The 57,671-nt window shown below is 41.2% G+C and carries 50 protein-coding genes and 3 tRNA genes (2 of these 53 running past the window's edge); 21 read left to right on the top strand and 32 right to left on the bottom strand.

What is annotated here, in order from left to right; translation table 11 throughout:
* The 3 genes from Q8J82_RS11045 to queD all read left to right on the top strand — a co-directional run.
* Positions 1-1,415 carry the 3' portion of an HD-GYP domain-containing protein gene (locus Q8J82_RS11045; RefSeq protein WP_304908301.1) on the top strand. It extends 199 nt beyond the left edge of the window, so only the last 1,415 of its 1,614 coding nucleotides appear in the window; its start codon lies off the left edge, out of view; its stop codon occupies positions 1,413-1,415.
* The gene (locus tag Q8J82_RS11040; RefSeq protein ID WP_305328306.1) at positions 1,408-3,231 is read left to right on the top strand and encodes an EAL domain-containing protein; all 1,824 of its coding nucleotides are present in this window, start codon (positions 1,408-1,410) and stop codon (positions 3,229-3,231) included. Before Q8J82_RS11045 ends, Q8J82_RS11040 begins: the two co-directional genes overlap by 8 nt.
* A gap of 97 nt (positions 3,232-3,328) precedes the next feature.
* Complete coding sequence (gene queD, locus Q8J82_RS11035) at positions 3,329-3,769, top strand: 6-carboxytetrahydropterin synthase QueD (RefSeq protein ID WP_304908303.1); 441 nt, start codon at positions 3,329-3,331, stop codon at positions 3,767-3,769.
* A 47-nt stretch (positions 3,770-3,816) separates the two neighbouring features.
* Here queD and rfbB read toward each other — a convergent pair whose 3' ends face one another.
* Genes rfbB through Q8J82_RS11015 form a run of 4 tightly spaced genes read right to left on the bottom strand, consistent with a single transcriptional unit; the run spans position 3,817 to position 6,934 of the window.
* On the bottom strand, positions 3,817-4,902 hold the full coding sequence (gene rfbB / locus Q8J82_RS11030) for a dTDP-glucose 4,6-dehydratase (RefSeq protein WP_305328305.1): 1,086 nt from the start codon (positions 4,900-4,902) through the stop codon (positions 3,817-3,819).
* A gap of 4 nt (positions 4,903-4,906) precedes the next feature.
* The gene (gene dnaQ, locus Q8J82_RS11025; protein WP_305328304.1) at positions 4,907-5,626 is read right to left on the bottom strand and encodes a DNA polymerase III subunit epsilon; all 720 of its coding nucleotides are present in this window, start codon (positions 5,624-5,626) and stop codon (positions 4,907-4,909) included.
* Positions 5,626-6,102 carry a ribonuclease HI gene (rnhA, locus tag Q8J82_RS11020; protein WP_304890688.1) on the bottom strand — a complete coding sequence of 159 codons (477 nt, stop codon included), beginning with the start codon at positions 6,100-6,102 and terminating at the stop codon, positions 5,626-5,628. The genes dnaQ and rnhA overlap by 1 nt, the downstream gene beginning before the upstream one ends.
* A gap of 34 nt (positions 6,103-6,136) precedes the next feature.
* Positions 6,137-6,934, bottom strand: a complete 798-nt coding sequence (locus tag Q8J82_RS11015) for a methyltransferase domain-containing protein (protein ID WP_304908306.1) — start codon at positions 6,932-6,934, stop codon at positions 6,137-6,139.
* A 29-nt stretch (positions 6,935-6,963) separates the two neighbouring features.
* On the opposite strand from Q8J82_RS11015, the gene gloB reads away from it, so the two are divergent.
* The 6 genes from gloB (at position 6,964) to fabI (ending at position 14,099) form a co-directional block, all read left to right on the top strand.
* Positions 6,964-7,734: a hydroxyacylglutathione hydrolase gene (gene gloB / locus Q8J82_RS11010; protein ID WP_305328303.1), complete on the top strand. Its 771-nt coding sequence runs from the start codon at positions 6,964-6,966 to the stop codon at positions 7,732-7,734.
* Positions 7,735-7,841: 107 nt separating this feature from the next.
* Positions 7,842-9,701, top strand: coding sequence for a transglycosylase SLT domain-containing protein (locus tag Q8J82_RS11005; RefSeq protein WP_304908308.1), 1,860 nt, complete (start codon positions 7,842-7,844; stop codon positions 9,699-9,701).
* 32 nt (positions 9,702-9,733) lie between these two features.
* Positions 9,734-11,404 (top strand): peptide-binding protein, encoded by a 1,671-nt coding sequence (locus tag Q8J82_RS11000; RefSeq protein WP_305327393.1) that lies wholly within the window; start codon positions 9,734-9,736, stop codon positions 11,402-11,404.
* 35 nt (positions 11,405-11,439) lie between these two features.
* Positions 11,440-12,459 (top strand): ABC transporter permease, encoded by a 1,020-nt coding sequence (locus tag Q8J82_RS10995; RefSeq protein WP_305327394.1) that lies wholly within the window; start codon positions 11,440-11,442, stop codon positions 12,457-12,459.
* Positions 12,456-13,277 carry an ABC transporter permease gene (locus Q8J82_RS10990; RefSeq protein WP_305327395.1) on the top strand — a complete coding sequence of 274 codons (822 nt, stop codon included), beginning with the start codon at positions 12,456-12,458 and terminating at the stop codon, positions 13,275-13,277. The genes Q8J82_RS10995 and Q8J82_RS10990 overlap by 4 nt, the downstream gene beginning before the upstream one ends.
* A gap of 36 nt (positions 13,278-13,313) precedes the next feature.
* Positions 13,314-14,099: an enoyl-ACP reductase FabI gene (gene fabI / locus Q8J82_RS10985; RefSeq protein ID WP_304908312.1), complete on the top strand. Its 786-nt coding sequence runs from the start codon at positions 13,314-13,316 to the stop codon at positions 14,097-14,099.
* Between the two features lie 130 nt (positions 14,100-14,229).
* Here fabI and Q8J82_RS10980 read toward each other — a convergent pair whose 3' ends face one another.
* The 10 genes from Q8J82_RS10980 to Q8J82_RS10935 all read right to left on the bottom strand — a co-directional run bounded on the left by Q8J82_RS10980 (position 14,230) and on the right by Q8J82_RS10935 (position 24,664).
* On the bottom strand, positions 14,230-16,131 hold the full coding sequence (locus Q8J82_RS10980; protein WP_305327396.1) for a SurA N-terminal domain-containing protein: 1,902 nt from the start codon (positions 16,129-16,131) through the stop codon (positions 14,230-14,232).
* A gap of 225 nt (positions 16,132-16,356) precedes the next feature.
* Positions 16,357-16,433 (bottom strand) — tRNA-Asp (locus Q8J82_RS10975).
* A gap of 145 nt (positions 16,434-16,578) precedes the next feature.
* A tRNA-Val gene (locus Q8J82_RS10970) sits at positions 16,579-16,654 on the bottom strand.
* 19 nt (positions 16,655-16,673) lie between these two features.
* Positions 16,674-16,946 (bottom strand): HU family DNA-binding protein, encoded by a 273-nt coding sequence (locus Q8J82_RS10965; protein WP_304890411.1) that lies wholly within the window; start codon positions 16,944-16,946, stop codon positions 16,674-16,676.
* Positions 16,947-17,076: 130 nt separating this feature from the next.
* A complete protein-coding gene (gene lon / locus Q8J82_RS10960; RefSeq protein WP_305327397.1) occupies positions 17,077-19,536 on the bottom strand; it encodes an endopeptidase La in 2,460 nt (819 codons plus the stop codon).
* A 136-nt stretch (positions 19,537-19,672) separates the two neighbouring features.
* A complete protein-coding gene (gene clpX / locus Q8J82_RS10955; RefSeq protein ID WP_304890413.1) occupies positions 19,673-20,953 on the bottom strand; it encodes an ATP-dependent Clp protease ATP-binding subunit ClpX in 1,281 nt (426 codons plus the stop codon).
* A 115-nt stretch (positions 20,954-21,068) separates the two neighbouring features.
* A complete protein-coding gene (gene clpP / locus Q8J82_RS10950; protein ID WP_304890416.1) occupies positions 21,069-21,719 on the bottom strand; it encodes an ATP-dependent Clp endopeptidase proteolytic subunit ClpP in 651 nt (216 codons plus the stop codon).
* A 9-nt stretch (positions 21,720-21,728) separates the two neighbouring features.
* On the bottom strand, positions 21,729-23,033 hold the full coding sequence (tig, locus tag Q8J82_RS10945; RefSeq protein ID WP_304908316.1) for a trigger factor: 1,305 nt from the start codon (positions 23,031-23,033) through the stop codon (positions 21,729-21,731).
* Positions 23,034-23,453: 420 nt separating this feature from the next.
* Positions 23,454-24,284 (bottom strand): TorF family putative porin, encoded by an 831-nt coding sequence (locus tag Q8J82_RS10940; RefSeq protein ID WP_305328302.1) that lies wholly within the window; start codon positions 24,282-24,284, stop codon positions 23,454-23,456.
* 295 nt (positions 24,285-24,579) lie between these two features.
* Positions 24,580-24,664 (bottom strand) — tRNA-Leu (locus Q8J82_RS10935).
* 227 nt (positions 24,665-24,891) lie between these two features.
* Here Q8J82_RS10935 and Q8J82_RS10930 point away from each other — a divergent pair.
* The 4 genes from Q8J82_RS10930 (at position 24,892) to Q8J82_RS10915 (ending at position 30,921) form a co-directional block, all read left to right on the top strand.
* Complete coding sequence (locus Q8J82_RS10930) at positions 24,892-25,140, top strand: hypothetical protein (protein WP_304908318.1); 249 nt, start codon at positions 24,892-24,894, stop codon at positions 25,138-25,140.
* Positions 25,141-25,264: 124 nt separating this feature from the next.
* On the top strand, positions 25,265-26,683 hold the full coding sequence (locus Q8J82_RS10925; RefSeq protein ID WP_304908319.1) for a TolC family protein: 1,419 nt from the start codon (positions 25,265-25,267) through the stop codon (positions 26,681-26,683).
* A gap of 35 nt (positions 26,684-26,718) precedes the next feature.
* Complete coding sequence (locus Q8J82_RS10920) at positions 26,719-27,783, top strand: hypothetical protein (protein ID WP_304908320.1); 1,065 nt, start codon at positions 26,719-26,721, stop codon at positions 27,781-27,783.
* Positions 27,784-27,789: 6 nt separating this feature from the next.
* The gene (locus Q8J82_RS10915; RefSeq protein WP_305252103.1) at positions 27,790-30,921 is read left to right on the top strand and encodes an efflux RND transporter permease subunit; all 3,132 of its coding nucleotides are present in this window, start codon (positions 27,790-27,792) and stop codon (positions 30,919-30,921) included.
* A gap of 52 nt (positions 30,922-30,973) precedes the next feature.
* Here Q8J82_RS10915 and Q8J82_RS10910 read toward each other — a convergent pair whose 3' ends face one another.
* The 5 genes from Q8J82_RS10910 to Q8J82_RS10890 all read right to left on the bottom strand — a co-directional run bounded on the left by Q8J82_RS10910 (position 30,974) and on the right by Q8J82_RS10890 (position 35,641).
* Positions 30,974-31,345 (bottom strand): 4a-hydroxytetrahydrobiopterin dehydratase, encoded by a 372-nt coding sequence (locus Q8J82_RS10910; protein WP_304908322.1) that lies wholly within the window; start codon positions 31,343-31,345, stop codon positions 30,974-30,976.
* An 11-nt stretch (positions 31,346-31,356) separates the two neighbouring features.
* Positions 31,357-32,007 carry a uridylate kinase gene (locus Q8J82_RS10905; protein WP_304889977.1) on the bottom strand — a complete coding sequence of 217 codons (651 nt, stop codon included), beginning with the start codon at positions 32,005-32,007 and terminating at the stop codon, positions 31,357-31,359.
* Between the two features lie 144 nt (positions 32,008-32,151).
* Positions 32,152-33,549 carry an aminodeoxychorismate synthase component I gene (pabB, locus tag Q8J82_RS10900; RefSeq protein ID WP_304889978.1) on the bottom strand — a complete coding sequence of 466 codons (1,398 nt, stop codon included), beginning with the start codon at positions 33,547-33,549 and terminating at the stop codon, positions 32,152-32,154.
* Positions 33,543-34,592, bottom strand: coding sequence for a hydantoinase/oxoprolinase family protein (locus Q8J82_RS10895; protein ID WP_305252102.1), 1,050 nt, complete (start codon positions 34,590-34,592; stop codon positions 33,543-33,545). Before Q8J82_RS10895 ends, pabB begins: the two co-directional genes overlap by 7 nt.
* Positions 34,589-35,641: an ATP-grasp domain-containing protein gene (locus tag Q8J82_RS10890; protein WP_304889980.1), complete on the bottom strand. Its 1,053-nt coding sequence runs from the start codon at positions 35,639-35,641 to the stop codon at positions 34,589-34,591. The genes Q8J82_RS10895 and Q8J82_RS10890 overlap by 4 nt, the downstream gene beginning before the upstream one ends.
* Before the next feature lies 1 nt (position 35,642).
* Here Q8J82_RS10890 and Q8J82_RS10885 point away from each other — a divergent pair, with 1 nt between their 5' ends.
* Positions 35,643-36,356, top strand: a complete 714-nt coding sequence (locus tag Q8J82_RS10885) for a HisA/HisF-related TIM barrel protein (protein ID WP_304889981.1) — start codon at positions 35,643-35,645, stop codon at positions 36,354-36,356.
* Between the two features lie 44 nt (positions 36,357-36,400).
* On the opposite strand, the gene hxlB is transcribed toward Q8J82_RS10885, so the two are convergent.
* The 12 genes from hxlB to Q8J82_RS10825 all read right to left on the bottom strand — a co-directional run bounded on the left by hxlB (position 36,401) and on the right by Q8J82_RS10825 (position 49,106).
* A complete protein-coding gene (hxlB, locus tag Q8J82_RS10880; RefSeq protein WP_304908326.1) occupies positions 36,401-36,937 on the bottom strand; it encodes a 6-phospho-3-hexuloisomerase in 537 nt (178 codons plus the stop codon).
* A 143-nt stretch (positions 36,938-37,080) separates the two neighbouring features.
* Entirely contained in the window at positions 37,081-37,713 is a 633-nt protein-coding gene (gene hxlA, locus Q8J82_RS10875) for a 3-hexulose-6-phosphate synthase (RefSeq protein ID WP_304889983.1), read from the bottom strand.
* A 220-nt stretch (positions 37,714-37,933) separates the two neighbouring features.
* Entirely contained in the window at positions 37,934-38,887 is a 954-nt protein-coding gene (tal, locus tag Q8J82_RS10870; protein ID WP_305328301.1) for a transaldolase, read from the bottom strand.
* 198 nt (positions 38,888-39,085) lie between these two features.
* A complete protein-coding gene (locus tag Q8J82_RS10865) occupies positions 39,086-41,041 on the bottom strand; it encodes a CHASE2 domain-containing protein (RefSeq protein ID WP_304908328.1) in 1,956 nt (651 codons plus the stop codon).
* Between the two features lie 45 nt (positions 41,042-41,086).
* Positions 41,087-42,427 carry a FecR domain-containing protein gene (locus Q8J82_RS10860; protein ID WP_305328300.1) on the bottom strand — a complete coding sequence of 447 codons (1,341 nt, stop codon included), beginning with the start codon at positions 42,425-42,427 and terminating at the stop codon, positions 41,087-41,089.
* A gap of 6 nt (positions 42,428-42,433) precedes the next feature.
* Positions 42,434-43,144 (bottom strand): response regulator transcription factor, encoded by a 711-nt coding sequence (locus Q8J82_RS10855; RefSeq protein WP_370868647.1) that lies wholly within the window; start codon positions 43,142-43,144, stop codon positions 42,434-42,436.
* 150 nt (positions 43,145-43,294) lie between these two features.
* The gene (locus tag Q8J82_RS10850) at positions 43,295-44,143 is read right to left on the bottom strand and encodes a triphosphoribosyl-dephospho-CoA synthase (RefSeq protein WP_305328299.1); all 849 of its coding nucleotides are present in this window, start codon (positions 44,141-44,143) and stop codon (positions 43,295-43,297) included.
* The gene (locus Q8J82_RS10845; protein WP_305328298.1) at positions 44,140-45,048 is read right to left on the bottom strand and encodes a RimK family alpha-L-glutamate ligase; all 909 of its coding nucleotides are present in this window, start codon (positions 45,046-45,048) and stop codon (positions 44,140-44,142) included. The genes Q8J82_RS10850 and Q8J82_RS10845 overlap by 4 nt, the downstream gene beginning before the upstream one ends.
* Before the next feature lie 15 nt (positions 45,049-45,063).
* On the bottom strand, positions 45,064-46,047 hold the full coding sequence (gene mch / locus Q8J82_RS10840; protein ID WP_305328297.1) for a methenyltetrahydromethanopterin cyclohydrolase: 984 nt from the start codon (positions 46,045-46,047) through the stop codon (positions 45,064-45,066).
* Complete coding sequence (locus Q8J82_RS10835; RefSeq protein WP_304891457.1) at positions 46,040-47,107, bottom strand: ATP-grasp domain-containing protein; 1,068 nt, start codon at positions 47,105-47,107, stop codon at positions 46,040-46,042. Before Q8J82_RS10835 ends, mch begins: the two co-directional genes overlap by 8 nt.
* A gap of 16 nt (positions 47,108-47,123) precedes the next feature.
* A complete protein-coding gene (locus Q8J82_RS10830; protein WP_305328296.1) occupies positions 47,124-48,029 on the bottom strand; it encodes an NAD(P)-dependent methylenetetrahydromethanopterin dehydrogenase in 906 nt (301 codons plus the stop codon).
* Positions 48,030-48,077: 48 nt separating this feature from the next.
* Positions 48,078-49,106 (bottom strand): beta-ribofuranosylaminobenzene 5'-phosphate synthase family protein, encoded by a 1,029-nt coding sequence (locus Q8J82_RS10825; RefSeq protein ID WP_305328295.1) that lies wholly within the window; start codon positions 49,104-49,106, stop codon positions 48,078-48,080.
* Between the two features lie 238 nt (positions 49,107-49,344).
* Here Q8J82_RS10825 and ppsA point away from each other — a divergent pair, with 238 nt between their 5' ends.
* Both ppsA and Q8J82_RS10815 read left to right on the top strand, forming a co-directional pair.
* Positions 49,345-51,717, top strand: coding sequence for a phosphoenolpyruvate synthase (gene ppsA, locus Q8J82_RS10820; RefSeq protein WP_304908333.1), 2,373 nt, complete (start codon positions 49,345-49,347; stop codon positions 51,715-51,717).
* Between the two features lie 14 nt (positions 51,718-51,731).
* Entirely contained in the window at positions 51,732-52,538 is an 807-nt protein-coding gene (locus Q8J82_RS10815; protein WP_305326872.1) for a pyruvate, water dikinase regulatory protein, read from the top strand.
* A 93-nt stretch (positions 52,539-52,631) separates the two neighbouring features.
* On the opposite strand, the gene Q8J82_RS10810 is transcribed toward Q8J82_RS10815, so the two are convergent.
* Positions 52,632-53,117 carry a glutathione peroxidase gene (locus Q8J82_RS10810; RefSeq protein ID WP_370690380.1) on the bottom strand — a complete coding sequence of 162 codons (486 nt, stop codon included), beginning with the start codon at positions 53,115-53,117 and terminating at the stop codon, positions 52,632-52,634.
* 324 nt (positions 53,118-53,441) lie between these two features.
* On the opposite strand from Q8J82_RS10810, the gene Q8J82_RS10805 reads away from it, so the two are divergent.
* The 5 genes from Q8J82_RS10805 to Q8J82_RS10785 all read left to right on the top strand — a co-directional run.
* Positions 53,442-54,017, top strand: coding sequence for an ANTAR domain-containing response regulator (locus Q8J82_RS10805; protein WP_305328294.1), 576 nt, complete (start codon positions 53,442-53,444; stop codon positions 54,015-54,017).
* 266 nt (positions 54,018-54,283) lie between these two features.
* Complete coding sequence (locus Q8J82_RS10800; protein ID WP_370653578.1) at positions 54,284-55,564, top strand: CmpA/NrtA family ABC transporter substrate-binding protein; 1,281 nt, start codon at positions 54,284-54,286, stop codon at positions 55,562-55,564.
* Positions 55,565-55,594: 30 nt separating this feature from the next.
* Positions 55,595-56,509: a nitrate ABC transporter permease gene (ntrB, locus tag Q8J82_RS10795; RefSeq protein WP_304891900.1), complete on the top strand. Its 915-nt coding sequence runs from the start codon at positions 55,595-55,597 to the stop codon at positions 56,507-56,509.
* Positions 56,510-56,561: 52 nt separating this feature from the next.
* The gene (locus Q8J82_RS10790; RefSeq protein ID WP_304908337.1) at positions 56,562-57,398 is read left to right on the top strand and encodes an ABC transporter ATP-binding protein; all 837 of its coding nucleotides are present in this window, start codon (positions 56,562-56,564) and stop codon (positions 57,396-57,398) included.
* A gap of 43 nt (positions 57,399-57,441) precedes the next feature.
* Positions 57,442-57,671, top strand: partial view of an alginate export family protein gene (locus Q8J82_RS10785; protein WP_304908338.1) — the 5' portion only. 1,159 nt of this gene lie beyond the right edge of the window; the window shows 230 of its 1,389 coding nt (coding positions 1-230); the start codon lies at positions 57,442-57,444; the stop codon falls past the right edge of the window.

The raw sequence follows: 57,671 nt of genomic DNA, 5'->3' as shown, positions 1-57,671 counted from the left end.
TTAGTGCCACTCCCAAAGAGCAAGTTGCAATCAAGCGTGATGGCGCTATAAATCGCGTCATTGTAAACGCTGATTTACCAAAAAAATCTACGGATAGTTCAGCTAAATCAACTGAAACAAATACGCAAACTGGGAAGTTTTCATTTTTTGATGCCCTGAAAGAACTTCATACAAGCAATCAAAGTGCGCAATCTTCATCGACAAACAAAAATACTGCTGATGCAATATTTAATATGCAATATACAAATACTAATGTGGCAAGTTTAGCGAAAAGTGAGGTTACTAAAAACCCAACACTCACAAGTCAAATTAAAACGGATTTCTCAAACTTTATTTCCGGATTAACCAGCTGGGGAGGAAAACAAAAAAAACTCCAGGCTGTTGTTGATAAAGCGGCATTAAAGGCCGAACTTGCAAAAAATCAAAATACCATTGATGGTTACAAAATCACTATTTTTGATGAAGCACCACCCGTTGAAGATGAAATAGCCGTAATTTACCCTGTATATGAGAAATCACAACTCGCCACGCGACAAATGTTTGAAGCGCTCGCCTTAGACCAAGAAATTGATTTAACCAACATCCATGAAGCTTTGGATGGCATGGTTGAAAGTATAGAGCGCAATCCGGATGCGCTGATTTGGTTGGCTAAACTTAAACAAACAGACGACTATGCCTACAACCACGCGCTTAGCGTATCAATTACACTAATGGCCTTGGCAAACTTCATGTCACTGCCTAAAAAACAAGTGAAAGATTTAGGCTTAGCGGGCTTATTACAAGATATTGGTAAAGCAAAAATCCCGACAGAACTTTTACACAAGCAAGATAAAATTACTCATCAAGAGTTCGAAATCCTGAAGAAACACGTTGACTTTGCCTTAGGTTTACTCGAAGTGACGGATAACATTTCAGGCACGGTGATTTTAACTGTTTCACAGCATCACGAACGTATTGATGGCAGCGGCTATCCATACAAACTCTCAGGAAATCAAATTAGCTTAACGGGTCAAATGGCTGGTCTGATAGACACATACTGTGCCCTCACAACAAATAAAGTGTATGCGAAAGGCGTTTATAACCAACTGGCCTTGGAAGAAATTCATTCTTTACGCGGCTTCAAGTTTAATGGTGTTTTAATCGATCAATTAGTGCAGTTTTTAGGCATGTACCCGGTAAGTTCTCTTGTTGAGCTAAACTCTGGTGAAGTGGGCGTGGTCATCCAGCAAAACAGCGTGCGCCGTTTACTGCCAAGAGTCATGATATTACTGAATCCGGATAAAACCAAAAATGAATATCCTGCGATTATCAACTTAATCAACGCACCGCTTACGCCTACAGGAGAGCCTTATAAAATATTAAGAGGGTTGCCTCCCGATAGTTATGGATTGAGCTCAAATAATTACTATGGCTAAGCTATCCAACGATACATTAACAGCCGCTAATCAGCCAGGTTCATCATCGCTATACCAAGATTTTGCAATTGAATTAGATTCAAATTTATTGCTGCAAATCATGAATAGTTACCAATTAAAAGCCTCAGATGTCACAGGTGATTTTTATTTTAATCCGCAAATATTTAACCAGTTTATCAAATCACCTGCTCCATTTAATGTGAGAAGTAGTGTTCTGGAAAATACATCACATTTAATTAGCCGATGGCCACAACAATTAAATTGGGCGCAATTTAACCATCAAATAAACCAGTTATTGCTAGCATGGCTTAACGATTACAAATTCGGCGAAAATCTAGATGCTGCTTTTCTACTCGCTCGTGGCTTAGAATTAAAGTCTGCAAAAAATTCGCAGTTTCAAAGTCTGTTAATGCGTCTGATTGCACGAGTAACCAATCAACTTGAGCAATATAAATTTAGTTACGTCCAGAATTTTGATTTGGATACGAGCCTGCCAAACCAGCATTTATTAGCCAGCCTGCTTAAACAACATTTAAATACTAATAGCCATAAATTGCTTTTAAGTTCAAATGAGACTAGTGGCAAAAAGTCTGAACCAAACCATCTGGGTTTAATCCTGGTGAACCTAAACATCAATTTTGATGAAGATAGTCAATTAAATTCGTCAGCTACCAGCTTAATGCAAGCGGCAATAAACACCATTCAACAACATTTAAATGAGCATGCGACTTTATTCTATGTTGGCCCAATCGAGCTTGCAATCCTAATCCATCCATTAAAATCACCAACTCAACTTAGTCTAATTGCTACAAGGCTAATACATGCATTTGAAACTGAGTTACCGCTAGAAAATATCACCTTGATTTTGAAACCCTTCTTTGGTGCTATTAGTACATTCAATATTCAAACAAATGCCATTTCAATCTATGAATATGCAAGATTAGCATTGCACCACGCCATTATTAAAAACGAACAAATTAAGATCTACGATCAGCATATATCTTCATCCTTCATGAATACTCACTTGCTTGATGAGGCCATTATTGAAGCTTTGCAACAAAATGAGTTGGCTGTGTTTCTGCAACCCATCGTCAGTATTCATCATAAAGTAGGCACAAATGAAATATGCATGAGTGCTGAAGTATTATTGCGCTGGCCGAATCAAGAATGGCAATCTTTGTCTCCAGCCAGACTCATTGATGTCATTTACAAAAAAGGTTTTGGCAAGGTATTTATTCGGTGGCTCATCAACAATGCTTGCCAGCGTTGTGCTGAACTCATGTCAGCGCATCAATATAATATTGCACTCACTATCAATTTAAGCAGCATTGACTTATTAGATGCAGACTTACCAGCATTACTCGCACAGTCCATTGCACTTTGGCAAATACCTGCTGAAAACCTGATTATTGAAATTACCGAAAGCGACATTTTAGTTGATGAATTAAAAGTCTCTCAAGTCATTGATAAAATTAAACTATTAGGTTGTAAACTTGCCCTGGATGATTTTGGTACAGGTTATTCATCTATGGCGCGTTTACGCAACATGCCGATTGATATCGTTAAAATCGACCAATCATTTGTGCGTAACATTGCAACATCTAATCAGGATAAAGAAATCGTTCAATCAGTAGTGAAACTAGCGCATAGCCTGGGTAAAGAAGTGGTCGCAGAGGGGGTAGAAAACTTAGCTTGCCTAACTATACTAAAAGAATTGAAATGTGAAAAAATACAAGGTTACTATTACGGAAAACCAATGCAATTTGATCAGTTTCTCTTATGGCTAAATACATTTGAAACTGTACGACGAGTTTAAGCAACCATTTGAATTAGATCAGCTAAAATTTCAATCTGTCAAAATTACAAACAAGTCAGCGTATAATTGCCATCAACCTTCAATTTAAGTCACTATCATGCAAATTACCACCCGCCTAGAGTTTGATGCCGGGCATCGTATCCCAAGCCATAAAAGCCAGTGTAAAAATTTACATGGGCATCGCTATGCCATTGAAATTACTTTGTCTGGCGACATCATTTCGCAAGAAGGCACTTCAGAAAATGGCATGGTCATGGACTTTTCAGATGTTAAAAAAATCGCTAAAACCTCTGTCGTTGATGTCTGGGACCATGCATTTTTAGTGTATCAACACGACTTAGAAATATTGAATTTTCTAAATACACTAACAAATCATAAAACTGTTATATTTCCGACCGTTCCTACAGCAGAAAATATGGCTGCCGAAGCATTTAAAATACTAAAAACCCAGTATCAAGACACCTACGGCAACCATTTGAAGCTGGAAAAAGTACGTTTATATGAGACGCCTAATAACTGGGCAGATGCACTGGGTTAATTACTTACAACTAAAATAGTTAACAAGCATACCAAAGCGTCTGGTTATTAGGCAAGTTCTTCACCCCGCTCTGCATAATGCTTTGCTACCCAGTGGCGATAATCACCACTGGTAACATTTGCAACCCATTCCTGGTGCTCCAGATACCAGTTCACGGTTTTTTCAATACCAGACTCAAAAGTCTCTTTTGGTTTCCAGCCTAATTGACTGGCAATTTTCGTCGCATCAATCGCGTAGCGCTGGTCATGTCCTAACCTGTCCTCAACAAAAGTGATTTGATCAACATAAGATTTACCATCGGCGCGCGGTTTTTTTATATCCAGCATTCTGCATAGAGTTTTCACTACTTCGATATTTGGCTTTTCATTCCAGCCACCTACATTGTAAACATCACCTACCTTTCCTGCTTCTAAAACTCGTCTAATCGCAGCACAATGATCCTCTACATACAACCAATCACGAATCTGCTGTCCAGTACCATAGATTGGCAATGGCAGACCTGCAAGCGCATTATGAATTACTAAAGGTATTAACTTTTCAGGGAAATGATGTGGCCCGTAATTGTTGGAGCAATTAGTGGTGAGCGTCGGCAAGCCGTACGTGTGATGGTAAGCACGTACCAAATGATCTGAAGCTGCTTTAGAGGCAGAATATGGGCTATTAGGCGCATAAGTATGCGATTCTGTAAACGCAGCATCGGTTTTACCAAGCGATCCATACACTTCATCGGTAGAAACATGTAAAAATCGAAAGTTCTGGCGGTTTTCATGACTTAAACTACCCCAATAGGCACGCACCGCCTCTAACAAATGAAATGTACCCACCACATTGGTTTGAATAAAATCTTCGGGGCCGTGAATAGAACGATCCACATGACTTTCTGCTGCAAAATTCACCACAGCACAAGGTCGATGCTCTGACAAAAGTTTGTCTAAAAGTGTCCTGTCTCCAATATCGCCATGTACGAAAACATGATGTGGATTATGTTGTATCTCAACAAGATTTTCTAAATTACCTGCATAAGTAAGCTTATCAAGGTTTACCACTGTGCCTAAACCTTGTTTTACCCAAGCTAACACAAAATTAGCACCGATAAAACCAGCGCCACCAGTCACAATAATCGTATTATTCATAAAATTAACTTTCTAACTTTTCTATAGTGGTTTGTAATTCAAGCGTGTTCCATAAACAACCGCCAGACTTTGCCAACGTGGCTAAATACTCATGATGTGCAGATACTTCTGTTTGACTGGCTAGTTTAATCTGCAATGGCAGTGCATTTTGTGCAGCAATGTCATGATGTTTTTTGTTTGGCTTATCAAGTTCGATCATTAAACTATCCTGGCCACGCGTCATTGCCATATACACGTCGGCTAATAACTCAGCATCCAGCAACGCGCCATGCAATGTGCGCCTGGAGTTATCAATGCCATAGTGCCTGCAAAGCGCATCCAGACTATTTCGCTGCCCAGGACGCATTTCTTTTGCAATTTTAAGCGTATCAGTAACTTTAGCAACGATACTTTCAACTGGCTTCTGTTCGATTAACCCAAATTCGCAATTCAGGAAACCCACATCAAATGGCGCGTTATGCATAATCAGCTCGGCGTCAGCAATAAATGCAATTAATTCATTGGCAATATCAGCAAAACGTGGTTTATCTTGCAAAAACTCTAATGAAATACCGTGTACCTCTTGTGCACCCTGATCTATCTCACGATCTGGATTCAGGTAATAGTGAAAATGATGTTTTGTCAGTCTGCGATTCACCACCTCCACCGCCGCAACTTCAATCACACGATGGCCCTGCGCATGATACAAACCCGTGGTTTCAGTATCTAAAAATATTTGGCGCATTATGTACTAACCTCTCCCTGCAAAACTTGTTCCACACCCTTATTAGCCAGCATATCAGCCCGCTCATTGCCTGCATTGCCGGCATGACCTTTCACCCAAATCCACTGTACTGTATGTTGTTGCGCCAACACATCCAAAACGCGCCATAAGTCATCATTTTTAACAGGTTTTTTATCTGCAGTACGCCAGTTACGTGCTTTCCAGCCAATAATCCACTCAGAAATACCTTTTTGCACATACACTGAATCAGTAAATACCTTGGCATGACATGACCGATTAAGCGCTTCTAAAGCACGAATCACAGCTGTAAGCTCCATGCGATTATTTGTGGTTAACAGTTCCCCGCCAAATAATTCTTTTTCACGGCCCGCATAACTAATCCATGCTCCCCACCCACCAGGACCAGGATTGCCTTTACAGGCACCATCTGCATAAATTTCAACTTCACTAATTTTACTTATAATTTTTTCTGTCACGCCTAAAAACACAATCTTTTTTTAAATTAATTTATTATTTATGTTGAATTTTAATATTTTGTTGTTCTAACAAGCTGTTTTGACTTGGTTTTGATCTGGTTGGACTCACAATCAATGGCGTCTTCAAGGGAGCAAGCTTCCAATGAGGTTTGATTGGCGTCATACCCACTATGCGCTTTTTAGCCACAATAAAGTATACCCCGCCAAGCATAGCACAGCGCCGGCCACTCACTTTATCCATAAATGAAAATCGCTGGTGCCAGGATGACTGTTCAAATGGAGGAACATGACAACACATTTCAACAGACAACACTTCAAAACCAAGCAGTGCAAGCCAATCTTTCAAACGTGCCAACCCAATAAATTTGCCATTCCACGGATATATTGCCTTGTTTGAAAATGCTTTTTTAAAACCTGCGGCAGCGCCCCAAAGACTTAGCTGATTAAAACCTGAAATCAGCAGATGCCCTTCCGGCATCATCACCCTTGCCGCTTCACGTAGCGTTTGATGCGGACGTTCGCTGAATTCTAAGCGATGCGGTAATAACAATAAATCAAGGCTCATTTCAGAAAAAGGCAAAAAGTCATCACTACAGCTTAAATGATTCTGCGCTGTACTCGTGGCAAATTCAGATGCGACAAATCGGTTTGGAATACGGGAATTACGCAACAAATCCATTTGCGCACACCCCATTTGCAGCGCATTAAATCCAAATAAATCAAATACTGCCTGATCATATAAGGCTTGCTCTTTAACCTGCAAATATTGGCCAGCATTGGAAGTAAACCAAGCTTGCTGCTGATTTTGATTTAAGCTTGTCGCTATTGACATTTAAGTACGCAGGCCAAATGATAGATAGTATGAATCATAATCAGCAAATTATACCAATTCCTGCCTTTAAGGATAATTATATCTGGCTGATACATAATGGCATCCAAGCTGTCATCGTCGACCCAGGTGATGCTGCACCAGTAAATGATACACTGCAGCGCTTAAACCTCAACCTTAGCGCTATTTTAATCACTCATCATCATCATGACCATATTGGCGGTGTAGCAGAATTACTTGAAAAATATCCTAAAACTAAGGTCTATGCTCCTAGGCTTGAGCAGTATGCATTTGAACATATACCCGTAGGGGAAGCCGATACGCTTACCCTAAAAGCGCTGAATCTTGAATTTAAGGTGATAGAACTACCGGGCCACACATTAGGCCATGTTGCCTATTATTCAAATAATCATCATCTATTGTTCTGTGGCGACACCTTATTTGGTGCAGGATGTGGCCGATTATTTGAAGGTACTGCCGCACAAATGTATGACTCTTTACAAAAACTGGCAGCATTACCAGCTACAGCAAAAGTTTATTGCACGCATGAGTATACCTTGCACAATATCAAATTTGCACTAACGATTGAGCCTAATAACCAAGCCCTTATTCAACGCTTTAAGCATACACAAAAATTACGAGATATAAATACGCCTAGCCTACCCTCCACTATCGGTTTAGAGCTTGCTACAAATCCATTTTTACGTAGTTCGAGCAGTGAAATTCAATCTTCCATCCAATTAACCGATGCGTGTGATTTAGAAGTATTCAGCACCGTAAGAGAAAAAAGAAATCATTATTAATCATTAAGATACTGATTATTTTTAAAGTGATTGTTAATTAACTTTAACTTGACCTTAGTCTTTATTTTTTGTTAATATCGGCATATATTTTGATTTTGAGCGTTTTCATGTTTCTGCTAAATTTTTCACACGCCCATCAATTTGTAAGTGTCATACACCGCAACTTCAAGAAAACAACTATTAAACTCTTAACTACCAAACTTGTAGCTACCAAGCCTGTAACCAAGCTCATATTGTCAGGATTACTGGCTATAATTGGAGTCACTTGTAACGTTGCCCTCGCTGAAACCAATGTGGCAGGTGAAGAAATCATTATTTATGCTGACGACACCTTTAAGCCCGCACCCAGAGACTTAGGAAATTACAACCCATTAGACATAAAAAAACCTGCTGAAAATCGTTTAGGTGATTCATTCGATAGAGAACTTCGTGTTGATGCAAACGATGAGCCAGAGACTATAACTGTCAGCAGCGACGATCTCTGGCAACGCATTAAAAATGGTTACGCAATGCCAGACTCCACTTCAAGCCTGGTCACACGACATGAAGAATGGTACAGCTCCCGTCCTGATTACATCAAACGCATGGTAGAGCGTAGTCAAAGATACTTATTCCATATTGTAGAAGAAGTCGAAAAACGTGGCATGCCTACTGAAATCGCATTATTGCCCATGATAGAAAGCGCATTCAACCCTCAAGCTTATTCAACCAGCAGCGCATCTGGCATCTGGCAGTTTATACCGTCCACTGGCAAGCATTTTGGACTTAAGCAAAACTGGTGGGTTGATAATAGACGAAATGTCACTTTTGCTACCGACGCTGCACTTGAGTATTTACAAAAACTATATGGCATGTTTGGCTCATGGGATTTAGCACTAGCCGCATACAACGCTGGTGAAGGCACTGTTGGACGTGCTATTGAACGTAATCGTAAACTTGGTTTACCTACAAATTACGAGAGTTTAAGCCTACCCACAGAAACTAAAAATTATGTGCCGAAGCTTCAGGCCATTAAAAACTTAATGACGAACCCGGGTGATTATGGCCTGAAAATACAAACCATTGCCAATACACCCTATTTCACCAAAGTGAGCGCCCCCGCACAAATAGATTCGCACTTGGCGGCAAAGTTTGCAGAAATCACTGACAGTGAGTTTCTTGCACTTAACCCTAGTTATAATCGACCGGTAATTACAGGTAGTGGCGACAAACATGAATTGCTACTGCCAATATTGTCGGCACAAACCTTTAGAAATAACCTGGCTACTTACGATAAACCACTGGTCAGCTGGCAAACCTACTACGCTAAACGTGGCGAACGAATGGATAATATCGCATCGAAATTTGGAATCCAGGTTGAACAACTGCGCAATGCCAACAACTTACCCGCCCGTGATAAATTTAAAAATTCATCCACAATTTTAGTGCCCAACGGCAACCGCACTAATTTCAATGCATCAAAAACCACAGCCTCAAATGAAATATCGTCAACACAAACTCTTGAATCGGCCAATGACTTAAATACCAAGCAAAGCTCAGCCAATATTGACATGGCGGATACCGAAAAACTGACCGCAAGCTCAACGTCTGACGATCCAGAAGGTAATAAAAATGAACCTGTGAAACAAAACAGCGTCACACACAAAGTAAAAAAAGGTGAAACTATGCAAGTGATTGCAAAGCGATATGACGTGAGCATTAAGCAAATCATTGCATCAAACTCGCTAAAAAATAATCATGTAAAAGCTGGACAACTACTCACCATACTTCGTGATGCAACTGATACGTCAAATACTAAAAAACAAATAAAAGAAAATACTGCTGAAAAAAATATGTCTGGCAAAAAAAATAATGCAAAAAACAGTAATGAAAAAGCGAGAGTCGGTACGAAATCTAGCCAAAGCAAATCCAGCGCTAGCAAGTCTAAGGTTAAGGCAACCCCCTCTAAGCCAAAACGTCATAATTAATTATTATTAAATTTAATGTTCTTTTTGAAAGCATGTTAATCAATCACCATCAACATAGAAGTACTACCTTAGCGCTAATAACACTATGCGTAATACTGACTTCAGCTTGTGGAGATTCCACCAGCAATAAAGCTAACGCGATTGATTACACCAAAACTTACCCTGCAAGTAACGGTGGCACGCTGATAAACGCAATGATGGGTGAGCCTAGTGGATTAATTGCCATGATTGCTGGCGAATCTGCAGCATCTGCGATTGCCGGCAACATTTTTAACAGTCTTTTAAAATACGATAAAAACTTAGAGTTATCAGGAGAATTAGCCCAATCCTGGGACATATCCGATGACCATAAAACCATTACTTTCCATCTAAAACCTGATCTTAAATGGGCTGACAACCAGCCTTTAACTAGTGAAGATGTATTATTTACCTGGCAAAAAGTTACCGATGAGAATACCCGCACGCCTTATGGCTCAGATTATAAACTGGTCATTAAAGCTGAAACGCCAGATATAAATACATTTCGGGTAACTTATGCTGCCCCCTATGCCCCTGCATTGGAAACGTGGGCGAGTTTACATATCCTGCCAAAACACTTACTAAAAGATCAGGACATTAACACTACGGCATTTGCACGCAATCCTATTGGCAGCCACTACTATAAATTAGAGAAATGGAAGAATGGTCAGTATTTAAAACTCACGCGTAACATAAATGCGACGCAAGGCCAAGCCAAGATTGATCACTTAATGTCACGCATCATCCCGGATAAAGCCGCACAATTTTTAGAACTCAGTGCAGATAATATCGATTCTATGGGCTTGAACCCTATTCAATACGCTAGAATTTTTCCAGCCCGACCTGACCTTAATAAAAATATTGCATTGTATAAGGAGCTTGGCAACAGCTATACCTACATGGGATTTAACCTCAAACGTAAACCGTTTGATGATATTCGTGTCCGCCAAGCCATTAACTACGCCATCAATAAGCAAGAAATCATTGACGGCGTTTTACTAGGTCTTGGCGAGCCAGTTGCATCACCCTACAAACCTGGCACGCGCTGGAGCAATCCTGAACTTAAACCCTACGCTTACGACCCCGCTAAAGCTAAAGCATTATTAAAAGAAGCTGGATATGAAGACCATGACGGTGATGGCATTTTAGATAAAGATGGAAAACCTTTTAGTTTCGAGATTTTGACCAATCAAAATAAAGAGCGCGAAATGACTGGGGTCTTGATTCAGCGTCGTCTAAAAGAAATTGGCATTGATGCCAATATTCGCGTATTAGAGTGGGCCAGTTTTCTAGGGCGTTTTATTAAACCAAAAGAATTTGATGTGGTTGTATTAGGCTGGAGCTTATCGCTAGACCCAGACCAATACAGCATCTGGCATTCCAGCCAACAGGCAGCGGGTCAGTTTAATTTCATTAGCTATAGTAATTCACAGGTGGATAAACTGCTTGAAGCTGGCAGATTAGAACTTGACCCTGACAAACGCATGAAAATTTATCATGAATTTTCAAAAATATTGCTTGAAGACAGCCCTATCGTATATCTCTCAGCTGGTTATGGACTAACCGCCATTCACAAACGCGTTAAAGGCATAAGCAACCCTGCACCACCAGCTGGAATAGGCCATAACACCTATGAATGGTACATCCCCAAAGCTTATGTGCGTACTGAAATGAGCGAGAACTAGTATGAATCGAGCCACTTTAAATCGAACCATAAACCATGCTTAAGTACTTGCTAAAAAGATTCCTTTGGATGATTCCGTTGTTAATTGGCATCAGCCTTATTTCATTTTTCATCATGCACTTAGCGCCAGGCGACATTACGACCAGTGAAGCTAGTTTCAACCCAAAAGCAAGCGAGGAATCACGACAAAAGCTACGTGAATTATATAGTCTGGACAAGCCTATTATTGTGCAATATGGTTTATGGTTAAAACGTATCGCAACCTTAGACTTTGGCACCTCATTTGCATCGCATCAGCGTCCTGTGTTTTGGCAAACCAAAGATAAAGATGGCAACATCACCCTAGGCATGATTCAAGAAGCGCTGCCGATTACTCTGCTAATCAACGTACTCAGCCTTATTTTAATTATAGGCATCGCACTGCCGCTAGGCGTTATTTCGGCGCTTAAGCAAAATCAGTTGGCAGACCGTGGCATTACCTTATTTGTATTCATAGGTTTTGCTATTCCTGGTTTCTGGCTGGCACTTATGCTGATGTATTGGACAGGCGTACAACATGCCTGGCTACCTATTTCAGGGTTACAAAGCATCGGTCATGAAAATATGGGCTGGATAGCACAAACATTAGACACACTCAAACACCTGGTTTTACCTGTATTTATTTCCGGGCTCACTGGCCTTGCCGGCATATCGTTATTTGCGCGTAATGGCATGTTAGAAGTACTGCATCAAGACTACATCACTACGGCCAGATCAAAGGGCTTAAGCGAAAATCGCGTGATATACGGTCACGCACTTCGTAATGCACTACTCCCTCTCATTACAATTTTTGGGTTATCCATTCCAGGTTTGATAGGTGGCTCAGTAATTGCTGAAAGCATCTTTGCCATCCCAGGTATGGGTAAGTTATTTTATGATGCAGTACTAATGCGCGACTTTCCTGTAATTATGGGCATTCTGACCATTGGTGCAGTACTTACTTTGATTGGCAATCTGTTAGCCGATGTCGCTTATGCCTGGGCAGACCCTCGTGTTAGACGAGGTGTCATGCAATGAAAAAACTGCTAGCTAACCCACTGGTTTTATTGGGCTTCATAATTATTACAAGCATCTTAATACTCGCTTTAATTGCACCTTTTATAGCCCCTTATGATCCAGATGCAATCGATGTAAAAGCAATTTTGCTATCGCCTTCAACCCATCATTTAATGGGGACCGATGGATTAGGACGCGACGTATTCTCTCGCATGCTATACGGCTCCCGTATATCGTTAATGGTTGGTTTTGTGGCTGTAGGTATATCCACAGCGATTGGCATCGTTCTAGGTGCCATAGCAGGCTTTTATCGTGGCTGGGTCGACACCCTTATCATGCGTATTGTTGATGTCATGCTCTCTATCCCCACTTTCTTTTTAATTTTAGCGGTCATTGCATTTTTAACGCCATCCATCTGGAATATTATGATTGTGATTGGATTAACATCCTGGATGGGTGTAACAAGGCTGGTAAGAGCAGAGTTTTTAAGCTTACGCAATAGAGAATTTGTATTGGCCGCCCAAACCTTAGGCGCAAAAGATACCAGGTTAATATTTACGCATTTACTACCAAACAGCTTAACGCCAATTATTGTCAGTTCGATTCTAGGCATTGCCAGCGCAGTGCTGGTGGAATCAGGATTAAGCTTTTTAGGACTGGGTGTACAAGCACCTCAAGCATCATGGGGAAACATCTTGACTGATGGTAAAGAATATATCCAATTTGCATGGTGGCTGTCACTATTTCCAGGGCTTGCTATATTGATAACCGTGTTAGGGTATAATCTGCTGGGTGACGGTTTGCGCGATGCGTACAACCCGAGAAGCAGTCAACATTAGAACGTATATTCAAGAATTAAAGATAGGATTAATGTCATGGGATTTTTAGCAGGTAAAAAAATATTAATTACTGGTTTACTAAGCAACCGCTCAATCGCCTACGGCATTGCTGCAGCAATGAAACGTGAAGGTGCAGAGCTGGCCTTCACCTATCAAGTAGAAAAACACAAAGACCGTGTTGCTGGATTAGCTGCTGATTTTGATTCTAAACTGGTTTTTCATTGCGATGTTGCAGAGGATAGCCTGATTGAAGCCCTATTCCCTGCGATTGCAAAACATTGGGATGGTATTGACTCCATTGTACATTCAATAGCATTCGTACCAAAAGATGCACTTGATGGCGATTATCTAGAAAAAGTAACCCGGGAAAACTTCCGCATTGCACATGATATCAGCTCATACAGTTTTGCCGCACTTGCTAAGGCAGCATTACCAATGATGCTAGGAAGAAATGGTAGCTTACTCACACTTAGTTACTTAGGTGCTGAACGCACTATGCCTAATTACAACGTCATGGGTCTAGCCAAAGCCAGCCTTGAAGCTAACGTGCGCTATATGGCACAAAGCTTAGGTCCAAAAGGCATTCGCGTTAACGCAGTGTCTGCCGGCCCAATTAAAACACTGGCCGCGTCCGGCATTGCTGACTTTGACAAAATGATAGGCTTCAACGAAAAACATGCTGCCTTACGACGCAATGTGACAATTGAAGAAGTCGGTAATGCAGCAGCATTTTTATGTAGTGATTTAGCTTCAGGCATTACTGGGGAAATAACCTATGTAGATGGCGGCATGAACATTACAGCAGCTGGTGTCATTGAATAAAGAATCATAATTTATGATGTTAATTACAACCTAGTTAATAACTTTTGGCTATAATTAAAAAAGGCACCTTGGTGCCTTTTTTATTGTCTATGACTACCAAATAATAACTGTAACTATTTCACAGTTTCAGCTATTTAACAGCTTCACTTAGCAAAAGCTTTTCATTCACGGTTACTTTAGCTTTTTCGCGCAGAGATTGCTTGTATGCTGCAAGATACTCACTTGCCAGGGCTACATTTAACGCTGCTTTAGCCACTTTTTTTGCTTCATCATCAGCAGGTGTAGCCGCATCAACTTTAATCACTTTAACGAGCAGATAACCTTGTTTATTATCGGCCAATCCAGAATAAGCAGGTAAGTTAGCTGCATTAGTTTTAAAAACCTGACTCATCGCTAAATCTGTTAAACCTTGTGCATTTCTACGGTCTACCGTTACTTCCGGAATCCATTCAATTCCAGAGGCTTCTTTACCTTCACGCAGATTTTTCAATGCCGCCTCACCTTTATCTAAAGCTAATTTAGATGCAGCTTCTAATTTCAGCAATGCTTCGATACCAGCTTTCACTTCATCAAAGTTTTTAGGCGCGGCTGGTTTGTATTCAACTACACGTGCAGAGATTAAATTATTAGGGGAAACTTCAACGGCTTCAGTATTTCGACGGTCTTTAAGCACTTCACTTGAAAAAATCAGGTTCATGATTTTTTCATTGTTTTTAAAGAACTTGGCACCTGTATCACGGCTCAACCAATCAGATTTTTGCACCTCACCACCAAATGCTTTGGCCGCTGGTTGCAAGCTGCCAGATTGCTCATATACCAAATTGCTAAAAGTTTCTACCTGCTTGGCAAACTCTTCCTGAGCTTTTTGAAACATCAAATCACCTTTGATTTGTGGTTTCAAACTATTAAAGTCAGAATTCTGTCCAGTAATTTCAGTCACTTTGATAACATGGTATCCGAACTCCGATTCTACTAAATTGCTGACTTCATTAACTTTCAAACTAAAAGCAGCATCTTCAAACGGTTTCACCATTGCACCACGGGCAAAACTGCCTAAATCACCACCTTTAACAGCTGACCCTGGATCCTGAGATTCCTTAATAGCGAGAGCTTCAAATGACTTTGGATTCCTCTTGATTTCCGCCAAAATAGTCTCCGCTTTTTGTTTGGCTTGTTGTTTTTGCTCTGACGTGGCGTTAACACCAAAGCCAATCAAAATATGACTTGCGCGTCTTTGCTCGCTACCATGAAATTTATCAGCATTATCATCATAAAACTTCTGCACTTCTGCATCATCAACTTGGATGCTTCGCATGAAGTCAACTGGAGCCAGTGTGACGTACTCAACTTTCACTTTTTCTGGTTCGATCAATTTATCTTTGTGCTTATCATAGTAAGCTTTAACCTGGGCGGCATCTATATTCACTTGACTCATAAAATCTTTAGTTTTTATTTCTGCTACAGTAACAACACGTTTTTGGTTAGTCAGTTTAAAAATATCATCTGCACGCGCATTAGAAATAAAGCCAAGTTTTGCAATACCATCTTGCGCTTGCTGTGCAAGCAAGTCAGCGCGCATTCCAGCTTCAAACTTAGTTGGCGTAAGTTGATTTTGTGCTAAAGTTTGATCATATATCTCTTGTGAAAACTTACCGTCCTTCTGGAATTCAGGCATACCAACTACATAAGTAGCTAACTGCTCGTCACTGATTGCATACTTAGCACGCTTTAATTCGTCACTTAAAAGCTGCCTGTTGATAAGCTGATTAAGCACTAAAGATTTAACTTCAGGACTCTCTAGCTGCGACTGTTCAAATTTACCTTCAGACTGTAAGCGATTACGCATGTTTTTCAGCGCATTGTCGTACTCTTGCATAGAGATATCATTGCCACCCACTTTAGCGACAGTAACATTACTTCCTGCACTACTCAAATAAGAGTCGATACCAAATAATGCAAAAGGAATTGCTATCAAAGCCAACAAAACCTTTCCAACCCACCCTTTTGCTACATTGCGAATTTCATCTAACATAAAAATTTTCTACCCAAAAATATGTACTAGACACTAAGCTTAAAGCTTAAAACTATTGATGCAATATGACTAATGACAATAAAAATTACAAACGTGACTAATATAGCATAAGAAAGTTGTGTAATTGATTCACTTACACAATACATGTTTTATATTAATCTTTAGCCGCATAAAAATCAAAAATACAAATAAAAATAGCGAGTCCTAGGACTCGCTATTTTTATTTGGCGGAGCGGACGGGACTCGAACCCGCGACCCCCTGCGTGACAGGCAGGTATTCTAACCAACTGAACTACCACTCCATAAAACTAAACGCATTATTATTAAACCAATACGTCTTAATTAGCACACTCCTATTTTTTTGCAAAATAAAAGAGTGCTTAAATTACCAGCACTCTCAAATTTAAAAAATAAGGAACGACTTAGTCACACTTTTGTCAGGTTATTTGGTGGGTGCTAACGGGGTCGAACCGCTGACATTCGCCTTGTAAGGGCGACGCTCTACCAACTGAGCTAAGCACCCTGCTTAACCAACAAAAACGCTAGTTTACAGCATCTTTAAGTGATTTACCAGCCCTAAATTTAGGAGAATTTGCAGCATTAATCTTAATTGTTGCACCTGTACGTGGATTACGGCCATTACGTGCTTCACGTTTACCAACGTAAAAGGTACCGAACCCAATTAAAGTAACTAAATCGCCTTTTTTCAACGCTGTTGTAATTGAAGCTGTTGTTGCGTCTAAGGCGCGGCCTGCAGCTGCTTTAGATATGCCTGCTACACTTGCAATATTATCAATCAGTTCTGATTTATTCACGAGTAATCCTCTCTTAAGTTTGATTAAACAAAGGTCAAATATCATTTGGGTATCAAATACCCATTCAGCTTTATATCAAGCACGTAAAGACTATGTCAAGCGTTTACACCTATGATTTACACTTATTTTATTAATGCTTAATACCTTCTGCAACAGAAGTTTTATTTTCCACTGACTTATCAGTAGGTTGCGCATCTTTTGTAACAACCTCATTAACTATAGGTAAATCAGGCAAAGGCACAGGTTGTGAAGCCAGCGCTAGCGCCAATACCTCATCTATCCATTGAACAGGATGAATATCAAGATAATTTTTAATGTTTTCTGGTATGTCGGCTAAATCTTTAACATTTTGATGTGGAATTAAAACCGTTTTAATTCCCCCACGATGCGCGGCTAACAATTTCTCTTTCAGACCACCAATTGGCAACACTTCACCTCTTAAGGTAATCTCCCCTGTCATAGCAACATCTGCACGCACAGGAATTCCTGTCAAAATAGAAACCAGCGCAGTTGTAATTGCAATACCTGCACTAGGACCATCTTTGGGTGTAGCACCTTCAGGAAAGTGAATGTGAATATCATTTTTTTCATAGAAATCATCTGCTATACCAAGGCGCTTAGAACGGCTTCGCACGACGCTCATCGCTGCCTGAGTCGATTCTTTCATCACTTCACCCAGTTTACCAGTAGTGGTAGTTTTACCCTTACCTGGTAACAATACAGCTTCAATTGTCAGCAGCTCCCCTCCAACAGAAGTCCAAGCTAAACCTGTAACTTGTCCAACTTGGTTTTGTTTTGCGGCAACGCCGTAATCGTAGCGCTGCACACCAAGGTATTTATCTAATGTTTTAGGCGTAACGGTAATTTTTTTAGGTGCTTTTACTCCCTCTTTGGCTTTAGTCGTCAGTAACTCTTTAACTACTTTTCGGCAAACTTTTGCAATTTCCTGCTCCAACTTACGTACACCAGCTTCGCGTGTGTAATAACGAACAATATCCCGTACAGCGGCTTCAGAAACACTTACCTCTTGCTCTTTTAGACCATGAGATTTAAGTTGCTTAGGCAACAAATAGCGCATTGCGATATTTACTTTTTCATCTTCGGTATAACCAGAAAGATGAATAATTTCCATACGGTCCAATAGCGCCGCAGGAATATTCATTGAGTTAGCCGTTGCTACAAACATCACATCGGACAAATCATATTCGACTTCAACATAATGATCAGCAAAGGTATGATTTTGTTCAGGATCTAGCACTTCCAATAAGGCAGATGATGGATCACCGCGCATATCTTGCCCCATTTTATCTACTTCGTCGAGTAAAAATAATGGATTTTTAACGCCTACTTTGCTCATGCTTTGCAAAATCTTACCTGGCATTGAGCCTATATAAGTGCGTCTATGTCCACGGATTTCAGACTCATCACGCACACCGCCTAATGCCATACGCACAAATTTACGATTCACCGCTTTGGCGATACTTTGTCCGAGCGAAGTTTTACCCACACCTGGCGGACCAACCAAACAGAGTATTGGTGCTTTAATTTTATCTACCCGCTGCTGCACAGCGAGATATTCAACAATACGCTCTTTGACTTTTTCAAGACCATAGTGATCATCATCCAGAATCCTCTCAGCCGCCAGTAAATCTTTACTGATTTTTGTCTTTTTCTTCCACGGCAAATTAATCAGAATATCAATATAGTTACGTACCACTGAAGCTTCAGCAGACATAGGCGACATCAACTTTAATTTTTTAAGCTCACCAGCAACTTTTGCCAGCGCATCCTTAGGCATACGAGCAGCTTCTATGCGCTTCTCAAGATCATCCATTTCGGCATTTTCATCTTGCTCGCCAAGCTCTTTTTGAATCGCTTTTACTTGTTCATTTAAATAATATTCGCGCTGGGTTTTCTCCATTTGGCGTTTTACACGACCGCGGATACGCTTTTCTACTTGCAGAATATCAATCTCGCCTTCCATCAAGCGTAGCAAGTGCTCCAGACGTTCAGCAACACTAAACATTTCTAGAATCTTTTGTTTTTCATCTAGCTTCAGGGTTAAATGTGCGGCAATGGTATCAGCCAAACGCCCTGCTTCATCAATGTTGGCGAGCGATGTGAGTATTTCAGGAGGAATTTTTTTATTCAGTTTTACATATTGATCAAACTGAGCAAATACAGTGCGCATTAAGGCCTGAATCTCAACATCATTGACAGATTCAGCAATCAACTCTGCATGAGCAGCAAAACACTCTTCAGTTTCAATAAAGCCAGTGACCTTAGCGCGCTGCACACCCTCAACAAGGACTTTAACAGTGCCGTCAGGCAACTTCAGCATTTGTAGCACTGTAGCAATAGTACCTACTTCATACAAATCATCGGCATCAGGTTCATCTTTATTAGCTGATTTTTGCGCAACTAATAAAATTTGCTTGTTACCTTCTGATGCGATTTCTAGCGCCTTGACTGACTTAGTCCGCCCTACGAATAAAGGAATCACCAAATGTGGGTAAACGACAACATCGCGCAAAGGTAACACCGGCAACAAGCCGTCATCTGCCGAGTATAAAGGTAATGATTTTGTCATGGAGATTTCCAATTTAAGCTAAAGTATTAAGCTATTAATGCTTACAGAACCATTTATGGGGCTGAAACCATGCACTTCAAGTCTAAAATTATAGAAATCGCTCAATTAAAAACTTAAAGTGAATGTTGGCTACATTCTAGCCAACGGCTTCTTCAGTAGCCTTGTCTTCATAAATCAATAAGGCGGGAGTATCGCCACGAATAACACCTTCATCCACGACCACTTTACTTAAATTTTTCAGTGAAGGTAACTCGTACATAATATCCAACAGAGAATGCTCTAAAATAGAGCGCAAACCACGCGCACCCGTTTTACGCTCAAGTGCTTTTTTAGCAATCAATAGCAGTGCGGACTCTCTAAATTCCAATTCCACGCCTTCCATCTTGAATAACTTGATGTATTGCTTGGTCAGCGCATTTTTTGGTTCGGTTAGAATAGTCATTAGTGCGGCTTCATCTAAAGACTCAAGAGTCGCTACTACAGGCAAACGACCAATAAATTCTGGAATCAATCCAAACTTAATAAGATCTTCAGGTTCTACGTCACGCAGAACGGCACCTACTTGACGGATATCATTCTTGCCCTTTACCTCAGCACCAAAACCGATACCACCTTTTTCAGAGCGCAGGCGGATCACTTTTTCTAAACCATCAAATGCACCACCACAGATAAATAAAATATTAGTGGTATCAAGCTGAACAAATTCTTGGTTGGGATGCTTGCGGCCGCCTTGTGGTGGAATCGAAGCCACGGTGCCTTCAATCAACTTAAGCAATGCCTGTTGAACTCCCTCACCTGACACATCTCGGGTAATAGAAGCGTTTTCTGATTTACGAGAGATTTTATCGACTTCATCAATGTAGACAATGCCGCGCTTTGCCTTCTCTACATCATAATCACATTTTTGCAATAGTTTTTGCATGATGTTTTCAACATCTTCACCGACATAACCAGCTTCTGTGAGTGTAGTGGCATCAGCCATCACAAAAGGCACATCCAGCAACCTTGCCAAGGTCTGTGCTAACAAGGTTTTGCCTGAACCAGTTGGCCCTATCAGCAAAATGTTACTTTTTGAAATTTCAACTTCGTCTTTTTGACCGCCGTCGGCTAAGTTATTGTGGCCTAAACGCTTATAATGATTGTACACAGCTACCGCTAAATTCTTCTTAGCGTGGGTTTGCCCAATGACATATTGATCGAGAATCTTACAAATCTCTTGAGGTGTAGGCAAACTCTCATCAGTTGACTTCAAGCCATCTGTATTCTTAACTTCTTCTCTGATGATGTCATTGCATAAATCAACACACTCATTGCAGACGAACACGGATGGCCCTGCAATGAGTTTTTTTACTTCATGTTGGCTTTTGCCACAAAATGAGCAATAAAGTAATTTGTCGCCGTCGGCTTTAGTCGCCATTGATCATGTCCTATTTAAAAATTAGCTTAACTTGTCTTAACTTGCATCAATAGTTAAGCTTTTGAAGCATTACTACCTTAATAACGACTTTAAAAAGTCTAACTTGAGAGCAATCTTATGCCGCTTCGGTGCGACTTGCAATGACCTTATCTATCATTCCATACTCAACTGACTGCTCAGCACTCATGAAATTGTCACGCTCAGTATCGCGGTCAATTTCCTCAGCCGTTTTACCAGTGTGGTGCGCCAGAATAGAATTTAATTTTCCACGCAAATATAAGATTTCTTTCGCATGAATTTCAATATCTGATGATTGACCTTGAAAGCCGCCAGAAGGCTGATGAATCATCACTCGAGAATTAGGCAAACTAAACCGTTTACCCTTAGCGCCTGCTGCAAGCAAAAATGCACCCATACTGGCTGCTTGACCAATACACAAGGTGCTGACATCCGCTTTAATAAACTGCATAGTGTCATAAATCGACATACCTGCAGTAACGGAACCGCCTGGAGAGTTGATATAAAGTGATATATCCTTATCTGGATTTTCAGCCTCTAAAAAAAGAAGCTGAGCAACCACTAAGTTTGCCGACATATCATTCACAGGACCTACTAAAAATATCACACGCTCTTTTAGCAGACGTGAGTAAATATCATAAGAACGTTCGCCACGGCCACTCTGCTCAACTACCATTGGGATGTAGCCTAAACCTTGCGGAGCCATATTTTGCACACCTGGATTATTGTCCACTTGCAGTTGCTGCATATTATTCATTTACGCATTTCCCATTAAATCATCAAATTTAACTTTTTTATCAGTTACTCTAGCTTTAGACAGCACCCAAGCAACTGCGTTCTCTTCCGTCGCTAAAGCTGAAGGCTCATCCAAACGCTTATGATCAGCATAGTACCAAGTCACTACATCCGCCGGGCGCTCGAAACTCTGAGAGAACACATCAACCATTGCGCGAATCTGGTCAGCGTTTGCATGCAAGCCATTGGTATTAATAAGCTCACCTAAAATCAAACGTAACTTTGTACTGCGCTTGGCCTGATCTTCAAACATGGTCGGTTCAAGCTTGATTGTGCTTAAATCAGCACCACGTTGCTTCAGGTTTTGCGCTGTAGTTTCCATCATGCGGTTGATTTCAGAGCCTAGCAACACGCGTGGAATTTCAAAGTCGGCACTTTCTACCAATGCCTGAAATACCTGCTCTTTTAATTTTGCAGCAACGCGCTTAGCTACTTCTTGCTTTAAGCTCTCGGTAATTTCGGCCTTCATTTTTTCTACATCACCATCTTCAATACCGAGGCTTTTTGCAAAATCAGCATCCAATTCAGGTAATTTCGGCTCTGATACGCTTACATACGTAACATCATAAGTCACAGTCTTGCCTGCAAGCTGCTCTGGGCTATGATCTGCAGGATAAGTTATTTCGAATTGTTTTGAGCTACCAGCTTTGCCGCCAGTCAATTGCTCATCAAATGACTCGATACGACCTGCTTCACCTAAAACCAGATCAATACCTTTGTCACCGGTTGATTCAACTTCTTTACCATCAATAGAGGCTTTAAGCGTCACGTTAATGCGATCACCTTTTTTTGCCGCGCGTTTAACAGGAACGTAACTCACACGTTGCTTAACTAAAACGTCTAAAGTTTTCTTAACGTCAGCATCAGCCACTTCAATCACTGGACGCTCGATTTTAATTTTTGATAAATCACCAAAAACAACATCAGGAAACACTTCAAACGTTGCTGTGTACTCTAAAGCCTCAGAAGCCGCACCGAAGGGTTTGTGCTCAATATTAGGAAAGCCGGCTACACGCAATTTAGCTTCGTCAACCGCGTCGCCAAAGCTTTTCTCAACTGCGCCTGAATAAACCTCATCACGCACTTGATCACCATAATGCTGATTCACCAAGCCTAATGGTGCTTTACCCGGCCTAAAACCCGCAACTTTTGCAGTGCGTGACACTTGAGTTAAACGCTGTTTAATTTGCGCCTCAAGCGGCTGGAGTGGAACAGAAATCGTGATGCGACGTTCTAATTTACTGAGTGTTTCAACATTCAATGCCATGCTGTTTTATTCCTAAAGTTCTAAATGCAATATTGTAAGCGGCCAGTTAAATGCAAACATGCGCTACAAAACTACGTTTAATAAGTAAGTTGGTACGAAAAAGAGAGCATCAAAAACCATGATTTGACGGCAGTTACAGCGAGGATTTAATAATACTCGCGCAATTTTTTGTTCGCCACAAAAACGCTGGTTTTATAGGCTCACTACTTCGCTTTATTTAAGCGGGAAACTATAGCATATTAGGCTTTTGTTCACAAACGACACGGATAGTTTTTTATTTCTGACAATAATGGTTAATTCTCCGATTCCAAACTTGAGTTTTTTCAAGCACTTTACAACTATCCATACACTTCACCGATTGATATGCAAAAAAGGGCGCCTAAGCGCCCTTTTTCACAATTTAAAATGATTCTTATGCTATTACCAAGTGCGTTTAACGTAAAAAGTCAATTTTTTATCATTTACATCCCTATCACTTGATGATATGTAAAATTCCTGATCTTCCACATTAAACGTATCTGTAAAAATAACACCAGCATTGAAACCTTCTATTGGCTTACCCGCTCCAGGTAAAGAGAAGTCACGGTTCAAACCAATCGCATAGTCACCCTGATCACCTGCCAGATTACGCGTATTTTGATAACCAACTTTTGCCATAAAATTCAAATCACCAATAGGAAGTTTTTGATTCACTTTCAATTCATGATAATCCGCATTTTTACTATCACGAGCACCATAATAATCAGTCAGCACATTATAGTAAGTATAGGTAAGTAATTTATAAGAGATGGCCGCAGAAACTTCAAATGAGTCGATTGATTTTCCATCTGCCTTTCTATTTTCTGGATACCAATAGTAATTACCCATAAAATTTACACCAAGTCCATTTTCAAAGGTATAGGCATAACCACCGTAAAGATCAACTTCTTGATGATTGCCAACAGCGTAGTCTGGGTCAATAGTTGAAAACCATGTGCCCAAATAAAAACCACTGCTATGCACCCAATCAATACCGCCTTGTAACGCTGGACCATCGCTTAAAGCAACACCACGGAACATATAATTACTATAAAGGCCAAGGTTGAAACTAAGTGTATATGGTGGCGCCGGTTCAGCTGGAGCAGCAGCTACAGCCTCAACAGCCGCTGGCGCAGCAGCTTCTGCAGAAGCATAAGCACAGCTAAATAAAATTGGTGCAGCACATAATGCGCTAACCACATGACGATTTTTAATCCAAACTAAAGAGTTCATATAATTCCCTTGATGTAAGTTAAAAAATATTTAAATAATGATTAATTCCTTGAGAATTATATTGAATGAATTGACAACGAGGCGCAACCCATTATTAACATATATGCAACAATTCATTATAAATACAACAAAAAATAGCGCCTAAAAATGGGGCGTTTAAGTAAATTTTGCACCTAGGTCGTGCATATTTTGAATACTAAGCATATTGCCGGATATTTAAATTGGAAATGAGTAAACGTAAATAGATGATTAGCAATAAAAAAGGCTTCCCGAAAGAGAAGCCTTTTTTATATTCTGGTGCGAAAGGAGAGACTCGAACTCTCACGCCTTACAGCGCTGGAACCTAAATCCAGTGCGTCTACCAATTCCGCCACTCTCGCAGGTAGATACGGCTAAAATCAACGCCGCTCGAAACAAGGCGACATTGTATATCAACTAACGCCTTTGAGAATAGATATAAAATAGAAATTATATGAATATTTTATTGAATAGCTATATACAGCTGGAGTTGTGCCTGATTTTCTAGCAGAAAAGCCCGTGATTGTGCGAGAATGATACCTAAATTAACTAACCATCTTTTTTACAAATTTAGGTAAATCAAAACATCATGCAAACCAATATCAATCAAAACGAAATCAGTATGCTACGCGCTGAATTAGAACTTTTAATGCGCGAGCGTCAATCCTTACTAAAGGTCACTGGTGCAGCTGCAGGGCTAATCGCCGAGATGGATAGCCATGACCTGCCTATTTCAACCGTAGAAGCCGCTGATTTATTAGCGACTTCTATCAATGGGTTAAACGAGGAGACATTACAGGATGCATTAATTGCTGTACACGCTGAAATTGTTGATTAAAATCATTTTTTATATTTTCAAGATTAAAATTTAACTTCACTCTTCAGCTTTGATTATGCGCACTTGTCCATCGATATTAAGTTCCATTTCAAAGCTAATTACAATTAGCACCTTAGCCGTTTGTTTGCCCTCATTCCTGACAGCTTGTAGCTTTCAAAAATACAACCCTCAGCCAATAAACGCTATAGCGAATGCCGTCAAGTTTGAAAGCAAAGACACCTCCAGCGATCAATTTCAACAATTTTTAGTCAATAATGGCTACAAGACTGATCGTTTACCTATAAAAGAATGGGGTTTGGATGAGCTGACTTATTGCGCACTTTTCTTTCACCCAAGTTTAGATGTTGCCCGCGCACAATGGCGCGCAGTGCAGTCAGCAGAAGTTGCTGCTGCCGCAAAGACTCTACCGACTTTAAATGGCAGTATTGCGCACAGCAATGACTCTGACCCAACTAAAAAACCATTTGCATTTGGGTTGAGCATTGATATTCCAATTGAAACAGCAAACAAACGCAACATCCGTATAGAAAATGCGCAGCATTTGTCGCAAACTGCGAAACTTGAAATTGCTCAAACCGCATGGAAATTACGCCAGAATATTGCGCAAACACTGACCGAATATCAATTTAATCAAAAACAATTAACCTTATTAGCGTCCGAAGTCGCACGCCGCCAAGAAATAGTGGCTATTTATGAAAAGCGTTTGAGCTTGGGCGCGGTTTCAAATGTTGAATTAAGTACCGCGAAATTACAATTGCAATCTATTCTTTCTGAACAAAATAACAAGCAGAAAAATAAATTAGTGCTGCTATCAACACTAGCCAAAAACTTAGGTTTACCTCTGGCGAAAGTTGAGACGATGCAATTGGCGAGCGGTGACGGTAAACAAATGATGCATCCAAACAATCAAGACCAACAACTGCAAACTGCTGCCCTGCTTAACAGGATTGATATTCGTATCGCATTAGAACGGTACGCTGCAGCTGAAACCAAATTGAAATTAGAGATTGCTAAACAATATCCGAATCTTGTAATTAGCCCCGGTTACACTTATGAATTCGGCGATAATCTGTGGTCATTAGGAATATCCAGCTTACTGACGCTACTCAATAAAAATAAACTAGCCATTACGGAGGCAACTCAACTACGTGAAGTAGAAGCTACACAATTTGAAGCATTGCAAATGAAAGTAATCTCAGACATTCATATTGCTAACAGCTTGGTAGCACAAACCCAGCAAGCTTTACTAAATCAGCAAGCTTTACTCAACCAGCAACAAACCTACACTAAACGTACCGAACGAAAATTTGTGGCTGGAGAGATTGATAGGCTTGAATCGGCATTTGTTAAATTAGAGAATATTGCGGCTGAAAAGAATGTAGCACTAGCAGAGTTTCAACTTAATACTGCAATCAACCAATTGGAAAACGCCTTGCAACAGCCAATAAGCACCTTAATAACTAGTGGGAATTTAACTGGTAAAAGTTTAACTAGTGAAAAGTTAACTAACGAAAAACTAGAAAGTGCGTCTTTAAGACAGTAAGCTTTTCGCCAGAAGTGCGTGACAGGAAAAATAAAATGAATCGTAAAATCGCTATTATCATCGGCATACAAGCATTTTTAATAGTGATGCTTTTTTGGCTATTGGTGTTTTATGGCAAAGATGAGTTTGAAGTCTTAAATCAGTCACAAGAAGAAGAAATAGAAACGCCAAATCGGGTTAGCAACAAGGACGGCGTTACCCTAATTACTGTTAACATAGCCACGCAACTTCAAAGCGAGATTCAAACAAGTCCACTTAAAGCTAGCACTCACCAAGCCAACATCAGCACCTATGGTAGTGTGATGAGCATAGATAGCTTAATCGACCTCAGGACGCGTTATTTAGCTGCAAAATCTGAAATTGATATTTTACGTACGTCGTTAGCGCAAAATAAAAATGAATATACGCGCTTACAAGCACTCAACCAAGATGACAAAAATGTATCGGACAAAGTTGTTGCGGCAGCCGCAAGCACCATCAGAGCAGATGAAGCCAAAATAGCAGCAGCTGAATCAAGCGCTAAAAATCTTGCTGACAGCATGCGTCAACTATGGGGAGAATCGCTAACAAAGCAGGCGACCCAGCTAACCACCAGCGGATTATTGCAAAACCTAATTACCAGTAAAGAAGTGTTGATACAAACTACACTGCCTTTTGACGCAACAGAACCGCTTGAGAAGAGCAGCATTATGATTGCACCAACAGCGGCTCCATCACACACGATTCGTGCTTATTACATTTCACGCGCCCCTTTTAGCAACGCCACGATTCAAGGTAAAACTTATTTTTACCGTGCCAATTCAACTGAATTACGCGCTGGTATGCAAATCAACGCAATTAACGCAACCTCCAATAAAAGCTTGGCAGGAGTGATCGTGCCGAATGATGCAATTATCTGGTATGCAGGAAAACCTTGGGTTTATCGCAAAACTGGCGAAGAACAATTTAGCAGACTACCCATTAAAACCGATATTGAAGTTGAGACCGGCTGGTTTTATCAAGGTAATTTAAAAGAGAATGATGAAGTTGTAACCAGCGGCGCTCAATTATTATTATCAGAAGAGTTTAAATCACAGATTACTAACGAGAACGAGGATTAAATTGCCATGATATCGGCTTTAGTCCGTTTTTCTATTCGCTTTAGTGGCGTCATCATAGGCTTAGCCATGATTATGGTGTTATATGGTTTATATACGCTTAACCGCAGTAATTTAGACGTATTCCCTGAATTTTCCCCCACACAAATTATTATTCAAACAGAGTCTCCAGGGCTTTCTGCTGAACTAGTAGAGAGTATCGTCACACAATCTATAGAAACTAGTATTGCAGGTACGGTGGGGATTGAAAGCATGCGTTCGCAATCAATCCCTGGTTTATCTATCGTTACTATCATTTTTGATGAAAGTACCGACATTTATCGTAATCGGCAAGTCATAGCAGAGCGCTTGGCAACGCTTAATAATAAGCTGCCACAAGGCATCACACCCAATATTACGCCGCTAACTTCTTCTGCCAGCACAGTGCTCGGGGTTGGTTTAACCTCAAAAACACGCAGCTTGACGGAAGTTCGTACGCTAGTAGATTGGGTCATTGTGCCGCATTTATTGGCGATTCCAGGTGTGGCAGACGTAAATGTGTTCGGCGGAAAAGTACGGCAGTTTCAGGTACAGGCCGACCCTGAAAAAATGATTCGATACGGCATCTCACTTATCCAAATTGAAGATGCAGTAAAAAAAGCGACCGGGGTACGCGGCAATGGCTACATTGAAAATAAAAATCAGCGCATTGTCATCAATACTGAAGGTCAAGCCACTTCACCTGAAAAACTAGCGCAAGTCACATTGCTGCACAAAAACGGGCAAACGATACGGCTAGGTGACATAGGTAAAGTCGTTGAAGGTGCCGCACCATCTATCAGCGCAGCTGCGATTAACGAAGAAACCGGGGTTTACCTTTCTGTACAAGGTCAATTAGGTGCCAATACACATGGCGTGACACTTGCAATTGAGCGCGCACTGCAAGAACTAAAACCTAGCTTAACTGCAGAAAATGTGACCTTGCATGAAGGCCTGTTTAGACCTGCAAATTTTATCGAAGTCGCCATTCAAGGGGTACGTACAGACATCTTAATTGGCTCCGTGTTAGTCATCGCCATCCTGTTTTTGTTCTTATTCAACGTACGTACTGCATTTATTTCCGCAACGGCAATTCCGCTTTCATTACTCACAGCCATCGTGGTGATGAGTTATTTCAATATCGGACTTAACATCATGGTGCTGGGAGGTTTAGCGATTGCTCTCGGTGAAGTAGTTGATGATGCCATTATTGATACTGAAAATATTTTCAGACGGCTACGTGAAAATCGTTTGTTATCGCAACCCATACCTACGCATCGTGTAGTGTTTAATGCATCAATGGAAGTACGTAGCTCAGTAGTCTATGCCACCATTATTGTGGCATTGGTATTTCTGCCACTACTCACGCTAGGTGGCGTAGCCGGTAAATTATTTGCGCCACTAGGCTTTGCTTATATTGCCGCTATCCTCGCCTCATTAGTGGTTGCGCTCACCCTCACCCCGGCCCTTTGTTATCTGCTTTTAGGTAACGCTAAACTGGAATCAGAAGATCCACCGATGATTCGTATCATCAAAAAATGGTACATTAAAGTGCTACACCGTATTGAAAAACAATATAAATTTATTATTGCGGCCAGTTTTCTGGTGATTGCTATCGGCCTGGGCACCCTGCCCCTATTCAAAAGCCAGTTCATCCCAGCTTTATATGAAGGTCATTACATCATGCACATGACCGCTGTGCCAGGGACTTCTGAGCAAGAGTCATTGCGGATTGGTAAAAGAGTTTCTGCTCTCATTCGTAACATTAAAGGGGTTAAATCGGTAGTGCAATGGGTTGGGCGCGCGCCCAATGGCGCAGACTCATTTGGTACCCATTATAGTGAATTTGAAATCGAAGTAGGTGCAGTTTCAGGCGAAGAACAACGCCGCATCCTCAACAGAATTCGAGAAGAGTTAGCTGGTGAAGAAATTGATGATGATGGTGATGGTATAGCTGAGGCTGGATTTATTGGGGTAAATTTTGCCATCAATACCTTTTTAACCGAACGTATAGAAGAAACCATTTCCGGCTACGCCGCATCAACTGTCATTAATATCTACGGTCAGGATTTAGACGCGCTAGACCGCGATGCCAACGCAATCGCAAGTGTAGTAAAAGGTATCAAAGGCGCTAAAGATGTATTAGTTCAATCTCCGCCAGGAACGCCTCAACTGGTGATACGACTACGCCCAGAAAAAATGGCGCAATTAGGCTTACAGCCAACCGACGTTTTAGATAACATTCGCGCAGCCCACGAAGGCGTACCAATCACGCAAGTATATGAGGGAAACCGCGTGATTGGTGTCAGCGTGTTGCTTGATTTGGAAGCCCGCGATGATGTGCAAGAGGCAGGCAGTTTGCCATTGTTTAACCCTGAAGGAAAATTACTGCGGTTACGTGATGTTGCTGATATTGCGCAGGAAAATGGACGCTCTAAAATACTCCATGCAGGTGCAAAACGCATTCAGACCGTCACTGCAAATGTAAGTGGACGAGACATTGAATCATTTACCGACGAACTTAAAAATACATTAAAAAATGACGTTGTATTATCGCAAGGTGCATATTTAGAATTTACTGGTGCAGCGGAAGCCAATGCAAAATCAAGAGAGGCGTTAATCTTACAATCACTTTTGGCAGGTGTCACTGTGTTCCTGATGCTCTATATCGCTTTTGGTCGCCTGCGTAACTTATTGCTCACATTTGCAAACCTGCCTTTTGCGTTATTTGGTGGGGTACTCGCCATTATGGCAACAGGTGGCTGGATATCGATTGGCTCGCTGGTCGGGTTTGTAACGTTATTTGGCATCACCCTACGCAACTCCATTATGATGGTGTCGCATTACCAACATCTGGTGGATGAAGAAAATTGCATTTGGGGTTTAGAAACTTGTATTCGCGGCGCCTCTGAACGACTACCATCCATTTTAATGACAGCTTTAGTCACATCACTTGGCTTATTGCCGCTCGCAATAGCTAGCGGTCAGCCTGGGCGTGAAATTGAAGGACCAATGGCCACCATCATTGTGGGTGGTTTAATCACTTCCACCATACTTAATCTGCTTATTCTGCCTACGATTATGTTGCACTTCGGGCGGTTTGAAAAAGACATTCAAAACTAATGCTATAAGATAGCGGCACCCACTAAAAAAGTAAGCTAAAAATAATCAGTAGCTAGTCATATTTAATGTACTTAAACCGCACATCATCGTTGGGAGTTCCAGTTAATGCGCCGCCTTCCAACGCGGGTTGCCAACCAATAACCGCCTCAATTTTAGCCGCCAATTGAAAATCTTTATCTGTAATACTTTTTGCATCATGCGTACATAACTTTACAATCACAAACGCATACGACACGGTCAAATCTGGATGATGCCATGCCGCCTCGGCCAAATGCCCTACTGTATTCACCACCATAAGTGTGGCTTTCCAACCGCTGGTTTTATATTTACGGCGTATCCAGCCATTTTCTAAATACCAATGTGGTAACTCAGTCTTTAATTTATCTTCAACAGCTTGGTTGGTATAAACGCTACTAGATGCCATAAGTTCGCCTTTTATGTAACTGCAGAGTTAATGAGCAAGCCAGTTTCCTTAAGTTTCTGCAAACTAAATCCTTGCTCGAAAATAGTATAATCCGCTTTGTTCAATACCCAAGCCTGATAGCTGTTCTGCGATGTTTCACTTTGGATAAAATTGATGAATTGTCTGTCAATCAATTCATCATCAACCAAATTTTGCAGCTTGCTTGGAGCTTCTGTCTGATATGTTATCAGTGGCTTAGACTTTACTAATATCAGTTGTTCCGCTCCTAGCTTATTCGCCAGCCAAGCACTTAAACTATCAGAAGTAACATGCCAGTTATTTGGAATGCTACTGTCTGCCAAAGCCATTTTACTTGGCAGCCAGACAATACCGCGATGCTGCCACCCACGCTCGGCAATCTCAAGCTCACTACTCGCAGTAACTAGCGCAGAGTTCATACCTGCTAACATTATTCCATACTGGTCCATTGCTAATAAAGCAAGTTGATGGGCTACAGCATCACTTACATTTGAAACTTTCTGCGCCTCGCGTACTGAGTTAGCAAACAAACCTCCACCTGGCACAATAATTATTTTACCGTCACTGAATTTTACTAAAATTTCCAACCACTTCACCAGCTCAGGTGAACCAAGCAAACTACCACCTATTTTTACTATCCACATTTTGTCATCCACCGATACCTATATTTCAAAGTATCAGATTAAGGTTAAACCTAAATTAATTACACTTTGATAAAACACTTTTATAAAACACTTTGATAAAACTTATTGATTAAGCATGATTTTGTTATCGTTTTTACAAAAAACTTAATCGGCACGCGTAAAAAACTGCATGGTTTTTAACATACTTGATGCTTTATCCAATGTTTCAGCATACTCTTTTTCCAGCACTGAGTCCGCAACGATGCCGCCACCAGCATAAAAACTAATTTCACCCTCATTTTTATTCTTAGCAACAAAAACAGCTGTACGAATGGCTATATTGGTATCCATGTTGCCGTCAAATCCAATATATCCAATGGCACCACAATACACACCACGCCTATGCGGTTCAAGTTCTTCAATAATTTGCATGGCTCTCAACTTGGGCGCGCCAGTAATTGAGCCTCCAGGAAAGCATCCACGTAATAAATCAATCGCAGTTTTAGTCTTTTGCAACACCCCAGTAACGATGCTTACCAAATGATGCACATTGGCAAAGCTTTGCAAAATAAATAATTTATCCGCTTTTACTGAACCGATTTCGCAGTTTTTACTAATATCGTTACGTAGTAAATCAACTATCATCAAATTTTCAGATCTGTCTTTCAGGCTCGCTTGCAAATCCTCTGCAAACTGCTCATCTACGACTACGTCATCTGATCTAGGCCTAGTGCCCTTAATTGGGCGAGTCTCGACATGATTGCCGACTATTTGTAAAAATCTCTCTGGTGAGCCAGAAAGCACCTGCAAAGTACCAAAGTTCATGTATGCCATAAAAGGTGCCGGGCTAACTTCTCTAAGCTTGTTGTAAGCCACCCAGCCACTACCACGAACTTGAGCCGAAAAACGCTGCGCAAGATTGACTTGATAACAATCGCCTTCTGTAATGTAGCGCTTTATTGCATTAAAGGCTTTTGTATACTGGCTAAAACTCATATTGCTTAAGATAGGACTTGCTAACTCAAACTGAGACTCAGGTGTATTTTTAGGCGTATCAAACATAGCACACAAATTAGCCCAGTCATCATGGGTGGATTGCTGAAAACCATGAGATACCAAACAAGCGATTTTCTCACGATGATCTACCACTACTGCCCAATCATAAATACCCACCATCATGTGCGGTATCGTATTATTTTTTAAAGAAATATCCGGTAAATGCTCAATTTGGCGACCTAAATCATAAGCAAAATAGCCCACTGCACCACCACAAAACGGGTAAACGCTTTGTGGTGCTTTGTAGGGTGCCAATAACTTATTGAGAATTGCAAATGGGTCTTCAAGGCTGACGGTGACTTGCCCATTCTGAGTAATTTCAGATTGTGTATTAGCACCCTCCCCGGTGGTACAGATCGTAATGAACGGCTCAACCACAATGATATCGTAGCGACCGTATTCACTTTCTGGTCGACCACTGTCCAAAAATACTGCCCATGGTTGATGCGCAATCTGAGCAAACAAGCGCGAACTGTCTGGATGATAATTAAGTTCGTGCTTTAACATTGATTTCCCAAACTGGCTACTGCATAGGAAGAAAAACATAGTGCTGCCATGTTGATTGTTTCATCATTATTGACGTTAAGCTTGTCCGCAATAATAAAGTTTGAAACAGGTTCGTACTGAAAGCCAAGTTGATTCGCTAATTCATGCGCCAAGAAACTTCCTGCCCCCGCACCCACAATGCTCAGGTCAAGACAATCTTCCAACAAGGATATTTGACGTAACATGGCTTGTTTTATCTGATTCATTTGCGCATATTTAAACGCATAGGCTAAATTCTTCCAAGATGAGATTGTCGCACCTTTGGCATCACAACCTATCATCCTTGCTATACGCCGCGCACTGGCTTCTATAGTCTTCTCTGCACCATCAGCAGTATCCGCTATATTATCAGCCAAGGGTAAATCACCTGTCAGCATGTAAACATCAGCAGTCGTGGCAAAATGCTCTGCAGCCACATTGACAAGCTGCCCTGCGAACGGTATTTTTTGTGCCAAAGCCATCAAGGGTGTACGCACAACACCCGTGTATACCAATTCATCACTTTGCATACGTATCGCATCATTAAACCCCAGTACTTGCGCCTTGCCATCATGAATTAAAGCAATATCAGTAGTGGTGCTGCCAATATCCAAAAACAAAGCACGCTGCACATTCTGTGCAAGATATTGCACGCTAGCCAGCCAGTTCATTGAGGCAATGTTAGCTGTGTTAATTTCGACTTCATTAGGAGCAACGAAACCTTGTTTACCTGCATAATATTTAACCTGCCCAGCTAGTTTTTTTTGTAAAAACTGTGCAAGTTGCATCACGCCCGCATGACGATTTTGGAAAATATCAGCGAGTTCCCCTGTCATCGTCACAACATGCTTATCGGCGTTAAAATCACTAAGCACTTTATCTACAGCCAAATCTAATTCATGCAAACCACGCCACAATGGACAATATACCTGGCTCGCTGCAAGTACCTTACCTGTAACGTCAACCAGCACAGCCTTTAGATGTGCACCGCCAATATCCCAGCCAATAATAGATGATTTATTCAAAATTTAATCTCGACAATATTTCTTTGCAAAGCAGGTATTTTAAAATGTGGCTCTAATATGCACTCCAGAATACTTTGCGCAGGATTATGCCCTATTGACTCACGCAAACCTGCATAACTACTGGTTAAGCGCGGGTTGATATCTATCACAAATATCTGGTCATTCTCCGTATCAATAATCACATCCACACCTACATAGCCTAACGCATCTGGCATCATTTTAGCGATTTTTCTTGCGAGTGTATCAAAGCGCTGCCAATAAGTATGCATAGCACTTACGCTGATGCCAGTTAGCCTAAATTGACTACCATCACATTCAATATGTTGCTGATTACAGCTCAACAACCAGCCTTTGCCATCACGGCAAATCATCGAAAAACTCGCCGAAGTACCCTGCTGAAAAGGTTGTGCAAAGTAATGCAGGTAATGATCTTCTTGTTCCAGCCAGCTTCTTAAATCATGCAGAGAATCAAACAATCGTATACCATCACAGCCCGCACCGTCTTCAGGTTTAGCAAGCCATTGCTTCACATTTAATTGCAACATCTCATTGAAATAGTCTTGTTGCATTAAATCTTCGCCAGAATATACAGGCAAAGTATGAATGTTTGCTTCTTGCAAGGCTTCGAAACTCAAAGACTTACTAGTGCCAACTAAGGTTGAATCGTAGCCACAACCCAAAAAAATAGTGCCATCTTCTTTTTCTTCGGCAGCCAAACAAAGTTCTGTTAGCTCAAGCAGCATACCATCAGTTTCTGGTGCAATAAGCCAAACTAAATCCGCTTGCTTAAGCACTTTCTTAAACACTTGTTTGAAATTACCGATATTGACTGGGAAGCTTTTGCTGGCATAGGCTGATGGGGACAGTTGCGCATCGTGCATGGTAATCAGCCGATACTGCTCAAGCTCACTTAAGTCGCGTAATAAAGCGTCACGCATTAGCGTGCCTTCTTTCACTAACGATTCAGGCAATGGCGCAACACTTATCTCATCCCTTAAACCGCCACCAGTGATAAACTCGCATACAAACAGTTTTAGTGGTGTCGCCATTATGAAAATTATACCCGTTATCGATTTATTAAATGGTGAAGTCGTACATGCAAAAAAAGGGCAACGGCAACTTTACAAGCCCATACAATCCCAGCTTACCGAATCGAGCGAACCATTAGCTATAGTAGCCGCACTGCTAGCCCTTTATCCATTTACCCAATTATATATTGCCGATTTGAATGCCATTCAAAAATCTGAAGATGGTTATCATACAAATTTTAAAGTGATTGAAGCTATCGTCCAAAGCTACCCTCAACTAACACTATGGTTAGATGCTGGCATTAGCAACAATACCGACTTGAGTATTTGGCAAAAGCTTAATATTCGCCTAGTGATAGGCAGCGAGAGTTTTGCACATATCGGCAACTATTGCTCACTCAGGCATCATGATGAAAACTTTATATTATCACTGGACTTTATGCCGCTCGGTTATCAAGGACCAGCCGAATTACTCGCTAACATTGAATACTGGCCAAAAGATGTGATTGTAATGTCGCTAGGCAATGTTGGTACAAACTTGGGCATTAATGCAGATTTATTAAGAAAAACTATTGGCCGCGCAAAAAGTATTAATGTGTATGCTGCAGGGGGCGTTAGGAATATGGATGATTTAACGACTCTCAAAGAAATGGGTATACATGGCGCTTTAATCGCCACTTCTTTACATCACAAGCAAATATCGTCTGAACAGTTAATGGCGCTGGCTAATAAATAAAGCCCGACTAGCGGGCTTTATTCAGACAAAGTTTAAAACTGTAATTACTCTAAGTTAGCGTGTATAGCGCGCATACCTTCTTCAGTCAAACCTTTCGCCTCAATTAAATCTGCAATCGCGGCTTCTAAGAAAACTAGCGTTGAAAGTTCAAATTGTGAACCCATTGGCATACCTTTTGTTAATGGGAAGCTATTATCGTTACCAATTTGAATTGTCAAGTCAGCTACATCAGCCATAGGTGAAGTTTTTTTCATTGAAATTACCGCTAATTTAGCACCTACTGATTTAGCTTTTTTCACAAACGGCAACAAGGTTTCTGTACCACCTGAACCTGAAACCAAGATTAACAAATCACCCGCTTTAATGGCTGGTGTAACTACTTCACCCACCATACTTACATTGTAGCCAGAGTGAACTAAACGCATTGCAAAGAAGCGTGATACAAGTAAAGAGCGACCTGCACCACCAATAAATGTACGGCCCGCTTCGTCAACTAGCTTTAATAGTTTAGCTGCGTTGCTGTTATCTGTTTCTGACAGGATAGTTGTTAATCTATCTAAAATTAGTTTTTGATGACTCATGATGTTTTCCTTGAATGTTTATCCGTAATTTCAATTCGAAATTTTTTATAAAAAAAATCCCGACCCATTGCTGAGTCAGGATTTTTTAATTACTCATCTCAATAATTTCTTATTGGGTTTGGTTAATTAAAACCAAGCTTAACTTAAGCGTGAGCAATAGCTGTGATTTCAGCAGCAGCAGCAGCTGGATCAGCAGCACCGTAGATAGCAGCACCAGCAACGATGATCGTTGCGCCAGCATCACGTACTTGAGCTGTTGTAGCAGCTTTAACGCCACCAGCAACTGAGATTTCAACGCCTAGGTTCAAAGCAGCAACCAAAGCTAAGTCAGTGAATGGTGTTTGACCAGCAGCTTGTTGATCTAAACCAGTGTGAACACCAATGATGTGAGCGCCAGCAGCAGCAACTTCTTTAGTTTTAGCAGCTTTATCAGCAACGTTGATCAAGTCAACTTGTGCTTTTTTGCCGTATTTGTTAGCAACATCGATTACGCCTTTGATTGTACCAATATCAGCACAACCTAAAACTGTACAGATATCTGCACCAGCTTTGTAGAATGGCTCAGCTTCGTAGAAACCAGCATCCATTGTTTTTAAGTCTACTAAGATTTTGTTGTTTGGGAATTTAGCACGTAAAACTTCTAGTAATTTGATACCGTTGTGTTTAATGCAAGGTGTACCAATTTCAAGAATATCAACGTGTGGTGCAACTGTAGTTGCTAAAGCAACTGTACCGTCAAAATCTAATGAATCTAAAGCCATTTGGGTTAATGCCATGGTGTTTCTCCGTTAAATAATTTTTTAGAATGTTACAAAGTTATTGCTATATTTAGTAATAAATCTTCCGAAACAGTCAGTTAAAGACTGAAATGTGAAATTTAATACTACAATTTTTTACTACACTAAAAACTGGACACTTATAGTAAATGTCCAGCAAATATATGTCAATTCTAAACTTGCAAGATTACAATCAAATTGCAAAATTAGAATTTACGATTTATAGTTTTTCGCTTAAAGCTGCTTCAAGTTTGTTTTGGTCTGCGACGAAGCCGCGAATTCCTTCTGCTAATTTTTCTGTTGCCATTGCATCTTGGTTTAATTCAAAACGGAACTCTTCTTCAGTCAATTTCGCTGGTGCTGTTTTAGTTGCGCCAGTGTCTTTCAATACCTGAACTAATGTGCCTTCTGTAGCAGCCAAATCTTGCAACAAGTTTGGTGAAACAGTTAGGCGATCACAACCCGCTAAAGCAATCAATTCACCAGTGTTACGGAATGAAGCGCCCATCACTACAGTTTTATAGCCATGTTCTTTGTAGTATGCATAAATTGCACGTACTGAAACCACGCCTGGATCTGTTTCTTGCGTGTATTCTGTTGTTGGATTTTTAGCTTTGTACCAGTCTAAAATACGACCAACGAATGGTGAAATCAAGAATACGCCAGCTTCGGCACAAGCACGCGCTTGGCCAAAACCGAACAACAATGTCAGGTTACACTGAATACCTTCTTTTTCTAAGATTTCGCCCGCTTTGATACCTTCCCAGGTTGAAGCCAGCTTAATCAACACGCGCTCTTTACTTACACCTGAATCCTGGTATAACTGAATCAATTTACGGCCTTTAGCCACCATAGCATCCAAGTTGAAAGATAAACGTGCATCAACTTCAGTAGAAATTCGGCCTGGTACTACTTTGGTAATTTCCGTACCAATCAGCACAGCCAATTTGTCTGCAGCATTATCAATTTGTTGTGCTTTAGTACCGCCTTGAGCTTTTGCGTAGGCAATAGCAGTTTCAATCAATGGCGCGTATTGTGGCAATTGGCTTGCTTTTAACACTAATGATGGATTAGTAGTAGCATCTACTGGTTTAACACTTTTAATCGCTTCTACATCACCTGTATCTGCCACGATAGTCGTGATTGCTTTAAGTTGGTCTAATAAATTTGCCATTGCCTGCCTCCTGAAAATTGTTTTCTGAAAATTACTTCAAAGTATCAATTATTTAAAAGTATCTTAAGCTTCTCAAATTAATTTTTTTGGTAAATTTATCCAGAGAAAATATTTGAAACAACTGAAGTCTTATACAAAATCTAGTGCAATATTATATCTGAAAATTCAGCTGCTGTCGTTATGCAACCTTGCTATTCTCTAGTATTTTTCACCTAAGTATATTTCTAACGGCAATATTATTGTAAAAGCAGCGCCTAGTCCCGATTCATTAGCTGCAGTAACGCTACCTCCATGCTTTTTAACGGTCACATCTACAAAATATAACCCCAATCCAGTACCCTCAGAGGCTTGTTGCTCGCCTTCTAAGCGACTAAATCGCTTAAATAATTTAGTGATTTTTTCTGGCAAAATTCCTGGCCCAGTATCAGTAATAATCAATATAGCCAAATTATTTTTTTCAGTTAAACTCACAGTTACAACTGCACCTTCTGGAGAATACTTCACAGCATTCATCAAAATATTCGTCACCGCACGTTGTAACAAGCCAAAATCACCCTTAAGCCATAGACTATCTTCTGGCACACTAGTATTAAAGGTCACTTTTTTTGCACGCGCAGCCGCATACGTATCATCCAACGCTTGCTGTAGCAAATTGACTAAATCTAAATCCTGAAATTTCGCCGCATTTGCCATCTCAGCTCTAGATGATTGAAGAAAGTTATCCGCCATCGCCAACGATTCATTTAACATATTAGTGATGCGTGGCAAGTTTTTATTGTTGTCGCCTTCATTTAACAGCATGATTGCAGCCCCTAATGGCGCACGCAGGTCATGTGAAATAAAGGATAAAGTATCTCTTCTTTCACCATGCAAATCATGCAAATGTTTCGATGCCAACCGAACATTTGAAATGCGTGACCGCATCAAGTCTTGATCATCCGCATATTCCAAATCCTCTTTATTCACACCCAATAAAGCTAAATCCGCGTGAAGATTTTGCAGGGCATTATCTAAATAAATCTGTGCAGATTCAAGCTTACGCCAACTCCATACTGGGTATGCCAGCAAAATGGCAATTAAAGCGCCTGCTGGCGGTATCCAGATATTAAAGAATTGCGGCATTGCTACCGCTATACCCATGACAACAAAGTAATAGAAAACAATTGAAAGTAACGATTTTAACGGGCTTAGTTTTGGTAAAAACAATAACGGTATTACAGCCAAGATAATACTTAATAAGCAGGTTAGCCAAAACGGCGCATTAACAATTAATTCAGAATTTCGCATCGCCGCTATCGCATTAGCATGAAACTCTACGCCAGGCATAGGTTGCATGTGCGCTGAAACCGGCGTGGGCAAAACATCTCCCAGCCCAACTGCGGTTGCACCAACCAGCACGATTTTATCTTTAAAAAAATGTAGGGGGTATTCCCCTGTTAACGCATTGATATACGAAATTCGCTGGAAGTGTCCGGGAGGGCCTAAAAACTTAACTTTACGCTCATCCAGTGAAACTAAGGTAGTTGAACTCTCGCTAGATGTATTTGCTGGAAATAAATGAATACTATTAGGTAATTCTTTTGCTGCCTGTAATACCGCTTGCGAAAAATGTGGCAGTCGAGCCGCACCCAGCCCCTCCCACAAGTAAATACTACGGGCAATACCATCTGCATCCAGCGGCACATGCACACTCCCCATTGCAGCTGCATGTTGTGCATAGGCCGAAATTGGTACACTCTGCTTAACTGGAGAGTCTTTGTATGGTTGTTCAAACAAAATTGGCAAGACTACATTTCCAGCCTGCTTAATCGCATTGGCTAATACCAGGTCGGCTTCAGCATTACTCAGTTCAGGTTCAGAAAAAATAATATCCAAACCTATGACGCGGGCTTGCTCTTGCTTGAGCTTATTCACCAAGTCGGCATGCACTATACGTGACCATGGCCATCGGCCAATACTCTGCAAGCTGGCCTCATCAATTGCAACAATCACAATATCTGCCGGAGCCGGCTTAAAAGTTAGATAACGACCTAAATCGTAATGAAGATTATCAAACCTGACAAGCAAGCCGTTGTAAGCCAATAACACTGCAATCAGCGCAAGTATTATGGCTGTAAAAACACGGTCGCTTAGCTGACGAAATTTGAAATACACACTTAAAATTGCTACGGTATTAAAGAATCGATGTTAAATGAATTGTTAACGCGAAAATTTTCTAACTTCAGAAAATCTCTGTGGCTTACCGTCAGATAAAACGGCTACACGCCAATAAAACTCCCCAGCGCCAAACGATTGGTTGATAGTCAACTTATCGAAAGAAACACGTCGTTCGAAAACGATATCAACAAAGTGAGTATCACGCGCGATTTGTACGGTATAACTATTAGCAGCGGGAATTGGCGTCCAACTAAGCTCTGTCGGTGCAAGAGGAATCACGGCGCCATCTGCCGGTTCAATTAGCTCAAGCACGGGCTCAGGCAGGCGCACCTTAACATTAAAAGCATGTATAGCATCTCTCCCCTGCAAACCATATTGATCTTGCGCTCGTATTCTTAAGTAGTATTGACCATCTGCTAAATCGGCAAATGATAATTTTCCTGACGGTGTGATTTGCTCATTCAAAATTTGTGTAAACTCTGCATCAAGTGCTAACTGGCTTACCCAAACCGCGACACCTTGTTGTTGAGGCAGATTAAAATCGGCAACATTTTTCTCAATTAGCTTCGATAACGCACTCACATCAGGAGCATCGGGCAGTTGAATAGGCGGTGAAGGCGCTTTACCTTTTTCTGCCACACTGCCATAACCCTTGGCAATTAAAACTTCCTGTACTACGCCATTCTCTGCCGCACTGAATGCTACCTGGCCATCCAAAGTTTCTTGCAAGGCAATGTCACCCTCAGCGCCTACTCTAAACTGCGTACCGCGCACAGCGGCAATAGCTGAGGGAGTTTCAACTTGCAGTGTGTTCCCCACAACATGTTCTGGATTTGCAGTAACTTCTGTGCGCCCTTTGACTAGTTTTAAATGTGTTACATAAGTTTCTTTACCTACATATTTATAACTAGCCTGAATACTTAAATTGGAATTTGGTTGAATATCCATATTCGAGCCATCTGCAAACAACAATTTTGCAAGGCTGTTTTTACCTGTTTGCAATGCATCACCTTGCGTCAGAAAATCCCCCTTATTCGCTTTACGCTTTTCGTTGGCTAGCGCACTTGTAACCAGCACATCACCATACACCAGCAAAACTTGTACACTAGTAGGTATTTTTTTTAACATTTCAACAGGAATGCTAATAACTTGACCAGGCTGCAATTTTTTAGTCAGCTTATGCTGATTATATTTAGCTAATTCTGCAATATTTGTACGTTTATTTAAATATTTTTTATAAATAATTTCAAAAGAATCATTTTGGTTAACCGTATATAACCAAATGGCTTCCTGGTTAACATTTTCTGGCCTTGTCACATTGGCAAATGAGGAAAAACTCATAGCCATCAGCAAGATACCAATACAGTAGGTAGCAAATTTCATTGGCAATTACTCAGCTCTCTCTAAACGATATCCCTGCTGGTAAATTGAAGATAGTTTCCAGCCAAATTCGGGAGTTAATTTAAGTTTTGTGCGTAAGTGACTGACATGCACATCGACCTTGCGCGTTTCAACATCTGCAGTAGAGCCCCACACCACCTGCATCAGGTGAGTTCTTGATAATAAAACGCCTACATTTCTTAAAAAATACCAAGCTAAATCTAATTCTTTATCTGTCAGCTTAACCTCTTCACCGTCTAACAATACCAAGCGCTGTTTGGTATCAATCTTTAATCCACCGAAATCACATATTGTGGCATTGGTATACTCAGGCTGGGTTCTTCTAAGTAAGGCGTTAATGCGCACCATTAGCATCTGGCGGCTGGCTGGCTTCACAATGTAATCATCAGCACCAGATTCAATCACCCGCACAATGTCATCTTCTTCACTGCGACCGGTCAAGAAAATGATGGGTGGTAATTTATTTGATCGAAGCTTAATGCTCACCATCACATCTGGCCCCTCCATGTCTGGTAGTGTCCAATCGAAGATACAGAGGTCATATTGTGAATTAGGAAATTTACGTAAAAAATCCAACCCTGTGGCAAAGTGGTCAACTTCAAAATTAGCTTCATTCAGCCATTCTTGGATTGTTTCTGCATAAGCCAAATCATCTTCTAAAAATGCTATTTTTTGTTTTCTATTTACATCTGTCATCATCTGCTGATTCCATATTTTTTATTATCTTTTTAATACCAAAAAATATCCAAACCATTGATATTATTTATTTATTGCCTAAAAGTAACACTAATTTACAATCGACACAATATACCCAAAAGCTGAACTAAAGCCAATCATTACTCAGAATTTCTAACTAAGACTCTCAAAATAATCGACTAATAAAGTGGCTACAGTCAAATCTGCACTTGTTCCAGGATTCATATTGCGCTCTTTAAGTGAAGCATCCCACGCCAGTAACTGTTTTTGCGCTAATTTTGGGTTGTCAGTTGCCCAATATGCGGCTTCAACCTCATGCGCTTCATGCATAAGTTCAACAGCCAATACCTCGCCATGCTTTCGGATGACATGCGTATCTAACTGCTTTGTTAAAAAACCTAAATATAGGGCTGTAGTCGCCCAAGCCTGATTTTGCCATTTGTGCATGGCCTTTTTATAGTGCGCCATACCATAGCCTATAACATCTGAAAAAGCATTGGCATATTGCCAGGCGATGCTGTCCTTATGCTGCGCAGAAGCCATCATCTCTAACAAAGTGACATTGGGCTGCTTATGAACATCATGCACACTCGAACTGCCTAGACCCGCCGGATTCGCCAGAACAATCGCCCGAGCAGTTAATAATCCGTCATTAACACTAAGCTCGTTTAAAGTATGAACCAAGCGTTGCTGTAAACTTTGATTACCATCAACTGAAGTCAATAAAGCGGCATGAATCAACGGTGCGCATAATAGAATAATGCCCAAATTGGTATTCAACCCTACCGCTGTTTGGGTGGCTTCTACCGCACTGAATATCCGCTCGCCTACACTTAAGTTTGGTTTGGTTATTTCAACCGCAGAAATATCTGCACTTTTGATAAAGTCATATATCGTCATGCCGTGACCATCTGCAAAAACATGTACATTGCCTGGCTTGATGGCTTGCAACTCGGCCATGCAGGCGCTCTGGTACGCGATTACCAGTTGTTCAGAAGTCAATTAGTTATCTCTCCAATTTTTCTCAAGCAATCATCTACCAATAACTGCGCGATATTAATCTCAGCTACGCTCTGCAAGCCTTTCCAAGCAGGAATACTGTTTACTTCTAACACATAGTATTGGCCACCAGCCGCTTGAATAATATCAACACCACAATAGTCAATATCCAGTGCTGAAGCTGCCTGTAGCGCAAGCGTCGATAACTGTTCACTTTCAGCCACTTTTTCACAACGACCACCTGCGGCTATGTTGTTTACCCAAGTATTTCCGACCCGTTTCATGGCAGCAACTACTCTGCCACCAATCACAAATACCCTGTAATCATGCGGTGCAACATTTCCATCAATCATCGGCGTTTCAATCAATTGCTGCAAATAATAAACACCATCTACAAACTGTTGCATAGGCACAGGTAAGGACTCTTTGGCTAAAAGCTTGCGAACACCCAGCCCTTGGGAGCCAAATAAAGGCTTCAATACTAGCGTTTGATTATTTTGCGCGGCAATCTGACGAATATTTTCTACTTGCGACCTGGATTCAGCCACCCAAGTTGGCGGTGTTGATATACCGTTTTTTTTCAATAAAAAGCTGGTCATAGCTTTATCCACCGTACGTTCTATTGCTTTCACATCATTGTAAATTTTGACATTTAGCATAGAGAGCATGTGCAATACGTTTAAACGCGTAATCACTTGCTGCATAGTGCCACCAGCAACGCCACGCACAAATACCATGGGGGGCAATAGATTAAAGCCTGGAATCTGGATAGTTGGGCTTGTACCGGATAGATTAATGACACATTCCTGCAGTGACAAAAAAACGGCATCGACACCGCGAACGGCAAAAGCCTCTTTTAAACGCGCCCCATGCCAGCCAGCATCGTCAGTAAAAATAGGGATTTTCAAAAGCAGCTTTACAAATTAATTAGCAAAAGATAGCGCAATTAAATCAACATTTAATTGGCCACCCTCAAAGACCTTCCCTGTTTGCAGATTGGTAATAGTTACTTTAGCTGGGCTAAATAACATAGGGTCAATCTTGTAAAAATCCATATTGTAAAACTTGAATACCTGGGCAAATGTTTTACCGTAATCTTTAGAAGAGCTACTAGGCAAGTTTAATGCCAGTTCTGCAGCAGCAGTGTCATCACAACTTACTTGCAAACTCACTTCTCCACCAAATAGAATCGCATCGTTGGTGCGCCCCATAGCCGTCATAAAGTCTTTGGAAACTGGTGGCAACACTGCTACACCAGAGCCGCTTACAATATTAGCAAGTGGAAAATGTAGCGTATGCGCTTTATGCAAAGCTACCTCTAATACACGGCCAACGATTTGCACAACCCCTGCAATACTGGTGGTCGGGGTTAAAATAACCGTTAAATTTTCCGCTGGAATTTGCGTATCGCGGACAATTTTTTCAATTACCTGAATCGGCGGAATTTTATCGGTTTCCAGCACAATACAAGTGCTAGTTGCGCTGTCTTTGTATTCCAGCTCTTTAAATAATTCTTCACGCTGCGCCAGTGCGCGCGCGGGACCTGAACCTAATGAGAAAAACTTTTCGTGACTGAGCGCCCAACCTGCATATTGGCTAGCCAAACAAGCTAATACCGGCTGTGCCGAAGTTACCGCAATTGCATCATCAAAGCCTGCAAAACGCTTATCTGCTTGCAGCTTTACCTCGCCCAACCCACCCATACAAATCTCGGCAATTAAACGCCCGGCTTCGGCGCATCCTGAATGCTGAATTCCTGCGTCAATAATGGTACAGCCAGACTCATGCGTAGAAATACCCAATTGCAAAGTGTCGGCATCAGCGATTAATTTTTCCACCAAAAGATTGGCAAGCTGATTCACGCTTAGGCTATTAGTACCAGAGTTTATCGAATTTTGTTTAGTCATAAAGCAATTTCCCTTTTAATGTGTTCGCTCTTTGCAACACCAGTTGATGGGCTGTGGTGGCCTTACCAGCTTCCGCTAGTACAGAACAAATTGGATCATTCATTTGAATATTAACACTGGATTCATCACGCCCAACATACGGAATGTCTGCGACCCAATCAGGCCAGGCAAAATCTGAGGCGATTTCCATAGTTTTTTGTGCATACAACGTCATTTGCGCTTTTGAATCATTTGCTAGTGGAAAATCTAACAATTGGCCTTTGCAAGCCTGAATGTGAGTTTGCAACAAGTTCGGGTAGAGATGAAAAGTGGCGCTTAAACGAGGATTTAATTCTAATATCCACAATTCATCCCCCTCAACAACAGCATCCAAGCTGTTAATACCTCGCAAACCTAACGCTGCGCTTAATTGCTGAGCAGCGTGAACCAGCTTTTGTTGCGCTTGCTTAGGTAAAGCCACATTACTTACTGCCCCGGCAAAACGATATGGCAACTCGTCTGTTGGTGATATTAACTGGAGGTTAAACCCAATGATTTTTGCAGTTTCTCCGTCAGCAACAAATAATAATGAAATTGGCTCCCCATCAACCTGGCGTTGGAAATAATCACCTACCAATGCATACTTAACCGGCTTTACATGTAAACCACCATTGCCACCAAGCTGCTTGCATAGCCAATTTTCTGTATTACCAGGCAAATCCAATCGTACTTCTGGGTGTTGGATATTCAAATTATCAAGCAGCACAAAAAAATCTAAACTCTTTACAAGCTGCATCGTTTCAGGGTTGTTGCCTATTATCGAAACCTGCTCAGCAACCCATGACAATAGCGCCGGTGCCGCATCAAATAAGCTGCCGTATAAAAAACCTGCCACATCATCCAGGCAAATTTTTGAAAAAACCCGCTTGAAATCATCTGTATCTACACCCTGCTCACTAAAACGCACTTTAAAACATTGTTCAGCAACATTTCGCGTATCTGCATCGGCAAAAGCGTCAAGCGTAATCACTTGATACCCGCAAGACTTCGCCGCCTGCGCATAGCCGCGCGCCGATGTCATTGCAATTATTAGCTTGCTAGGCACGAGCTTGAGTCAAGCTACGCGCCATCTCGAATGCTGCCATAAACTCCAAATAACATGGCTTTTCTGCAGACAGCATTTGTTTCAATAAATTATGCTGAGTGGAGTACTTTAAGTTACCTATAGCTAAGGCGCCAATGCCAATAACATTGGTCGCCGCAATTGCCACGCCATCAGCCATTACATCCACGCCTTCTGCACTGGTTGGGGCAACAGCATTCACATCGGCAATGATTTTCAAAGTTTTAGACTGTGCAATCTGGGTTACGGACATCACACGGACACCAGCCGCCACCGCACATAGCACGACATCTACATTGTTTAATACTGACTGTTTTAAAGTATCGTTTGAGCCATCCGCATAACCTATTTCTGACCCGTATCGCCGGTTATAACTATCAGCCTTAATACGCACGTCATCTATACTTCTATGCGCCACCAGCACAACTTTCGCCCCCAAATTAGCTGCGATTACTGCCACACAACCGCCTACAGGGCCAGTTGCACCAAAAACGGCCACCTTCTTATCCGCTAAAGTTGTCTGAAAATGTTTTTTAAGATGAAATTCCACCTTTGCCACCATCGCGGCTGCCGTAGTAAATGCACCTGATGGATCAGCAAATGCGGACACCTGAAACGGCGGGAACATCGCTTTTTTAGCGGCGTCCAGCATATCCATCGCCAAGTCTATATCACGCCCACCAATAAATAACGCCTCTCGCTTAATACCAGATGGACTTCGCGAAAAAATCGCATCTTGCGTCAATCCAGCTATTTCAGAAAGTGAGATATTGGTATAAGACATGATCTTATCGAAACCCGCATCATAGGCCATGTTGACATCAAACGGGCTTGCGTTTTTAGCCGCTGTGATCAAATGCAAAATACTGACTTTTTCCATAATTTTAAATATCTCTTGAAGAATTTTTAATGAAGGCTCTTATAAATTTTATGCTTGTATTATTTCCGCGCCGTGATTGTTAGCACTACAAATTACCCATGTTAAATTAGATTCAGCAAAAGTAATTTTAAGTTGCTGCAGATGCTTTTCTGCTTCAGCTAAATTTTCAAACACAGCAAAACCTGTTGGGCCCCAAGAGCTTTGTCCAAGACAAGCTACACCGGTACTTTCCAAATATTGCAATACTGCACCCACCTTCTTGCTGGCATAGCGCCCGCCCTGAGCGGGGGCAAAATAATCACCGACATGCCCCTGCAATTCCCGAATACTGCGACCAAAGGTATTTAAATCTTGTTCAACCAACGCTGGCATCGCCTGCATCAGTACCGAGCGACATAAATGTGCCGCCAGGTTTTCTGAAAAAACCGGCAACTTATTAAACGCAACCAATTCCTCTTCGCCATGAATACCTGGTTGACTAGCATCAAATATCAATAAAATACGCCAATGTTCTGGAAAATCATAGCGTGCCAATAATGGCGGGACTTTTAAAGACGGTACTTTTGAAAGTACTGGTAAAGAAGCCTCCTGTAACTTATTTTCAGAAGAACTATGCAAGCCTGAAACCCGCCCGCCGTCAATCAATAATCCACCAGAATTAAATGCTGCGATGCCAATCCCAGAGCGACTGCCACGTCCAGTCAGTTCAGCTATTTGTACAACGTTTAAATTTAATTGATATAACCTACTTATAGCCGCCCCAATCGCTAAGGAAAACTGCGTACCCGAACCTAAGCCCGCATGCTGAGGAATGCATTGTTTAACATTAAGGTTAACGGCACCATTAAGACTAAGTTTAGTGATAATTTTTTGTGCAATATCAAACGCGTGCTGACTTGCCAAGCCGGTGACCAAAAGTTTATCGGAGGGGTTTGCCGTTAATTCCACACTAGGGGTTGTTAAACTTAACCCTATACTGCCAAACTTCCGCCCTAAGCCGCCATGTAAATCAAAAAAACCCATATGCAAACGAGCTGTGCTTTTAACTGTAATTTTTGTTGGTATTACGTTTGCCATAAATTTTTCACAATTATGTTACTTTTTGCTATGTAGCCGATTTGGCAGACATATTATCGAATTTCTAATGTGCATTTTAGCTGACAGTGATGACTTTTCATACGTCAACACCTGTACCACACAAATTTTTAGCCTCTAGCGTGTATTTTCAGGTGACAGCGACTACTTATTTAGGCAAAATGTAACTTAAATGTAAAACAAAATTTAATTCCCTCGTTCGAACATCTAAGGAACTATCATGTCAGCTCACGTTATTCCATTTGAAAACCTCAGAAACATAGACGTACCCTCAGTTGGCGGTAAAAATGCCTCCCTTGGCGAGATGATTTCGCAATTATCGGCAAAGGGCGTGCGAGTGCCGACAGGCTTTGCAACCACGGCAGATGCATACCGTGAGTTCTTAGCCCAAAATGGTTTAGACGTCAAAATTAATGCAGCACTTGATGCTTTGAACGTAGACGATACGCAAGCGCTCGCCATCTGTGGCAAGCAAGTGCGTGAATGGATTATGGCTGCACCCTTTCCAGCCGCGCTAGACAAAGCAATTGCTGAAAACTATGCAACGCTCACTGCCAAATCTGGCAATGGCGCAACTTTTGCAGTACGTTCATCTGCTACCGCAGAAGATTTGCCTGATGCTTCCTTTGCAGGCCAGCAAGAATCATTTTTAAACATTCAAGGTTTAGATAACATTTTGCACGCCATTAAAGAAGTATTTGCTTCTTTATATAATGACCGTGCGATTTCATACCGCGTGCACAAAGGTTTTGTACATGCCGATGTAGCGCTTTCAGCGGGCGTGCAACAAATGGTGCGTTCAGACATTGGCTGTGCTGGCGTGATGTTCACCATAGACACTGAATCTGGATTTAAAGATGTAGTGTTTATTACTTCATCATACGGTCTGGGTGAAACCGTTGTACAGGGTGCAGTAAATCCTGACGAATTCTATGTACACAAGCCAACTCTGGCACAAGGCAAGCCTTCTATTGTTCGCCGCACTATGGGTTCAAAACTCATCAAAATGGTGTTTAGCGATGCCACACGTGCGGGTAAAAGCACCCATACTATTGAAGTAGATTCTGCAGATAGTGACCGTTATTCACTTTCAAATGAAGATGTTTTAGAGTTAGCACTCTATGCCATGACGATTGAAACACACTACGGCTGTCCAATGGATATTGAATGGGGTAAAAACGGGGTTGATAACAAACTGTATATCTTGCAAGCACGTCCAGAAACCGTAAAGTCTCAAGAATCTTTAAGCAATGTGACTGAGACTTTCAAACTGAACAAACATAGCGAAAAACCATTAGTAGTAGGTCGTGCTGTGACACAAAAAGTAGGTGTTGGCCCTGTACGCATTGTGTTAGACCCAGCGGATATGCATTTAGTACAACCTGGTGATGTATTAGTCGCAGATATGACAGACCCGAACTGGGAGCCAGTCATGAAACGTGCCAGTGCACTCGTGACTAACCGTGGCGGCCGTACATGCCATGCTGCAATTATTGCCCGTGAATTAGGCATTCCTGCGATTGTAGGTTCTGTTAACGCCACTGATGTGTTACGTGAAGGTGAAATCGTCACGGTATCATGTGCTGAAGGGGAATCAGGTTTTGTCTATCATGGTGCAATTGAGTATGAAGTGAGTAGTCAAGCCACCGCAACACTTCCGCCAGCACCTTGCAAAATCATGATGAACGTTGGCAACCCTGACATGGCGTTTGGTTTTGCAAAAACACCAAATGATGGCGTGGGTTTGGCACGTTTGGAATTTGTCATCAACAATATGGTGGGCATACATCCTAAAGCTATTTTAAATGTTGATGCAATGCCGCATGCGATTCAAACCACCATTAAAAACCGTGCACGTGGTTACGCTTCACCTAAACAGTTCTATATTGATAAAGTGGCTGAAGGTGTAGCTACCATTGCTGCTGCTTTTTATCCAAAACCAGTGATTGTGCGTACTTCAGACTTTAAATCAAATGAATACAAAAAACTGGTGGGCGGTGAGATTTACGAGCCAGATGAAGAAAATCCAATGATTGGCTTCCGCGGCGCGGCACGTTATATGGCAGAAGACTTCAAAGAATGCTTTGCCATGGAATGTACTGCCATGAAAAAAGTACGTGATGAAATGGGTTTAACTAACGTTGAGTTAATGATTCCTTTTGTACGTACACTTGAAGAAGCCAAAGCAGTGACTGAAATCATGGCTGCCAACGGGCTTAAACGTGGTCAAAATGGCTTGCGCCTGATTATGATGTGTGAAATTCCATCTAATGCATTGCTTGCAGAAGAATTCCTGCATTATTTTGATGGTTTCTCAATTGGCTCGAACGACCTGACACAACTGACATTAGGTATGGATAGAGACTCAGGCATTTTAGCGGATGGCTTTGACGAGCGTAATGATGCTGTGAAAGAACTCATTAAAATGGCGATTCACACTTGTAACCGCCTAGGCAAATACGTAGGTATTTGCGGCCAGGGTCCTTCTGACCACCCTGACTTTGCAGAATGGTTGGTCGCTGAAGGCATACAATCAATGTCACTTAACCCTGATACGGTTGTTACTACATGGCAAAGACTAGCTAAAAAATAAAAAGGGTAACTGTAATGCTAAAACGCACTGTATTTTTCATCTCAGACGGTACTGGCATTACTGCAGGGGCCTTGGGTAAACTACTGGAGCACTTTCCAGGCACCAATTTTACCCAAGTACGCCTACCCTTTACCGATACGCTAGATAAAATCAAGCTCGCTCAAGATGCCATCTTAAACGCTGCAGAGGAAGATGGGGGTCGACCTGTTGTCATTATGACATTAGGGAATATTGAACTAAGAAGTACCCTAAAAGAATCCAACGCTTATTTTATTGACTTGTTCAATACATTTATCGACCCTCTAAGTTTGGAATTGGATCAAAAGCCACTTAGAGGTGCCGGTATTGCGCACAGTGTCATGGGAAGTAAATACAACGACCGCATGGAGGCCGTTAACTTTACATTGAATCATGATGACGGCATGACTAACTCAGGTCTTGAAGAGGCTGATGTCATTTTAATAGGTGTTTCACGTTGCGGCAAAACCCCTACCAGCGTTTACCTAGCCATGCAGTTTGGAATCAAGGCGGCTAATTACCCATTGATTCCAGAGGACTTTGAACGCGGGTCTTTACCAGCCGTGTTACATAAACACCTGGATAAGATATTCGGCCTCACCATCAAGCCGGAACGTCTACACGCTGTTCGCAACGAGCGTAGGTCTGGTAGTTTTTATGCCTCAATAGAGAATTGCCGTAAAGAAATTGTTACAGCAGAAAACCTGATGCGGAATGCAGGCATTACATGGGCAGATTCAACCAGTCGTTCAGTAGAAGAGCTTTCAGCAATTATTATGGAAAAAACGCGTAAAGCGTCTTAAATAATCCTAAAAAGGATATTTTTTTAGTTCGCTTGCTCCAAAACCCAAGCAGGAAAGCGCTTCTGGCGTTTTCCTGCTTATTAAAATCAATACTTACTTCAAACCTGATTTAATTCTATCTAGAATTTCAGCTGAATCTGGCTTCACATCACTACTAAAGGCATACACGTCTTTGCCACCAGGCAAAATTACGTATTTGTAGAAATTCCATTGAGGTTGCTGGCCAGTCTTTGCAATCAATTGCTTGTAAAACGGATTTGCATTTGCTCCTGTGACTGAGCTTTTCGTCATCATAGGAAATTTAACCGAATAAGTCAGTTTACAAAAATCGCCTATTTGCTTATCGTTACCTGGCTCCTGCTTAAAATCATTTGATGGGAAACCTACCACTAACAATCCCTTACTTTTATATTTGCTGTACAAACCTTCAAGCGCGTCAAATTGGGGCGTGAAACCACATTTACTCGCAGTATTTACCACCAGAATTGGTTTATTCTGATAATCACAAAGATTGATTTTATCGCCCTGTAAAGTGGTTAATTGATGATTGTACAGTTCAGAACATGTCGCATTCGCCATATTTGATGCCCCCAAAAATAGTATAGCCAACAGAATTGCTTTCATTTTATCCCGTCCAAATATAAATAATTTAAATTAAAATTTTACCTACGAATACGACTGAATATTAAATATTTCGTTCTCCACTCTGTCGTATTTGCACAATACAACACTAGGTCTACATTGGTGCGTCCGCACCTTATGCGTGCTATACCACATCAACCTTGTTAACTTAATACTAAATATAGATATAAATTTACTTAATAAAATCATAAAGATATACAACAAATAACTACTTGGCACGTCTATTGCTTTTAGAAAACTAACTACTATATTTAAGCTGCCATGTTAAGAGTGATGATTGTTGATAATGATTTGGAGCGCACCAAACCACTCAAGCAATCATTGCTAGATACTGGATATGAAGTAGTTGCACATTTAAAAGACACCGTTAATTTAGATAGTGCCTGTTGTGAATTTAGACCAGACATTGTAATTATTGATACAGATTCACCGAGTCGTGACACTTTGGAAAACATTTGTGTAATGACTATGCATGATCCGCGACCGATTATGATGTTTACGCATGATGATGACAAAGAGCAAATGAAGTTGGCGACAAAAGCTGGGGTTTGCGCTTATGTGGTGGGTAGTATTCCAAACGAGCGTTTACGGCCCGTAATTGATGCGGCAGTCGCACGGTTTGAAGAATTTAAAGATTTGCGTGATGCCCTGAATGAGGCTAATACCAAACTTAGTGAACGCAAGGTGATTGAGCGTGCAAAAGGGTTAATTATGAAACAGCGTAATATTGATGAAGACGAGGCTTATACCTTATTACGCAATATGGCGATGCAAAAACATATACGGATAGGTAAGTTGTCAGAACAAATTATTGAAGCAGCCAAATTGTTGCTTTGATTAAAGATTAAGTTGATAAACACAGAAGCCCAGCGACGGGTCTATTGGTTAAACAACTCTAAATTAAACATGAAATATTGAGCCAAAGCTGGCTCGCACTAACAAGTAGTTCAAGGCAAAGGCGTCTTGATAATGAAATGATTCTTATTTTTAAGAGTTGATTCATTATCAGACGCCATTTTTTATGGGCCAAATTTTTAGATGAATAGCTTTAGATTGATTTATTTTAGGAGAAAAAAATGAGCACTTACGACAGCACCCCAGATATGAACGTTAAACCTGTTATAGAAAATAGTAACTCTGTAAACAATGGTCGCCGTGATTTTTTTCGCACCACTGCTGCGGGTGCCTTCGGCGCAGCTACAGTGATGGGTCTAGTGCCAAAAAGCATCAGTACTCAAGCTTATGCAGCAGGCTCTGATGCTCCTGAAATTACCGAAGTAAAGATTGGTTTTATTCCACTTACAGATTGTGCCCCTATCGTTGTAGCTGCCGAAATGGGTTTTGATAAGAAATATGGCATCAAAATCACTCCTTCCAAGGAAGCATCTTGGGCCGCTATTCGCGATAAAACCGTTAATGGCGAGTTACATGCAGCACATGTTTTATACGGCCTGGTTTATGGCGTGCAACTCGGTATCGGTGGTCAGCAAAAAGACATGGCGGTGCTGATGACGCTTAACCATAATGGGCAAGGAATCACTTTAGCTAATCAACTGAAAGATAAGGGTGTTAAAGATGGTCATAGCCTAAAGCGATTGCTAGATAATGAAAACCGAGACTTCACTTTTGCACAAACATTTCCTACTGGCACGCATGCCATGTGGCTTAACTACTGGCTTGCAGCCAATGGTATTAACCCCGTTAAAGATGTAAAAACGATTGTCGTACCGCCACCGCAAATGGTCGCCAATATGCGTATTGGCAATATGGATGGCTATTGCGTAGGTGAGCCTTGGAATGCCCGTGCGATTTATGACAAGGTAGGTTATACCGTTGCCACTTCACAAGACATTTGGGTGGACCATCCTGAAAAGGTATTAGGTACTACTGCCGAATTTGTGGCAAAAAATCCAAACACTTCGCGTGCCATGATTATGGCCATTTTAGACGCCTGTCGCTACATAGAAGCCACTGAAAACCGAGCCAAAGTTGCTAAATTGATTTCTGGTAAAGCTTACGTGAATGCACCAGAAGAAGTAATTGCCGGTCGCTTTATTGGTGATTATGACAATGGCATTGGCAAAAAGTGGAAAGACCCTAACTTCATGAAGTTTTTTGAAGACGGCAAGGTGAACTTCCCATACCTGTCAGATGGCATGTGGTTCCTGACACAGCATAAACGCTGGGGCTTGCTAAAAGCAGATCCTGATTATTTGGCAGTGGCTAGCAAAATCAACCAAGTGAAGCTGTATTCTGAAGCAGCATCACAACTAGGCATTAGCGTGCCTAAAGATGTTATGCGTACAAGCAAGCTAATGGATGGCGTGGTGTGGGATGGTAAAAATCCAGCGGCCTATGCGGCCTCATTCAAAATAAAAGCCTAAAGATGACTTAAAAGAAATTAAGGAGCAACTATGAGCGCAATCAGCATAAGTAAAGAGAGCTTAAAAATCATCATGAAAAACAAAGACACAATTTTAAGAAAAAAAGAATCAGTCACTAATTCTGAGATTCCAAAAGTTACTGGCATCACTAATAACAAGTCCAGCTACCTAAATGTTCAGGTTTATAGTTTCTTTAAATGGTTATTACCTCCTGTCTTTGGCATTTTGATGTTGCTTGCAATTTGGACATTGATCTCGCATCAATCACCGAACTTGCCTGGGCCTCTCAAAACATGGAGCTCTGCTGTTGCGTTATTTAGTGACCCTTTTTATGACCATGGCCCTAATGACAAAGGTGTTGGCTGGAATATTGTTGCTTCGCTGCAACGTGTGGCTCTGGGTTTTGGGCTAGCTGCGTTAATCGGCATTCCGCTAGGGTTCATTATCGGCCGTTTTAACTTTATATCACGCATGGCTGCACCAGTCATTAGCTTGCTTCGCCCGGTATCACCACTAGCATGGCTACCTATCGGACTTCTTGTTTTTAAAGCGGCGAATCCCGCAGCAATTTGGGTAATCTTCATTTCAGCAATTTGGCCAATGATCATCAACACATCAGTAGGCGTAAGCAAGGTGCCGCAAGACTACATGAATGTAGCTAAGGTGTTAAATCTGAGTGAGTGGAAAATTTTCACCAAGATACTGTTTCCCTTTGCTTTACCTTACATGATGACAGGTGTGCGTCTTTCAATCGGCGTGGCATGGCTGGTGATTGTTGCTGCTGAAATGCTCACTGGTGGCGTTGGTATTGGATTCTGGGTGTGGGATGAATGGAACAATTTGAATGTGGAACATATCATCATTGCAATTTTTGTTGTGGGTTTTGTTGGCTTGCTTTTAGAACTAGCGCTGACACAAATCGCTAAAAAATTCAGTTATGAGTAATTGATCTACAAAACTAATTAGAAAACCAATTAATTAAATTTTAGGAATTATCATGGAAAAAACACTGACTACTGAAAAAGCTAACTCCGACAGATATGTACAGTTAGAGAATGTCGATATGACATTTTCCACTAAAAAAGGTGACTTCAATGCATTAAAAAATATCAACCTCAGCATTAGAGAAGGTGAGTTTGTCTCAATTATTGGTCACTCAGGTTGCGGGAAGTCTACTGTATTAAATCTCATTGCAGGATTAACACAACCTACAGAGGGGTTGCTTTTCTGTGCAGGTCGAGAAATTGCCGGACCAGGACCGCAACGTGCAGTAGTTTTTCAAAACCATTCACTACTGCCATGGCTCACCTGTTATGAAAATGTTTATCTGGCAGTAGAGCGTGTATTTGGCACCAGCGCTGAAAAGAAAGAGCCTAAAACTCAACTTAAAACTCGCACTAATGCCGCGCTAGAGCTTGTTGGTTTAACCCACGCGACCGATAAACGTCCGAATGAAATTTCTGGCGGTATGAAGCAGCGCGTTGGCATTGCGAGAGCTTTAGCAATGGAGCCAAAAGTATTGTTGCTTGACGAACCGTTCGGCGCGTTGGATGCCTTAACCCGCGCTAACTTACAAGATGAGCTCATGAAGATAATGGCGAAATCTGGCTGTACTGCGGTAATGGTCACCCATGACGTAGATGAGGCAATTCTGCTCTCTGACCGTGTAGTGATGATGACTAATGGCCCATCCGCAGGCATTGGCGAGATTCTAGAAGTAAATCTACCTAGGCCAAGGGCGCGCTTGGCACTTGCTGAAGATACAGACTACAACCATTTGCGTAGCGAAGTATTACGATTCTTATATGAACGCCATGCAAAAAAAGCTGCTTAAGCATTCAATACAGAAATATATTACATTCAATAAGGAATCTCACGTGAAACAAAATCTTACATTCAAGTTAAATTTTCTGATGGCTTGCACAGGACTAGCAATCGCAAGCATGGCGCAATCGGCTTATGCGGATGAGCAGACTGAGCCTGAATACACGTTCCTTGATTCAATTAAGGAAGGTAAACCAATGACTAGCTTCAGGTTTCGTTATGAAAACGTACAGCAAGATGGCAATGCGCCAGTACTTACGCCAGCCAGAGCACTGGAAGATGC

The sequence above is a fragment of the Methylotenera sp. genome, from assembly GCF_030684185.1.
In the GTDB taxonomy this organism is placed as follows: Bacteria; Pseudomonadota; Gammaproteobacteria; order Burkholderiales; family Methylophilaceae; genus Methylotenera.
The sequence above is the reverse complement of the archived record's forward strand: the minus strand, read 5'-3'. Positions and strand labels throughout refer to the sequence as shown.

Bases quoted from the DNA above. Each gene is read 5' to 3' on its own strand.
- Q8J82_RS10930 (WP_304908318.1), top strand. From the start codon at position 24,892: ATGCAAACCAATATCAATCAAAACGAAATCAGTATGCTACGCGCTGAA.
- Q8J82_RS10940 (WP_305328302.1), bottom strand. From the start codon at position 24,284: ATGAACTCTTTAGTTTGGATTAAAAATCGTCATGTGGTTAGCGCATTA.
- Q8J82_RS10990 (WP_305327395.1), top strand. From the start codon at position 12,456: ATGAAAAAACTGCTAGCTAACCCACTGGTTTTATTGGGCTTCATAATT.
- ntrB (WP_304891900.1), top strand. From the start codon at position 55,595: ATGAGCGCAATCAGCATAAGTAAAGAGAGCTTAAAAATCATCATGAAA.
- lon (WP_305327397.1), bottom strand. From the start codon at position 19,536: ATGACAAAATCATTACCTTTATACTCGGCAGATGACGGCTTGTTGCCG.
- dnaQ (WP_305328304.1), bottom strand. From the start codon at position 5,626: ATGCGCCAAATATTTTTAGATACTGAAACCACGGGTTTGTATCATGCG.
- Q8J82_RS10805 (WP_305328294.1), top strand. From the start codon at position 53,442: ATGTTAAGAGTGATGATTGTTGATAATGATTTGGAGCGCACCAAACCA.
- Q8J82_RS10860 (WP_305328300.1), bottom strand. From the start codon at position 42,427: ATGAAATTTGCTACCTACTGTATTGGTATCTTGCTGATGGCTATGAGT.
- hxlB (WP_304908326.1), bottom strand. From the start codon at position 36,937: ATGAGTCATCAAAAACTAATTTTAGATAGATTAACAACTATCCTGTCA.
- Q8J82_RS11015 (WP_304908306.1), bottom strand. From the start codon at position 6,934: ATGTCAATAGCGACAAGCTTAAATCAAAATCAGCAGCAAGCTTGGTTT.
- Q8J82_RS11005 (WP_304908308.1), top strand. From the start codon at position 7,842: ATGTTTCTGCTAAATTTTTCACACGCCCATCAATTTGTAAGTGTCATA.
- clpP (WP_304890416.1), bottom strand. From the start codon at position 21,719: ATGCAGCAACTGCAAGTGGACAATAATCCAGGTGTGCAAAATATGGCT.
- Q8J82_RS10810 (WP_370690380.1), bottom strand. From the start codon at position 53,117: ATGGCGAATGCGACATGTTCTGAACTGTACAATCATCAATTAACCACT.
- tig (WP_304908316.1), bottom strand. From the start codon at position 23,033: ATGGCATTGAATGTTGAAACACTCAGTAAATTAGAACGTCGCATCACG.
- Q8J82_RS10910 (WP_304908322.1), bottom strand. From the start codon at position 31,345: ATGGCATCTAGTAGCGTTTATACCAACCAAGCTGTTGAAGATAAATTA.
- mch (WP_305328297.1), bottom strand. From the start codon at position 46,047: ATGACTAAACAAAATTCGATAAACTCTGGTACTAATAGCCTAAGCGTG.
- Q8J82_RS10790 (WP_304908337.1), top strand. From the start codon at position 56,562: ATGGAAAAAACACTGACTACTGAAAAAGCTAACTCCGACAGATATGTA.
- gloB (WP_305328303.1), top strand. From the start codon at position 6,964: ATGAATCATAATCAGCAAATTATACCAATTCCTGCCTTTAAGGATAAT.
- Q8J82_RS10855 (WP_370868647.1), bottom strand. From the start codon at position 43,144: ATGATGACAGATGTAAATAGAAAACAAAAAATAGCATTTTTAGAAGAT.
- pabB (WP_304889978.1), bottom strand. From the start codon at position 33,549: ATGTTAAAGCACGAACTTAATTATCATCCAGACAGTTCGCGCTTGTTT.
- Q8J82_RS10920 (WP_304908320.1), top strand. From the start codon at position 26,719: ATGAATCGTAAAATCGCTATTATCATCGGCATACAAGCATTTTTAATA.
- Q8J82_RS10815 (WP_305326872.1), top strand. From the start codon at position 51,732: ATGCTAAAACGCACTGTATTTTTCATCTCAGACGGTACTGGCATTACT.
- Q8J82_RS10835 (WP_304891457.1), bottom strand. From the start codon at position 47,107: ATGACATCGGCGCGCGGCTATGCGCAGGCGGCGAAGTCTTGCGGGTAT.
- Q8J82_RS11000 (WP_305327393.1), top strand. From the start codon at position 9,734: ATGTTAATCAATCACCATCAACATAGAAGTACTACCTTAGCGCTAATA.
- Q8J82_RS10995 (WP_305327394.1), top strand. From the start codon at position 11,440: ATGCTTAAGTACTTGCTAAAAAGATTCCTTTGGATGATTCCGTTGTTA.
- clpX (WP_304890413.1), bottom strand. From the start codon at position 20,953: ATGGCGACTAAAGCCGACGGCGACAAATTACTTTATTGCTCATTTTGT.
- Q8J82_RS10980 (WP_305327396.1), bottom strand. From the start codon at position 16,131: ATGTTAGATGAAATTCGCAATGTAGCAAAAGGGTGGGTTGGAAAGGTT.
- ppsA (WP_304908333.1), top strand. From the start codon at position 49,345: ATGTCAGCTCACGTTATTCCATTTGAAAACCTCAGAAACATAGACGTA.
- Q8J82_RS10830 (WP_305328296.1), bottom strand. From the start codon at position 48,029: ATGGAAAAAGTCAGTATTTTGCATTTGATCACAGCGGCTAAAAACGCA.
- tal (WP_305328301.1), bottom strand. From the start codon at position 38,887: ATGGCAAATTTATTAGACCAACTTAAAGCAATCACGACTATCGTGGCA.
- fabI (WP_304908312.1), top strand. From the start codon at position 13,314: ATGGGATTTTTAGCAGGTAAAAAAATATTAATTACTGGTTTACTAAGC.
- queD (WP_304908303.1), top strand. From the start codon at position 3,329: ATGCAAATTACCACCCGCCTAGAGTTTGATGCCGGGCATCGTATCCCA.
- Q8J82_RS10825 (WP_305328295.1), bottom strand. From the start codon at position 49,106: ATGGCAAACGTAATACCAACAAAAATTACAGTTAAAAGCACAGCTCGT.
- Q8J82_RS10885 (WP_304889981.1), top strand. From the start codon at position 35,643: ATGAAAATTATACCCGTTATCGATTTATTAAATGGTGAAGTCGTACAT.
- Q8J82_RS10800 (WP_370653578.1), top strand. From the start codon at position 54,284: ATGAACGTTAAACCTGTTATAGAAAATAGTAACTCTGTAAACAATGGT.
- Q8J82_RS10890 (WP_304889980.1), bottom strand. From the start codon at position 35,641: ATGGCGACACCACTAAAACTGTTTGTATGCGAGTTTATCACTGGTGGC.
- Q8J82_RS10905 (WP_304889977.1), bottom strand. From the start codon at position 32,007: ATGTGGATAGTAAAAATAGGTGGTAGTTTGCTTGGTTCACCTGAGCTG.
- Q8J82_RS11040 (WP_305328306.1), top strand. From the start codon at position 1,408: ATGGCTAAGCTATCCAACGATACATTAACAGCCGCTAATCAGCCAGGT.
- Q8J82_RS10915 (WP_305252103.1), top strand. From the start codon at position 27,790: ATGATATCGGCTTTAGTCCGTTTTTCTATTCGCTTTAGTGGCGTCATC.
- rfbB (WP_305328305.1), bottom strand. From the start codon at position 4,902: ATGAATAATACGATTATTGTGACTGGTGGCGCTGGTTTTATCGGTGCT.
- hxlA (WP_304889983.1), bottom strand. From the start codon at position 37,713: ATGGCATTAACCCAAATGGCTTTAGATTCATTAGATTTTGACGGTACA.